This window comes from Alteromonas sp. 76-1 (genome assembly GCF_900654235.1).
GTDB classification, from domain to species: domain Bacteria; phylum Pseudomonadota; class Gammaproteobacteria; order Enterobacterales; family Alteromonadaceae; genus Alteromonas; species Alteromonas naphthalenivorans.
On sequence record NZ_LR136958.1, the window covers coordinates 4,555,468 to 4,613,138 of the forward strand.

Annotated in this window: 56 protein-coding genes; 37 read left to right on the plus strand and 19 right to left on the minus strand. The window is 44.6% G+C overall.

Annotated elements, in window-relative coordinates; genetic code table 11:
- The first annotated feature begins 78 nt into the window (after window positions 1–78).
- The 5 genes from aroQ to ALT761_RS19350 all read left to right on the plus strand — a co-directional run bounded on the left by aroQ (window position 79) and on the right by ALT761_RS19350 (window position 4,452).
- Window positions 79–519 (plus strand): type II 3-dehydroquinate dehydratase, encoded by a 441-nt coding sequence (aroQ, locus tag ALT761_RS19330; RefSeq protein WP_129740409.1) that lies wholly within the window; start codon window positions 79–81, stop codon window positions 517–519.
- Window positions 520–533: 14 nt separating this feature from the next.
- On the plus strand, window positions 534–998 hold the full coding sequence (gene accB, locus ALT761_RS19335; protein ID WP_013786606.1) for an acetyl-CoA carboxylase biotin carboxyl carrier protein: 465 nt from the start codon (window positions 534–536) through the stop codon (window positions 996–998).
- A 14-nt stretch (window positions 999–1,012) separates the two neighbouring features.
- Window positions 1,013–2,356 carry an acetyl-CoA carboxylase biotin carboxylase subunit gene (gene accC / locus ALT761_RS19340; protein WP_129740410.1) on the plus strand — a complete coding sequence of 448 codons (1,344 nt, stop codon included), beginning with the start codon at window positions 1,013–1,015 and terminating at the stop codon, window positions 2,354–2,356.
- Between the two features lie 463 nt (window positions 2,357–2,819).
- Window positions 2,820–3,758 (plus strand): hypothetical protein, encoded by a 939-nt coding sequence (locus ALT761_RS19345; protein ID WP_129740411.1) that lies wholly within the window; start codon window positions 2,820–2,822, stop codon window positions 3,756–3,758.
- Window positions 3,759–4,008: 250 nt separating this feature from the next.
- Window positions 4,009–4,452, plus strand: coding sequence for a hypothetical protein (locus ALT761_RS19350; RefSeq protein WP_129740412.1), 444 nt, complete (start codon window positions 4,009–4,011; stop codon window positions 4,450–4,452).
- 16 nt (window positions 4,453–4,468) lie between these two features.
- Here the strand turns inward: ALT761_RS19350 and ALT761_RS20845 are convergent, their stop codons facing one another.
- A complete protein-coding gene (locus ALT761_RS20845; RefSeq protein ID WP_256771113.1) occupies window positions 4,469–4,699 on the minus strand; it encodes a TIGR03643 family protein in 231 nt (76 codons plus the stop codon).
- Window positions 4,700–4,981: 282 nt separating this feature from the next.
- Window positions 4,982–7,114 carry an exonuclease domain-containing protein gene (locus ALT761_RS19360; protein ID WP_129740414.1) on the minus strand — a complete coding sequence of 711 codons (2,133 nt, stop codon included), beginning with the start codon at window positions 7,112–7,114 and terminating at the stop codon, window positions 4,982–4,984.
- 248 nt (window positions 7,115–7,362) lie between these two features.
- Here ALT761_RS19360 and ALT761_RS19365 point away from each other — a divergent pair, with 248 nt between their 5' ends.
- From ALT761_RS19365 to ALT761_RS19375, 3 genes are all read left to right on the plus strand, one after another.
- Window positions 7,363–7,554, plus strand: coding sequence for a CPXCG motif-containing cysteine-rich protein (locus tag ALT761_RS19365; RefSeq protein ID WP_129740415.1), 192 nt, complete (start codon window positions 7,363–7,365; stop codon window positions 7,552–7,554).
- On the plus strand, window positions 7,547–8,230 hold the full coding sequence (locus ALT761_RS19370; protein ID WP_129740416.1) for a flavin reductase family protein: 684 nt from the start codon (window positions 7,547–7,549) through the stop codon (window positions 8,228–8,230). The genes ALT761_RS19365 and ALT761_RS19370 overlap by 8 nt, the downstream gene beginning before the upstream one ends.
- A gap of 257 nt (window positions 8,231–8,487) precedes the next feature.
- The gene (locus ALT761_RS19375) at window positions 8,488–8,781 is read left to right on the plus strand and encodes a high-potential iron-sulfur protein (protein ID WP_013786614.1); all 294 of its coding nucleotides are present in this window, start codon (window positions 8,488–8,490) and stop codon (window positions 8,779–8,781) included.
- An 84-nt stretch (window positions 8,782–8,865) separates the two neighbouring features.
- Here ALT761_RS19375 and ALT761_RS19380 read toward each other — a convergent pair whose 3' ends face one another.
- Together ALT761_RS19380 and ALT761_RS19385 are read right to left on the minus strand one after the other, a co-directional pair.
- Window positions 8,866–10,452 carry an amidase gene (locus ALT761_RS19380; RefSeq protein WP_232043502.1) on the minus strand — a complete coding sequence of 529 codons (1,587 nt, stop codon included), beginning with the start codon at window positions 10,450–10,452 and terminating at the stop codon, window positions 8,866–8,868.
- Between the two features lie 297 nt (window positions 10,453–10,749).
- On the minus strand, window positions 10,750–11,517 hold the full coding sequence (locus tag ALT761_RS19385) for a substrate-binding periplasmic protein (protein WP_129740418.1): 768 nt from the start codon (window positions 11,515–11,517) through the stop codon (window positions 10,750–10,752).
- A 276-nt stretch (window positions 11,518–11,793) separates the two neighbouring features.
- Between ALT761_RS19385 and prmA the strand changes: the two genes are divergently transcribed.
- The 6 genes from prmA (at window position 11,794) to purD (ending at window position 18,826) form a co-directional block, all read left to right on the plus strand.
- On the plus strand, window positions 11,794–12,675 hold the full coding sequence (prmA, locus tag ALT761_RS19390) for a 50S ribosomal protein L11 methyltransferase (protein WP_129740419.1): 882 nt from the start codon (window positions 11,794–11,796) through the stop codon (window positions 12,673–12,675).
- A gap of 235 nt (window positions 12,676–12,910) precedes the next feature.
- Entirely contained in the window at window positions 12,911–13,909 is a 999-nt protein-coding gene (dusB, locus tag ALT761_RS19395; protein ID WP_013786628.1) for a tRNA dihydrouridine synthase DusB, read from the plus strand.
- Between the two features lie 30 nt (window positions 13,910–13,939).
- Window positions 13,940–14,233 carry a DNA-binding transcriptional regulator Fis gene (gene fis / locus ALT761_RS19400; RefSeq protein ID WP_012520109.1) on the plus strand — a complete coding sequence of 98 codons (294 nt, stop codon included), beginning with the start codon at window positions 13,940–13,942 and terminating at the stop codon, window positions 14,231–14,233.
- An 81-nt stretch (window positions 14,234–14,314) separates the two neighbouring features.
- Window positions 14,315–15,913: a bifunctional phosphoribosylaminoimidazolecarboxamide formyltransferase/IMP cyclohydrolase gene (purH, locus tag ALT761_RS19405; RefSeq protein ID WP_129740420.1), complete on the plus strand. Its 1,599-nt coding sequence runs from the start codon at window positions 14,315–14,317 to the stop codon at window positions 15,911–15,913.
- 763 nt (window positions 15,914–16,676) lie between these two features.
- Window positions 16,677–17,492, plus strand: coding sequence for a class I SAM-dependent methyltransferase (locus ALT761_RS19410; protein WP_129740421.1), 816 nt, complete (start codon window positions 16,677–16,679; stop codon window positions 17,490–17,492).
- Window positions 17,493–17,533: 41 nt separating this feature from the next.
- Window positions 17,534–18,826 (plus strand): phosphoribosylamine--glycine ligase, encoded by a 1,293-nt coding sequence (purD, locus tag ALT761_RS19415; RefSeq protein WP_129740422.1) that lies wholly within the window; start codon window positions 17,534–17,536, stop codon window positions 18,824–18,826.
- 92 nt (window positions 18,827–18,918) lie between these two features.
- Here purD and ALT761_RS19420 read toward each other — a convergent pair whose 3' ends face one another.
- Window positions 18,919–19,665, minus strand: coding sequence for a sugar-binding protein (locus ALT761_RS19420; RefSeq protein WP_129740423.1), 747 nt, complete (start codon window positions 19,663–19,665; stop codon window positions 18,919–18,921).
- A gap of 91 nt (window positions 19,666–19,756) precedes the next feature.
- Between ALT761_RS19420 and ALT761_RS19425 the strand changes: the two genes are divergently transcribed.
- From ALT761_RS19425 to envZ, 5 genes are all read left to right on the plus strand, one after another.
- Entirely contained in the window at window positions 19,757–20,713 is a 957-nt protein-coding gene (locus tag ALT761_RS19425; RefSeq protein ID WP_129740424.1) for an ion transporter, read from the plus strand.
- Between the two features lie 106 nt (window positions 20,714–20,819).
- Entirely contained in the window at window positions 20,820–21,725 is a 906-nt protein-coding gene (locus tag ALT761_RS19430; protein ID WP_013786634.1) for a phosphoribulokinase, read from the plus strand.
- 141 nt (window positions 21,726–21,866) lie between these two features.
- Window positions 21,867–22,964, plus strand: a complete 1,098-nt coding sequence (locus ALT761_RS19435; RefSeq protein WP_129740425.1) for a DUF2855 family protein — start codon at window positions 21,867–21,869, stop codon at window positions 22,962–22,964.
- A gap of 111 nt (window positions 22,965–23,075) precedes the next feature.
- Window positions 23,076–23,798, plus strand: coding sequence for an osmolarity response regulator transcription factor OmpR (ompR, locus tag ALT761_RS19440; RefSeq protein ID WP_013786659.1), 723 nt, complete (start codon window positions 23,076–23,078; stop codon window positions 23,796–23,798).
- 44 nt (window positions 23,799–23,842) lie between these two features.
- Complete coding sequence (gene envZ, locus ALT761_RS19445; protein WP_013786660.1) at window positions 23,843–25,159, plus strand: two-component system sensor histidine kinase EnvZ; 1,317 nt, start codon at window positions 23,843–23,845, stop codon at window positions 25,157–25,159.
- Here the strand turns inward: envZ and ALT761_RS19450 are convergent.
- Window positions 25,150–26,325: an MFS transporter gene (locus ALT761_RS19450; protein WP_126872103.1), complete on the minus strand. Its 1,176-nt coding sequence runs from the start codon at window positions 26,323–26,325 to the stop codon at window positions 25,150–25,152. The two genes, envZ and ALT761_RS19450, sit on opposite strands and share 10 nt — an antisense overlap.
- A gap of 541 nt (window positions 26,326–26,866) precedes the next feature.
- Here ALT761_RS19450 and ALT761_RS19455 point away from each other — a divergent pair.
- Entirely contained in the window at window positions 26,867–27,358 is a 492-nt protein-coding gene (locus ALT761_RS19455) for a hypothetical protein (protein WP_129740426.1), read from the plus strand.
- A gap of 138 nt (window positions 27,359–27,496) precedes the next feature.
- Here ALT761_RS19455 and ALT761_RS19460 read toward each other — a convergent pair whose 3' ends face one another.
- The 3 genes from ALT761_RS19460 to hslR form a co-directional block, all read right to left on the minus strand.
- The gene (locus ALT761_RS19460; RefSeq protein WP_129740427.1) at window positions 27,497–29,059 is read right to left on the minus strand and encodes a phosphoenolpyruvate carboxykinase; all 1,563 of its coding nucleotides are present in this window, start codon (window positions 29,057–29,059) and stop codon (window positions 27,497–27,499) included.
- Between the two features lie 286 nt (window positions 29,060–29,345).
- On the minus strand, window positions 29,346–30,245 hold the full coding sequence (hslO, locus tag ALT761_RS19465; protein ID WP_129740428.1) for an Hsp33 family molecular chaperone HslO: 900 nt from the start codon (window positions 30,243–30,245) through the stop codon (window positions 29,346–29,348).
- Window positions 30,246–30,272: 27 nt separating this feature from the next.
- Window positions 30,273–30,668: a ribosome-associated heat shock protein Hsp15 gene (gene hslR / locus ALT761_RS19470; protein WP_013786664.1), complete on the minus strand. Its 396-nt coding sequence runs from the start codon at window positions 30,666–30,668 to the stop codon at window positions 30,273–30,275.
- Between the two features lie 136 nt (window positions 30,669–30,804).
- Here hslR and gspC point away from each other — a divergent pair, with 136 nt between their 5' ends.
- The 12 genes from gspC to ALT761_RS19530 are packed head-to-tail and all read left to right on the plus strand — an operon-like array spanning window position 30,805 to window position 42,168.
- Complete coding sequence (gene gspC, locus ALT761_RS19475; RefSeq protein ID WP_129740429.1) at window positions 30,805–31,743, plus strand: type II secretion system protein GspC; 939 nt, start codon at window positions 30,805–30,807, stop codon at window positions 31,741–31,743.
- An 18-nt stretch (window positions 31,744–31,761) separates the two neighbouring features.
- The gene (gene gspD / locus ALT761_RS19480) at window positions 31,762–33,804 is read left to right on the plus strand and encodes a type II secretion system secretin GspD (RefSeq protein ID WP_129740430.1); all 2,043 of its coding nucleotides are present in this window, start codon (window positions 31,762–31,764) and stop codon (window positions 33,802–33,804) included.
- A 1-nt stretch (window position 33,805) separates the two neighbouring features.
- Window positions 33,806–35,371: a type II secretion system ATPase GspE gene (gspE, locus tag ALT761_RS19485; RefSeq protein WP_129740431.1), complete on the plus strand. Its 1,566-nt coding sequence runs from the start codon at window positions 33,806–33,808 to the stop codon at window positions 35,369–35,371.
- A 1-nt stretch (window position 35,372) separates the two neighbouring features.
- On the plus strand, window positions 35,373–36,599 hold the full coding sequence (gene gspF / locus ALT761_RS19490) for a type II secretion system inner membrane protein GspF (protein WP_126872108.1): 1,227 nt from the start codon (window positions 35,373–35,375) through the stop codon (window positions 36,597–36,599).
- Window positions 36,599–37,036, plus strand: a complete 438-nt coding sequence (gene gspG / locus ALT761_RS19495) for a type II secretion system major pseudopilin GspG (protein WP_013786669.1) — start codon at window positions 36,599–36,601, stop codon at window positions 37,034–37,036. The genes gspF and gspG overlap by 1 nt, the downstream gene beginning before the upstream one ends.
- An 8-nt stretch (window positions 37,037–37,044) precedes the next feature.
- Entirely contained in the window at window positions 37,045–37,674 is a 630-nt protein-coding gene (gene gspH / locus ALT761_RS19500; RefSeq protein WP_129740432.1) for a type II secretion system minor pseudopilin GspH, read from the plus strand.
- Window positions 37,671–38,075, plus strand: a complete 405-nt coding sequence (gene gspI, locus ALT761_RS19505) for a type II secretion system minor pseudopilin GspI (protein WP_269472490.1) — start codon at window positions 37,671–37,673, stop codon at window positions 38,073–38,075. Before gspH ends, gspI begins: the two co-directional genes overlap by 4 nt.
- On the plus strand, window positions 38,075–38,695 hold the full coding sequence (gene gspJ / locus ALT761_RS19510; protein WP_013786672.1) for a type II secretion system minor pseudopilin GspJ: 621 nt from the start codon (window positions 38,075–38,077) through the stop codon (window positions 38,693–38,695). Before gspI ends, gspJ begins: the two co-directional genes overlap by 1 nt.
- Window positions 38,695–39,738: a type II secretion system minor pseudopilin GspK gene (gspK, locus tag ALT761_RS19515; RefSeq protein WP_129740433.1), complete on the plus strand. Its 1,044-nt coding sequence runs from the start codon at window positions 38,695–38,697 to the stop codon at window positions 39,736–39,738. The genes gspJ and gspK overlap by 1 nt, the downstream gene beginning before the upstream one ends.
- Complete coding sequence (gspL, locus tag ALT761_RS19520; RefSeq protein ID WP_129740434.1) at window positions 39,738–40,937, plus strand: type II secretion system protein GspL; 1,200 nt, start codon at window positions 39,738–39,740, stop codon at window positions 40,935–40,937. Before gspK ends, gspL begins: the two co-directional genes overlap by 1 nt.
- A complete protein-coding gene (gene gspM, locus ALT761_RS19525; protein ID WP_013786675.1) occupies window positions 40,934–41,413 on the plus strand; it encodes a type II secretion system protein GspM in 480 nt (159 codons plus the stop codon). The genes gspL and gspM overlap by 4 nt, the downstream gene beginning before the upstream one ends.
- Window positions 41,410–42,168: a type II secretion system protein N gene (locus tag ALT761_RS19530; protein ID WP_013786676.1), complete on the plus strand. Its 759-nt coding sequence runs from the start codon at window positions 41,410–41,412 to the stop codon at window positions 42,166–42,168. Before gspM ends, ALT761_RS19530 begins: the two co-directional genes overlap by 4 nt.
- Window positions 42,169–42,185: 17 nt before the next feature.
- Here ALT761_RS19530 and ALT761_RS19535 read toward each other — a convergent pair whose 3' ends face one another.
- From ALT761_RS19535 to yrfG, 4 genes are all read right to left on the minus strand, one after another.
- Window positions 42,186–43,277 carry an MBL fold metallo-hydrolase gene (locus tag ALT761_RS19535; protein ID WP_129740435.1) on the minus strand — a complete coding sequence of 364 codons (1,092 nt, stop codon included), beginning with the start codon at window positions 43,275–43,277 and terminating at the stop codon, window positions 42,186–42,188.
- Between the two features lie 69 nt (window positions 43,278–43,346).
- Window positions 43,347–44,735, minus strand: a complete 1,389-nt coding sequence (locus ALT761_RS19540; RefSeq protein ID WP_129740436.1) for an NAD-dependent succinate-semialdehyde dehydrogenase — start codon at window positions 44,733–44,735, stop codon at window positions 43,347–43,349.
- Window positions 44,736–44,991: 256 nt separating this feature from the next.
- Complete coding sequence (gene yjjX / locus ALT761_RS19545) at window positions 44,992–45,534, minus strand: inosine/xanthosine triphosphatase (RefSeq protein WP_013786679.1); 543 nt, start codon at window positions 45,532–45,534, stop codon at window positions 44,992–44,994.
- A complete protein-coding gene (gene yrfG / locus ALT761_RS19550) occupies window positions 45,524–46,231 on the minus strand; it encodes a GMP/IMP nucleotidase (protein WP_129740437.1) in 708 nt (235 codons plus the stop codon). The genes yjjX and yrfG overlap by 11 nt, the downstream gene beginning before the upstream one ends.
- Before the next feature lie 66 nt (window positions 46,232–46,297).
- Here yrfG and nudE point away from each other — a divergent pair, with 66 nt between their 5' ends.
- The 3 genes from nudE (at window position 46,298) to ALT761_RS19565 (ending at window position 48,374) form a co-directional block, all read left to right on the plus strand.
- Complete coding sequence (gene nudE, locus ALT761_RS19555; RefSeq protein WP_057795243.1) at window positions 46,298–46,861, plus strand: ADP compounds hydrolase NudE; 564 nt, start codon at window positions 46,298–46,300, stop codon at window positions 46,859–46,861.
- 3 nt (window positions 46,862–46,864) lie between these two features.
- The gene (cysQ, locus tag ALT761_RS19560) at window positions 46,865–47,713 is read left to right on the plus strand and encodes a 3'(2'),5'-bisphosphate nucleotidase CysQ (RefSeq protein ID WP_013786682.1); all 849 of its coding nucleotides are present in this window, start codon (window positions 46,865–46,867) and stop codon (window positions 47,711–47,713) included.
- Between the two features lie 76 nt (window positions 47,714–47,789).
- Window positions 47,790–48,374: a YceI family protein gene (locus ALT761_RS19565; RefSeq protein WP_129740438.1), complete on the plus strand. Its 585-nt coding sequence runs from the start codon at window positions 47,790–47,792 to the stop codon at window positions 48,372–48,374.
- A 111-nt stretch (window positions 48,375–48,485) separates the two neighbouring features.
- On the opposite strand, the gene mdoH is transcribed toward ALT761_RS19565, so the two are convergent.
- Window positions 48,486–50,438: a glucans biosynthesis glucosyltransferase MdoH gene (gene mdoH / locus ALT761_RS19570; RefSeq protein ID WP_129740439.1), complete on the minus strand. Its 1,953-nt coding sequence runs from the start codon at window positions 50,436–50,438 to the stop codon at window positions 48,486–48,488.
- A complete protein-coding gene (locus ALT761_RS19575) occupies window positions 50,419–52,113 on the minus strand; it encodes a glucan biosynthesis protein (protein WP_129740440.1) in 1,695 nt (564 codons plus the stop codon). The genes mdoH and ALT761_RS19575 overlap by 20 nt, the downstream gene beginning before the upstream one ends.
- 609 nt (window positions 52,114–52,722) lie before the next feature.
- Here ALT761_RS19575 and ALT761_RS19580 point away from each other — a divergent pair.
- Entirely contained in the window at window positions 52,723–53,283 is a 561-nt protein-coding gene (locus ALT761_RS19580) for an outer membrane beta-barrel protein (RefSeq protein ID WP_129740441.1), read from the plus strand.
- A gap of 156 nt (window positions 53,284–53,439) precedes the next feature.
- Here the strand turns inward: ALT761_RS19580 and ALT761_RS19585 are convergent, their stop codons facing one another.
- The 4 genes from ALT761_RS19585 to ALT761_RS19600 all read right to left on the minus strand — a co-directional run bounded on the left by ALT761_RS19585 (window position 53,440) and on the right by ALT761_RS19600 (window position 57,263).
- Window positions 53,440–53,682 carry a YheU family protein gene (locus ALT761_RS19585; protein ID WP_129740442.1) on the minus strand — a complete coding sequence of 81 codons (243 nt, stop codon included), beginning with the start codon at window positions 53,680–53,682 and terminating at the stop codon, window positions 53,440–53,442.
- Between the two features lie 81 nt (window positions 53,683–53,763).
- Entirely contained in the window at window positions 53,764–54,792 is a 1,029-nt protein-coding gene (locus ALT761_RS19590; RefSeq protein WP_129740443.1) for a hydrolase, read from the minus strand.
- A gap of 19 nt (window positions 54,793–54,811) precedes the next feature.
- The gene (locus ALT761_RS19595) at window positions 54,812–55,339 is read right to left on the minus strand and encodes a TIGR02444 family protein (protein WP_129740444.1); all 528 of its coding nucleotides are present in this window, start codon (window positions 55,337–55,339) and stop codon (window positions 54,812–54,814) included.
- Window positions 55,326–57,263 carry an ATP-binding cassette domain-containing protein gene (locus ALT761_RS19600; RefSeq protein ID WP_129740445.1) on the minus strand — a complete coding sequence of 646 codons (1,938 nt, stop codon included), beginning with the start codon at window positions 57,261–57,263 and terminating at the stop codon, window positions 55,326–55,328. Before ALT761_RS19600 ends, ALT761_RS19595 begins: the two co-directional genes overlap by 14 nt.
- A 117-nt stretch (window positions 57,264–57,380) precedes the next feature.
- Between ALT761_RS19600 and ALT761_RS19605 the strand changes: the two genes are divergently transcribed.
- Window positions 57,381–57,587: a YheV family putative zinc ribbon protein gene (locus ALT761_RS19605; protein ID WP_129740446.1), complete on the plus strand. Its 207-nt coding sequence runs from the start codon at window positions 57,381–57,383 to the stop codon at window positions 57,585–57,587.
- Window positions 57,588–57,671: the final 84 nt, after the last annotated feature.

Below are 57,671 nucleotides of genomic sequence, written 5' to 3' on the forward strand. Positions count from 1 at the left end.
TTTTTTCGTGCAACTGTCATGAAATTTTGCTGAAATAGCAAATACACCGACTTTTTCCCGAAGATAGCAGCAACTTTAATGAATATTTTGTTACTGAACGGCCCTAACCTGAATATGTTAGGACAACGTGAACCCGATAAGTATGGCACACAAACGTTGCAGGACATCGTTGATGATCTGAGCGCGCAGGCAAAATCGTCTGATGCCACCCTTACCCATTTTCAGTCGAACGCAGAATATGAGCTTATCGACCGTATTCATCAGTCTATGGGCAATATCGACGCAATCATTATTAATCCCGCTGCTTTCACTCATACCAGCGTTGCACTTCGCGACGCCCTATTGAGTGTCAATATCCCGTTTATTGAAGTACACCTGTCGAATGTTCATGCCCGTGAATCATTCCGACATCACTCATATTTCTCAGATGTTGCGGCAGGCGTCATTGTTGGCCTTGGTGCCATTGGTTATTCACTAGCCCTGACCGCCGCCATCAATTTACCGCAATCAAAAAATTAACGTAGAGACTGAACATGGATATTAGAAAAATCAAAAAGCTCATCGAATTAGTGGAAGAGTCTGGCATTGCCGAACTTGAGATCACTGAAGGCGAAGAGTCTGTTCGAATTCATCGCGGGCCAACTGGCGTTCAAGCGCCAATGAACTATAGCTTTGCTGCACCGGCTCATGCGGCACCAGCTCCGGCTCCAGCACCTGTTGCGGCGGCTGAACCTGCGCAAGCAGCGGCACCTGCAGCGCCAGAAGGCCATGTGGTTAAATCACCAATGGTAGGAACCTTCTATCGCGCATCTTCACCAACAGCAAAACCATTTGCTGAAGTAGGTCAAACCGTAAATGCTGGCGACACACTTTGTATTATTGAAGCAATGAAGATGATGAACCAAATTGAATCAGACAAATCTGGTGTGGTTAAAGCAATACTGGTAGATAACCAAGACCCAGTAGAGTTTGATCAACCCATGTTCATCATTGAATAAGCAGGCTTCGTACTATGCTAGATAAAGTACTCATTGCAAACCGTGGTGAAATTGCCCTTCGTATTTTGCGTGCCTGTAAAGAACTTGGCATCAAAACCGTTGCGGTACACTCCACGGCAGACAAAAACTTAAAGCACGTGTTGCTGGCAGACGAGTCGATTTGTATCGGTAAAGCCTCAGCAACCGAAAGCTACTTGAATATTCCTCGCATTATAGCGGCGGCAGAAGTCACAAATTCTATTGCTATTCACCCAGGGTACGGCTTTTTAGCAGAAAACGCCGACTTTGCTGAAGCAGTTGAGAAGAGTGGCTTTATCTTCATTGGCCCAACGGCAGACACCATTAACCTAATGGGCGATAAAGTGTCAGCAATTAGTGCTATGAAGAAAGCTGGCGTTCCATGTGTACCTGGTTCAGATGGCCCACTTACTGGCGACAATGATAAGAATAAAACCATTGCTAAACGCATTGGTTACCCAATTATTGTTAAAGCAGCAGGCGGCGGCGGCGGTCGTGGTATGCGTGTGGTTCGCAGTGAAGCAGAACTCATTAGTGCTATTGAAACCACGCAAGCTGAAGCGGGCGCGGCATTTGGCAACGCTACTGTGTACATGGAGAAATTCTTAGAAAATCCACGTCACGTAGAAATCCAGATTTTAGCCGATGGTCAAGGCAATGCTATTCACTTAGGTGAGCGTGACTGTTCTATGCAGCGTCGCCACCAAAAAGTGGTAGAAGAAGCACCAGCACCTGGTATTTCTGAGCAAATGCGTAACAAGATTGGCGATCGTTGTCGTCGTGCTTGTGTCGAAATTGGTTATCGCGGCGCAGGTACGTTCGAGTTCTTATACGAAAACGGCGAGTTCTATTTCATTGAAATGAATACCCGTATTCAAGTTGAACACCCAGTATCTGAAATGATTACCGGCGTTGACCTAATTAAAGAACAACTACGTATTGCAGCCGGTCAGCCTCTGTCTATCGACCAATCGCAAATTCAAATTCGTGGCCATGCTATTGAATGTCGAATTAACGCAGAAGATCCGAAAACCTTTATCCCAAGCCCAGGTACGATTGATATTTTCCATTCGCCAGGCGGTTTAGGTATTCGTTGGGAATCTCATATTTATGCTGGCTATACGGTGCCGCCTTTCTACGACTCCATGATTGGTAAGTTGATTACCTTTGGTGAAAGTCGTGACGAAGCCATTGCCAGAATGCGCCATGCATTAGATGAGCTAGTTATCGAGGGAATTAAAACTAACATTCCTTTACAGCGCGCTATTATGGCTGACGAAAACTTCTTTGCTGGTGGAACAAACATTCACTACCTTGAGAAGAAACTAGGCATAGCCTAACAGCATCAAAATTCAGTGCCGTGTTTTCCACGGCACTGTTTTTATCTCCTTTTTTTTACTTCTGTTACACCCCTTCTTTTTCTAAAGACATATTCCCAAACGACTTAAGTTACTCGCGCCTACCGGTACCGTTTTGCTATGCGCTCTACTGCCCATGCTTAAGCAATTACTAGCTCATATAGTTCATTCTGTTTTTACGATTAGGACAATCAAGTTTTAAGGTTTTTCAAATGAGGAATGCGGGCATATACTTAACTCAGTTTCCTAGCCCTCCCTGCTATTGAAACTTTAGTTGTGTTTTATGTGTTTACCCTCATTGGAGTCCACCTCCAGTTTTTAGCCGGTGTCTTTCACCGGCTTTTTTTTCAGTTTTTTCTATCAAAAATAGTTACCCTACTCGCACTTTTTTTCGTATAAGTTAGTTAAGATTAATTAACTGATTGATGAATTGGACTCGACTGAAATGAAAAGGGCTGATAACGCAGCTGTATTTGTTGTTCTCTTATTTTCTGTATGCACCAATGCCTTTGCCGAGCGCTTAAGCTTTTCACAGAAGCTTGATATGCAATTTCGATTTGACGAACGCTCAGACCGAGATCATAGAAATCAGTATAGAGTGCGATATTACCCTTCTGTTTCCCTGTCCTCTGACGATGCGTGGTCATTAAATAGCTTTGTGGTTACCGGAGAGTCTTTTGCATCAAGCCATAATACCTTTGGCAGTGATACGTCAGATTACCTTTACGCTAGACGTTTATATTTACGCTATGAATTTTCGGATGGAAAAATGGAGGCGGGGATCATACCCACCTACAAAGGTCGAGTTTCTTCGTCAGGGCTGTCTAAAGATGGCTGGATTAAAGGCGTGCGCAGTGTTTATTCCTTGCAAGAGGACAGTGAAATAGAACTGGTTATTGGCGAACTTGACGATACCAACGCCAACAGCGCGTTTGATAGCTTCCACCAGCTCAACTATGTTGAATTAGAATACTCAGCAAAAATGGGGCAGACCCATAGCTACGAAGTGAGTATCGAGCGTATGACTGACAGTAACTTTCTTCGAGGGGAATATCGCTGGCTATATTCCCCATCCCAAACGTTGTTCGTTGAAACTATTCAGCAACTTTCATCTTCAAGTTCAAAGTTTGTTATTGGCTTGAGCGGAAAAACGAGCATGGGAAATTATCCCTTATCCTACTTTTCTCACTATTCTTATGTAAGCGAAGGCTTCGGTCCTAGGGCTGAGCTAACAGAAGACTTTCTAGGAACGGGTCATGGCGCTTCAGCTGAAATAAGCGGTGATATTACTCTTATTGATGACACAGAGTGGTTTATACGTGCCGATGTGGTAGATAGCGTTAGTCGGTTGCTGGCAGGTATAAAGGTGTCATTTGAGCAATAAAAAAGGCCCATCAAAATGATGGGCCAAACAGCAAGAACGCGTACGCACTTTGACAGTGCACTTGTTAATACGCTAGCTTCCTATGCAAAAGTTCAGCGTTAAATGGTTACGTTTATTTAATGATTACAACTGCTTGTGCGTGCTGCCATTTACTAAAAATACTGAGTAAAGTATGGTAGTGTTTACTAACTCAAACGCTAAGAAATCAAAGTTTTTCAATATTTACCGCTAAGGTAAAAAGGTTTACAAGGTGCCCAAACGTTACGACGAACTAAAATCTCAACTCCCTGTTTCACGCCTGTCTATCGACGTATTGCTTGCCTTGCGCGTGCTTTACGATAAGCCTGAAAACGACGTGGAGTTACGCCAACAAATTGCTGAGCTTTCTCGCGAGCCCAGCAAGCTAGAACGAGAATACCGCTCTGAGTGGGAAGCCTATGTGTTACGTGAACTAGTATTAGATTTAAAGCAGAACACCCAACGTAGCCCTGCTATTTTTATCGACTCGGTGTTAAGTCGCATTGAAAGCCTTAAAGAAAGCTGCCCTTACTATAAAGCCTATAAACAACAAATTTCACAAGCTACGCCTGCAGATGACAGCACTACCCAGTTATTCCCCACGCCTTGGCGCCAGCAACTTATGATGCTGCTACTGCCTGTCACTACCGTGAAGCCATTGAAACCTACAGAATAGCCAGCACAATAGAAGGTTACTTATTCGCACTCTGAGGTTTATATTGAGACGGGCAGTACCCTCTTTCTACGCCTGCTGGGCGTAACGTTTTGTGTTTGGTTTTACGCCCTGACACCCTTGCACGCCAATTTTTGAAAGTTTTGTGCTTTAAATTCTGGCGCATCAGTTTAATAACCTCTTTCTCAGGTAAGCCATACAAGTCTTCGATTGCCTCAAAAGGAGTTCTATCTTCCCACGCCATTTCAATGACGCGAGATTGTTCAACCTCAGTGAGATGCCCTTCAGTATGGCGCTCTAAGGGATAGAGCTCTGATGGATAATCTTTTGACGAGGGCTCTTTTGAGAGATGCTCTTTTGAAGAATGCTCTTTTGAAATACGGCCTTTTTCAAAGTGACGCTCTTCTGTGTACTGCTCTTGTGTAAGTTGCTCTTCGGTGTCTCGCATAGTTCTGGCTCTTGTTATTTAACACTACTATTACGCCAATTTAGAAAAAATGTTCACCTTCTCTAGCCTTACCTAACCTTACATTTATTTAATTGTTTCAGCCGACATCGTTAGAATGATATCAAGTAGTGCAGCGGCCGCTTTTGCATCAGAGAGCGCACGGTGATGCTGCTCCATTTTAATGTCGAAATGCCGAGTGAGGTTAGCCAATGAATATGAGGGTAACCCAGGATTCACCTTGCGCATTTCTCTCACCGTACAAAGCTTAGGGCGTTTAAAAGGAAGTTCTAATCGTGCAAATTCCTGTTTAATGAAGCCATAATCGAAGTTAACGTTATGGGCCACAAATACCGCCTCGTCGGTGAAGCTAGCAATACGTTCAGCCACCTCAACAAATAATGGAGCATCAGCCACCATATCATCAGAAATACCAGTAAGACGTGTGATGGTAGCCGGAATTCGTCGCTGGGGGTTAATTAGAGTTTGATAGGTATCGACCACCTCACCCGCAATAATTTTCACCATGCCAATTTCAGTGATCCGGTTGTAGCTGTTGTTGCCCCCAGTGGTTTCAATATCAACCACAACATACGGCTGATTAGGGTCGCGATGCCAATTTACCGTAGTAACGGCAACCTCAAACCCTGCACGTTGCAACCTCTGAATAGACACTAACTGATTGCGTCTTAACTGATCGCCTGGCGCTTTCACTTCTTCAAAGCGTAACTTTTCATCAAAGATCATGATGTCAGGGAAGCCGTCGCTTAAAGAGGCAAAATCTTCGCTCATCATTCGAAGCAGGTTAACAATGGCGCTAAGCTCGCCGTGCTTGATTAGGGCATCGATAGGTTCAAGCAAATGGCTGCTCCACATGAATAAGCTATTCACCTTGCCATAGTGGGCGGTCGCCATTTTATGCACGTGGTGGCGAAACTTATCTTTGCTATTTAACCTTTCAAATAAGGCTTCAATACTGCTGCCAAAACGCGCGTAGAAGTTGTTTTGCTTAAGCGATAGAGGCCGTCTATCAAACTCAGTGACCAGCGTATCTTCTTCATATAGCTGTGCCCAAAAGGTTAGCCCAAACAAGCTACGCCATAACCGATTCTCGGTGCGCCAACCGGCAATACCTAAGCGTTTATAATGAGCTAACACGCCACGCTCTACCTGTTGATTTTGGCTAACATCAATATCAATAGTACGGCTTGCATTTCTTAACATATCCGTCACCGCACTGGTGCGCTTTTTGTGGTATTTCCTAGCGTAAAAATCTTCAGCAAAGGCCAGCAGCGTATCGGAAGGTGGTGAGTCGATAATGTGTTCTAGTACTTCTTTAACACTATCAATGTTGCCGTCTTTATAGCTTTCTCTTATCCATTTCTCTTTCGCTTTATCGCTTTGGGCTTGGTATAGCAAAAGAAGGGCCTGCTCTCGGTGCTCGTCTAATAATTTTAACGCTAATGCATAAAGAAACTGATCGCGATAAAACATGGCTGATACGCCATCGCTGTTGGGGAAGGTTTCTTTGGCTAATGTATTAGCTTGCGCTGAAGAGAGGAAAGGAAGCTTTTCTAATTGGCTGGCATAAAACCAAGCTGCTTCAGCATCTGCTTTACTGTCGAAACGGGTAATATCTGATACTGAATCGCCGCGTGTACGCATAACGCCTAAGTCGCGCATAGAAAATTGATTTAGCCTACCTTTGGTATTGCCAAAATAAAGGAATAGTAGGAATTTTAGCGGTGCATCAAACAAACACACTAAGTAGGTGTGCTCATTTAGCCCTTCAGGCCACCCATGCTGATTAATGCAGGCTTCTAAGCGCGATACAAGCACGGGCTTGGTTAATGATGCCAAACCTTGGGTGGCACCATATTCACTTAACAGCCTTAAAATAGCGTCTTTAGTCAGTACGCCTGCAATATCTTGCAGCGAAGCATGGTGCAAATCGCCAAACCACTTAGCTTCAATCAGTTCATCAATGTGCTGCTGAGGGTTCCCTATTTCTGCATAAGAAAACTGCGACCTGTCAATTACCGCATATTTACGATTAGCCGCCCGCACAATGATGCATTGCTTATCAGCATCTAGCTGGTTAAAGCTTTCTATAAAACCATGAGCGTCATCACTTAACAACGCAGCATTCGCCCCTTTAAAGAACGCTAAGAACTCAAAAAAGTGGGCTAAGTAATATCGTGGTGGCAAATCTTTTCGCATTATAAAACCAAACTATTGCATACCCAATTAGTGTATATTTATACAGCCCTATTATTCAACCTTTTCCCTTTTTATTTAATGTAAGGGGCATGGGCTTTTGCGTGACGGTTTGCTTAGGTAATGGCTTAGGTATTTGCACAGACGCTTGCGTAGTTGCTGGTAAAGTCACATTGCCTAAATGGCAGTCAATCCAGTTTTCTACTTTACTCGTAATAACTATCACAACGTAATTCACATACGAGGAAATCATGAGCTTAACGAGATCGATGGAATTCTCTTGCCCATATTGCATGGCAGCCAATGATGTAGAAATTGACGAGGTTAATGATGTTGGTCAGGTGCAGGTACTTGATTGCCAAGTATGTTGCCAACCCATTGAACTTAGTGTCTATCAGCAAGGCGAAGACTTAAATATTATTGCGGAGCAGGAAAATGCCTGATAGCGATACCCATTTTTCATTGCAGGATATTGATGCACTGCCACAACGATATCGCGCCAACTTTATCAATAGTTTATCTGGCTTTAAATCTTCCTCACTACTTGGCACCACCGATGGCCGAATTAACAACTTAGCTATTATCAGTTCTGTGGTTCATGTGGGGGCTAACCCACCATTGCTGGGTATTATTATGCGTCCGCACACTGTGCAGCGAGATTCTTTGTCTAATATTAAGCAGCAAGGTGTATTCACGCTAAATCATGTTCATACCAGTTGGACTGATAAAGCACATCAAACGTCTGCGCGATACGATAATGGGGTGAGTGAGTTTGAGGAGGTTGGACTAACGCCTTGGTTTAGCAACACGTTCAGCGCGCCTTATGTAAAAGAAAGCGCAGTGAAAATGGGGTTAAAAGTAGAACAGCATTTTACGTTGTGTAATCAGACCGAAATGATTATAGGTAAGATTCAAGAGGTCTTTATTGCGGCCAGCAGCACTGCAGGAGATGACATTGCAAATAGTGCTATTGCCGAAGATGGTTATATAGATCTTGAATCGCTACAAACCTCGTGTGTTTCGGGGCTGGACACTTATCATAGTACGCAAAAGATAGCTCAATATGCTTACGCTAAACCCAACGTGCCTTTAACACAGGCGACAATAACTAAAAAATAATTCATGTTGTGTCACTGGCACACAAAGTAATATTGCGTTAGTGCTATAGGATATTGATTTTGCTAGCCGTTCAGGCGTTGTTCAGGTGAAACTCGTTAATCTAGATCAACAAATCTTTATTGCTTTGTGTTAGATCCAAACGCCACGGGTTATAGTATAATTATTAACATTCAAAACCTGCCTTGCGGCAGGTTTTTGCGTTTTAGGCGCTGAGTAAAAAAGAATCATTATCGTTATTATCTCAATTGGAGAGAATTATGAAGTCTGTAAACCGTCGTGACTTTCTGAAATTATCAGGTACATCTTTGATAGGCCTAACGTTAGGAAGCGTTGCGTTACGTGCTAATGCGCAAGAACAATTGCAAGCAGATGATCCTAGCGCGAAAGCATTAAACTACACTGCAGCGTCTACTGTAGACGGTGCTAAATGTAACAACTGCATGTATATCCAAGGTGCCGACGGCGAACAACACCGCCCTTGTGCCATCTTCCCTAACAAATTGGTTAACGCCAATGGTTGGTGTAGTGCATGGGTTAAACGCCCAGGCTAGTAACTCGAATTATCAAAAAAGCCCCAGTGTCGCTCATGCGTGCTGGGGCTTTTTTATGCGCTTAAGATAAGACGTTAAAACGAGTTACAGCCCTTTCACAGCGTCTAACAGTGCGGGGTTATGTAATCGGCTTGGTAATAAACCAGGCTTAATATAAGCCCCATGCTTTGCTTGAAATATGCTGCCAATGCGAAGCACTTTCTCATCGTCCCATTGCTTGCCAATAAAGCTAATTCCTACCGGGAGATTTTTCACTTCACCCGCTGGCACAGTAAGGTGCGGATAACCTGCTATGGCCGCTAAATACCCAATACCTATAAAGCCCATTGGGGAATGATCGCCATAAACGCCATCAATCAGAAAAGCCGGACTATTGGATGGTGCCACAAGTACGTCAACTTTATGTTGTGCCATTAGGGCATCAATTCCATTGTCTCTCGCTGTTTCTCTTACCAGTGCTAGAGCCGAAGCGTATTCCGGGCTATTAATGTCATCTGTATTTACTGCTTTTTCGAATATATCTTGATTAAATAGCGCGAGTTCTCGAGAGCTTGCTTGATTATAAGTAATAAGCTCAGACAAACTGCGCACGGGAATGTCCGCTGGACTGTCTTCTAAGTATTCGTTTAATGTGTAATGAAACTCGCTAAGCAACACTTGATAAGAGTCTGACCAAAAACTTTCAGGTTGCTTGAAATCGCTAATTTCCACCAGTTCAGCGCCTGCGGCAGTTAAACTACTTAGGGCTTTTTCATAAGTAGAAAGCACATGAGGGTTATCCCCTTGACGATACCGCACAACGCCTACGCGCACGCCTTTCAAATCGGTCGCTAACATACTTTGCTGCGGCGCACTAATCATATGCTTGCTAGCGTCTTTCGTAGCGCTGTCTTGTGTATCTACACCTGCCATGATTGATGCCATTAACCATGCATCGTTAACGTTTGCGGTCATAGGGCCTGCGGTATCTTGGGTATATGAGATAGGGACAATGTGCGTACGCGATAATAACCCAACTGTGGGTTTAAACCCGACTATACCGTTCATTGAAGAAGGGCAAATAATGGAACCATTGGTTTCAGTGCCCACAGCTAACGACGCTAAACGCAATGCCATAGCAGCACCAGAACCTGACGAAGAACCACAAGCACTACGAGATAGCATATGAGGGTTTCGGGTTAACCCACCTACGGCGCTCCACCCGCTAATAGAAGATTCAGATCGAAAGTTAGCCCATTCGGATAAATTAGTTTTACCTAACACAATGGCGCCCGCAGCTTTTAGTCGAGCAACTATAGGGGCATCTCGCTTTGTATCATTATTAACAAGTGCCATCGCGCCTGCGGTAGTAGGTAGCTCACTGGTTTCAATATTGTCTTTCAGTAGCACGGGAATACCAAACAGCGGCCCTTTACGCATTCTATTTTTACGTGCTAAATCAGCAGCTCTGGCTTCTTCAACAGCATTGGGGTTAAGTGCCAAAATACTATTTACATCACCATCAAGCTTTTCGATTCTAGCGAGATAGCCTTTTACTAACGCCTCGGATGACAACTCACCTGCTGCTATAGCCTGCGATTGTTCTAATGCAGATTTATCTAACCAAGACTCAACAGCTACTGAAACTGCGCCTTCGTCTGAACGCTCAATAGATGCATTTTTTGTGGTCATCTGTGATGGTGCACACGCGGTGCAAAATAATAAAACGGCGGCGTAAAAAAGCGTAACCCTCATGTGGTTCATCCCCAAGTTTCTAATATATCGGTAGTTTAGATATGATTATCTTAGTAGCGCATAGAAACGATTACTACGCAATATGTTACTAACTGGGTTCAAACCTTCATTTTATTCGCTAAACGCGACCCATGAATCTATGTCAAAAAAATTCGGGCCTTGGAACCATGATTTAGGGGCAGTAGCTTGAGGGTTGCAACAAGGAAGCGGCGAGAAGCACGTATTCAATTTAGCTTAATTTGGATTTTGAGCAGGTTCCGAGGGGAGTGCTTCGATAAAATTAAATAGACCAAATTCATCAAGCAAAGATTGATATCGCCCGTCTTTTATAAATTGCGCCAATACTTTATTAAACTGACGTCTTAGTTGATCATCAGGAATAGCCGCACTGTAGGAGGAAACAGGAAACAACTCGTGTATTGTTGTGTTGTGTTGCTTTTCGACAGGCAACTGATGCTTAACGTATTGAAAAATATTTCTATCCAGCACAGCCACATCCACACTGCCAAGCAGCAGCAAACTAACCTGCCTGTCTTGTTGAGCTAGCTCCATATAGTTTTTTTGATGGGCTAGCGTATTTTTAAACTCTTCACCCAATACCGATATGGCCGTTTGAAAAGCAATCACGCTATGCCCGACTAAGTCTTGTATTTCATTAATTTCAAAGTTTCTGTCAGTACGACTTACAGCAACATTTTGATAATAAACGTATGCATCAGTCAGCATAGCGGGGTCAATTTCATGACCTGGATTTAAGGTTAACCCCATATCCATGCCACCTTTTTTGAGCATACTGGCGGTGCGCCCAAAAGGAACGTAAATCGGCGACATGTCATGCCCCATTTCCAGCAATATTGCCCGTACGAGTTCTAACTCAAAGCCTGAATCTTCTTCTGAAATAACATAGGGAGGTTTTGTCCAGCCTACTACCACCTCAATTTGCTTTGCAAATGCGGCATGAGAACAGAACAAAATAAAAAAAAGTACAACAATATAGTGCATAAGACGAAGTGGTAATGGAACACGTATTAACTATAAACACTTGCCAATAAATAACCATTCGCCAAAAGACTTAATGATTTAAAAAACTCATTAAAAACAATAACTAAAACCCATGCGACTTAGACTTAAGTTTGATGAAAAAAGACGCTTTTACGTGAAAATATTGTATGAAACGTCAAAACTAACGGTTAATCCAGCGATTACTATCAGCATTATGATTTCGCTTTAACTAGCCAAGCGGTACAATATGGCCAAACCCTTTGAACATGTTTAAATATGGCCTGGCTACAGTTACGAATAAATACCTCCTCAGAATATGCTGAATCAATTGGTGATATGCTTAGCGCCAATGGTTCGCAAGCTGTAACCTACGTAGATGCGAAAGATACGCCTATGTACGAGCCGAAACCCGGCGAAATTATGCTGTGGCCAGACACGCAAGTCGTTGGCCTATTTGAAGCCACCGATGACATGAAAGCCATCATTAAACGATTAGGCAAAGCGCGCATTCTAGGTTCAGATTTTAAATACAAACTAGAGCCACTAGAAGACAAAGACTGGGAACGTGAGTGGATGGATAACTTCCACCCTATGCAATTTGGTACCCGCTTATGGATTTGCCCTAGCTGGCGTGATGTGCCCGACCCTAATGCTGTTAACGTGATGCTAGACCCAGGCCTTGCCTTTGGAACGGGTACTCACCCTACAACTGCCCTGTGCTTACGTTGGTTAGACGGTATAGATGTTACTAATAAAGTGGTTGTGGATTTTGGTTGTGGTTCAGGTATTTTAGCCCTAGCGGCACTTAAATTAGGTGCTAAGCGGGTAGTCGCCATTGATATCGACCCACAAGCGCTTCAAGCCACACAAGAAAATGCACGCCGTAACGGCGTTGAAGACAGGCTTGATGTTTACCTGCCTGCTGACCAACCCACGCTAGAGGCCGATGTAGTGATGGCGAATATATTATCTGGCCCACTTCTAGAGCTTCAAGATGTTATTTCATCTTACTGTAAACCGTCGGGCTTACTTGTCCTTTCCGGCATTCTTGCTGAACAAGTAACCAAAATTGAAGCTGCCTACACCCGCGATTTCAACCTTGATGAGAGCGCGATTGATGGAGAATGGGCGCGAGTGTCTGGTAAAAAGTTCGCGTAAATGTAAATTTTTTGTCTTGCAATGCCTTTCAATTCGCGGCCTTTAAGAGAATTGCACAAAATTCACCCTACAAAACAGTGATAGATGGTTAATGTTACAGTTTTTTTTCACTGTCAAGCCCATAGAGTGAAATTTTGTGTGATTTTTAGCCTTTTCAAGTATTGCGAAAACACGTACACTTAGCGCCCCGTTTTAGCCGGGTGTATAAATTCTGTGCAGTTCTAGATGGCGAAATATGCGAATTGGCTCCTATACGTTAGATAACAATTTGATGCTGGCTCCAATGGCTGGCGTGACTGACCGTCCATTTCGTCAACTATGTAAACGTATGGGTGCGGGGCTTGTGGTGTCGGAAATGCTTTCAAGCAATCCAAAGGTATGGAATACCGCAAAATCACAAGCACGAATGAATCATGAGGGCGAAGAAGGTATTCGTTCTGTACAGATTGCAGGTGCTGATCCAGAGCTTATGGCCCAAGCGGCACAATTTAATGTTGAGAACGGTGCGCAAATCATCGACATCAACATGGGTTGTCCAGCCAAAAAGGTGAATAAGAAACTGGCAGGTTCCGCGTTGCTTCAGTACCCGAGCACGGTGGAATCAATCATTAAAGCAGTGGTAAACGCTGTAGATGTTCCTGTAACACTTAAAATTCGTACCGGCTGGAATACCGATAACCGCAATGGGGTTGAGATAGCCCGCATTGCTGAGCAAAACGGCATACAGTCACTGGCTGTTCACGGTAGAACGCGAGCTTGTATGTACAAAGGAGAGGCGGAGTTCGACACAATCCGTCGTATAAAGGAGGCAATTTCGATACCCGTAATTGCCAACGGAGACATTACCTCTCCTGAAAAAGCACAACAGGTACTGAATTGTACCGGTGCAGATGGTGTGATGATAGGTCGCGGTGCTCAAGGTAATCCTTGGATCTTTAAAGAGATCCTGCATTACCTAGAAACTGGCGAGAACCTAAAGCCACCACCATTGTCTGAACAGTATGAGATTTTGCACGAGCACGTCGCTAATGTACAAAGCTTCTACGGTGAAGTCGCCGGTGTAAGAATTGCCCGCAAGCATGTGGGCTGGTATCTCTCGGAACACGATACGGATCGTCAATTTCGTAAATCGTTCAACGCTATCGAGGATGCGTCAGCGCAACTTGAAGCACTAAACGCTTATTTTGAAGCGCTGCAGAATCGAGAAACCCGACAGATTTCTCCTGCAGCATAGTAATGACTAACTTAAGAGCAAGACAGTATTATGTTCGATCAAAACGTGACTTCACCTTTTACTACTACAGTAACTACGCCTTCTCAAACGCAAGCACAAAAGCCACTTCGTGACTCAGTAAAGCAAGCGGTTAACAAATACCTGAAGCAACTGGACAACGCCAACATCGATAATCTGTACGAAATGGTACTGGCCGAAGTTGAGGCCCCGCTGCTGGAAGAAGTTATGACTTACACCCGCGGCAATCAAACCCGCGCTGCCATCATGATGGGAATCAACCGTGGCACGCTTCGCAAAAAGCTGAAGCAGTACGGCATGAACTAAAATCACCGGGCCTAGCCCACCGAAGAGCACCTACAGGTGCTCTTTTTGTTTCACCACTCTTAACTTTGAAGCTTATATTTTATGCAAACACCAAAACCCATTAAACGTGCTCTATTAAGTGTCTCTGATAAAACCGGTATCCTCGATTTCGCCACCGCGCTGCATAACGCTGGGGTGGAACTTCTGTCGACGGGCGGTACTGCTAAACTCATCGCTGAAGCTGGCTTGCCAGTAACAGAAGTCTCTGACCACACAGGTCACCCAGAAATTATGGCTGGCCGTGTAAAAACCCTTCACCCTAAAATTCATGGCGGCATTTTGGCTCGACGTGGTATTGATGAAGCGGTAATGGACGAAAACAATATTGCGCCAATCGATTTGGTGGTAGTAAACCTTTATCCATTCGCGGCAACCGTTGCTAACGATGATTGCACGTTAGAAGACGCTATCGAGAATATCGATATTGGCGGCCCTACTATGGTTCGTGCTGCGGCTAAAAATCATAAAGATGTAACCATTGTGGTTAAAGCTGCCGACTACGGTCGCGTTCTAGCTGAAATGGAAGCAAACGAAGGTTCACTGACTTACAAAACCCGCTTCGACCTAGCGATTAAAGCGTTTGAGCATACTGCTGAATACGACGGCATGATTGCTAACTACTTTGGCGCACGTATTGATACTAGCGATTGCGAAGACGACTGCGGGCATGAGCACAGCGAATTCCCACGTACATTCAACGTTCAGGTTAGCAAAAAGCAAGATTTGCGTTACGGTGAAAACAGCCATCAAAGCGCTGCGTTCTACGTTGAAAACGATATTCAAGAAGCGTCTGTTTCTACTGCTACTCAGCTTCAAGGTAAAGAGTTGTCGTTCAATAACATTGCCGACACCGACTCTGCCCTAGAATGCGTTAAAGAATTCGAAGAGCCAGCTTGCGTTATTGTTAAGCACGCTAACCCTTGTGGTGTAGCTATTGGCGAAGACATTTTATCGGCCTACGACCGCGCGTTTAAAACCGACCCTACCTCTGCGTTTGGCGGCATTATTGCGTTCAACCGCGAGTTAGATGCGAAAACAGCACAAGCAATTGTAGATCGTCAGTTCGTAGAGGTGATTATTGCACCAACGGTTAGTGACGAAGCAAAAGACATTGTTAGCGCGAAGAAAAACGTACGCTTATTGGCGTGTGGCGATTGGGCTGGTCAACTTACCGACGGTTACGACTTCAAACGTGTTAATGGCGGGCTATTAGTACAAGAGCGCGACTTCGGCATGGTTGAAATGGAAGACCTTCAAGTAGTGACCAAGCTTAAGCCTTCTGAAGACGAACTCCGTGATTTGATGTTCTGCTGGAAAGTAGCCAAATACGTGAAATCTAACGCCATTGTATATTGCAAAGACGGTATGACAGTGGGCGTAGGCGCAGGTCAAATGAGCCGCGTGTATTCTGCTAAAATTGCAGGCATTAAAGCCGCTGATGAAAACCTTGAAGTTGCAGGTTCTGTAATGGCATCTGACGCTTTTTTCCCATTCCGCGATGGCATTGATGCTGCCGCTGAAGCAGGTATCAAAGCCGTTATTCAGCCTGGTGGCTCAATGCGCGACCAAGAAGTGATTGATGCAGCTGACGAACACGGCATCGCCATGGTGTTCACTGGCATGCGCCACTTCCGCCATTAAGATAGATTATGTATTAGCTGCGTAAGAAGCTAAATGATGTAGTAAGCGAGTACGAGTTTTGAGCACGCCGTAAACCCGCCCATGGGGGCTCCTCCCTCGTACTCACTCACTACATTTTGCTAGCGTGTTGCGTGATACATAGTGAAAAGAAGCATGAGCATTTTACACTGCTTTGATTTAATACTTTGTGGGCTTTTGATGACTAAGCTTGAAAGCATAGAAAGTAGTTAATCTTGTATAGATAAAACAAGAAAGTGAAGGTAGAAGGCTTTCGAAACCGTCCAAAGCATGAGTGCTGTAGCCAGAGTGCCCATAGATGGGTTTACCGCGTGTTTAAATGCAAACTGATCTCGTACTTAATAAGCATGACGCCGGTTGATAGGAGTGAGAGTAGAAGGCATTCAAAACCTTCACAGCATGGATGCTTCGGCAGAGCGCCCATGGATGGGTTTACCGCGTGTTTAAATGCAAACTGATCTCGTAGTTAATAAGCATGACGCCGGTTGATAGGAGTGAGAGTAGAAGGCATTCAAAACCTTCCACAGCATGGATGCTGTGGCAGAGCGCCCAGGGATGGGTTTACCGCGTGTTTTGAATGCCTTCTACTCTCACTCTTTTTCGAAAACGGCAGAGTACAGATTTAGCATGTTGGGTGTCGGGTAGGTGTAATAGTTTGTTGGTAAGCTTAATCTGAAACTGGTGTTTATCAGTATTAGCAGTTAACGTAATCGCCGTTACCCTCGATGATAATAAGGAAATAACAATGAAGAAGTTAGCCAAATTAGTACTCGCAGCCACGCTTGGCATGTCAGCAACCTATGCAAGCGCCGATGCTATCTCGGATGCAGCCATGAGCGAACACCGCTCAGCACAAGCTAAAGTACGTGACGAATTCCGTAACCCTCAGCAAACATTACGATTCTTTGGTGTTAAACCAGACATGACAGTGGTTGAAATTGCACCGGGTGGCGGCTGGTATGCCGACATTATTGCGCCTTTGGTTCAAAAAGAAGGTCAGTACATTGCTGCTCACTTCTTCGTTGACGAATCAACCAACGATTATTACCGTAAGTCGTTAGAAAACTTCAATCAAAAAGTAAAAGACAGCGCGCCTTATCAAGGTGTAAAAGTCACTGCTTTTCACCCAACCAAAGCCCTTGATATTGCAGAGCCTGGTAGTGCCGATGTGGTACTTACTTTCCGTAATATTCATAACTGGTACATGGGTCAAGGTACTGAAGGCATCGACAACGCATTTGGTGCTTTCTTTAAAGCCCTTAAACCTGGTGGCGTACTCGGTGTGGTAGAACATGAACTACCTGAATCTGCTGAAGATTCAGCGATGGAGAAAAGTGGCTACATGAAGCGCTCTTTCGTTGTTGCTGCTGCCGAGAAAGCGGGCTTTGAGCTTGAAGAAGCTAGTGACATCAATGCAAACTCTAAAGATACGGCCGACCACCCGCGCGGTGTATGGACGCTTCCTCCTAGCCTAAGATTAAAAGATCAAGATCGTGAGAAGTACCTTGCCATTGGCGAGAGTAATCGCATGACACTTAAGTTTAAAAAGCCCGGTTTGTAAAAACAGAGTCGTAAAACCAAAACCTTAAAACGGAATAGTTAATGAACGTACTTGTAATTGGCGGCGGTGGCCGCGAGCATGCGCTAGCTTACAAAGCAGCGCAATCTTCTGATGTTTCAACAGTGTTTGTTGCCCCTGGTAATGCAGGAACCGCAATAGAACCTAAGCTAGAAAACGTAGCAATTGATGTAAACGATATTCTTGGCTTACTATCTTTTGCTAAAGGTAACGATGTTGAATTAACCATTGTTGGCCCAGAAGCGCCGTTGGTTGCAGGTGTGGTAGATGCGTTCACTAACGAAGGCTTAATGATATTTGGCCCTACACAAGCTGCCGCGCAGCTTGAAGGGTCAAAAGCCTTTACTAAAGATTTTCTAGCTCGCCATAATATTCCTACCGCAGAATATCAAAACTTTACTGAAATTGACCCTGCCATCGCCTACGTGCGTGAAAAAGGCGCACCTATTGTAATTAAGGCAGACGGCCTAGCAGCAGGTAAAGGCGTGATTGTAGCGATGACGTTACAAGAAGCGGAAGATGCTATTCGCGACATGCTAGCAGGTAATGCCTTTGGTGAAGCTGGTAGCCGAGTGGTAGTAGAAGAATTCCTAGATGGTGAAGAAGCCTCGTTTATCGTTATGGTAGACGGTAAAAGCGTGCTTCCTTTTGCCACAAGCCAAGACCATAAGCGCGCCGCAAATGGCGATAAAGGCCCTAATACAGGTGGCATGGGTGCATACTCTCCTGCGCCAGTGGTTACACAAGAAATTCACGACCGCGTGATGAAAGAAGTAATCATGCCTACCGTTGAAGGTATGGCAGCAGAAGGTAACCCTTACATGGGTTTCTTGTACGCTGGGCTTATGATCATGGCTGATGGTACGCCAAAAGTAATTGAATATAACTGCCGCTTTGGCGACCCTGAAACCCAGCCTATTATGCTGCGTTTACAATCTGATATTGTCGATTTGTGCCAAGCAGCCTGTAAGGGTGAACTTGGCAATCAAACTATTGAGTTTGATGAACGTGCCGCCATCGGTGTTGTTCTTGCGGCAGGTGGTTATCCGGGAAGCTATGACAAGGGCGATGAAATTACTGGCTTTGAACAAGCTGCCGATTTAGATGGCAAAGTGTTTCACGCTGGTACGTCATTAGAAGACGGCAAAGTGGTGACTAACGGTGGCCGCGTATTGTGCGCCACTGCCATGGGTAATAACGTGACTGAAGCTCAGCAAAAAGCGTATGAGCTGGTAAATGCAATTCAGTTCAAAGACGCGTACTTTAGAACTGACATTGGCTACCGTGCCATTGCCCGTGAATCTAGTGCCGACTAGGCGCTTATCGAGAAGCACTGAATAAAAGAACATGTAAACGCCGCCTAAGCTAACAAGACTTAGGCGGCGTTTTTGTTTGTATTAACCCGTGCTTACTTTAACTCAAGCACATCAAATACAGACGCATCTTTGTATCCTTGGTTTTTATCCCCGTTGATTGGGGTAATAGGGTGTGACCCCATAAAATGTTCTCTATCGCCTCCGTCCGCATCACAGTAAGCCAGCATAAAGCCTAGCTTCATACCCTTTTTCAGCGTTACAGGCGTGTTGGATTCACCGTGAACATAATCATCAGCAAACACTTTTATTGCGGTTTCCCAATGCACCACAAAAGGGGCGTCCGATTGGCGTTTCCACGCACTATCAACATGGTCGTTATAAAGCTGAGGCACAGCTTCACCCTTATTTTCTGCTGCCATGCTTGGGCCGATATCCGCCACTTGGTTGTCTAACGCTAAGTGATAGGCAAAAGCATTGTAGTTATTGAAGTGGTCGCCACCTGAGCCGTCTGCATCAATGAATATCTCTAAACAATCGTCATCCCAATAACGCTCTATGGGTGAGGCATAAGTGTCAGATAAATGGTCATCTCGAATTTCAGCCAACAAATACAGGGCATCTTCGTTCCAGCGAAGTTTATACTTTCCTGTAAAATCGCTGGCAGCAGGTGTATCACCAATAATCACTTCATTCATAGGATACCAATCATCCCCTTGCCAAAGTGCCTCGTTCGCTACCCCATCAATAGTGGGTGCAGCTTCGGTATGCAGTGCTTCATCTGCATTGACACTTAACGTAGCTGTACACATTACTACTGCTAACCAATGACATGCTTTCATAGTTAATCCTTATTTTATTAGCGGTGTATTTTTTGCTTACCTGCCGATTCTTGGTAGAGTATTAAACTGCACCTGTAACGCAAAGGCATTTATGTCACTTCAGACCACTTGCTACAATATTTTAGCCTCCTATAAAGATGCTCAATCACATCACAAGGCAAGTAAGTACTTTGATGTAATACTCGTGACTGTCATTGTGATTAATATCGCTACCATGATGTTATCTACCGTGCCAGGTACCTCTTCACAATGGGGTACAGAGTTACACATTATTGAAGTGATTTCTGTCTGCCTTTTTACCCTTGAGTACTTACTTCGCATTTGGAGTAGTGGCGCAGCACCGCCTTCGGTATTAGCATCGTCAAAAGACGTTCAATTGCATACGCCTTGGCAAAAGCGCTGGTACTATCTTAAAAGCCCTATGGCACTGATTGATTTATTTGCCATATTGCCTTTTTACCTAAGCATGTTTGTTGTCCTTGATTTACGGATTTTACGGGTATTCAGAGTGCTGCGAATATTAAAACTTGGCCGCTACTCGCGCTCGATGCAAACGCTAATTACTGTTATAAGAAGCGAGTCTCATTCGCTGGTTGCGGCACTCAGCGTGTTGATGTTGTTCACCGTAATTGCAGCCACCTGTATTTATTACATTGAACATACTGCGCAGCCTGAGGCTTTCAGTAGCATACCTGCTTCACTATGGTGGGCAGTGGCGACACTCACTACCGTGGGTTATGGTGACATTGTTCCCATTACGCCTGGGGGCAAAATTTTTGGCGGTTTAATCACCATTTTAGGGATCTGCTTTTACGCCCTGCCTGCCGGTATATTGTCGTCCAGTTTTACCGCTCAAATGCAGCTTAAACGGGCTCGCTTTAAAGAAACCGTTCGCACGGTATTAGAAGATGGTAAATTCAGCGATCACGATGCTAATCACTTGGAGCGAATGCGAGCACTACTTGATTTAGATGAAGAAGAAGCTCGACTAATCATTCGTTTACTGCAACATCACCATAAAAACGACAACCGTGAAAAAGATAACTAGAATGTGCTGGGTAATTGCTCACTCGACCCCTTACTTAAGTCTAACTCTTGATTAATGGTGTCAGTGGGCTTATAACTAGTACCCGTCATTTCTCAAACGAATTTCTATGTCTGTAAAACATCCAATTATTGCCATTACCGGTTCGTCAGGGGCAGGAACAACCACGACAACCAATGCTATACGCCACATTTTCAGAAACTTAAATGTGAACGCAGCAGTGGTTGGCGGCGACAGTTTCCACCGCTTTACTCGCCCGGAAATGGAAGTGGAAATTCGCAAAGCCCAAGAGCAAGGCCGACATATTAGTTACTTTGGCCCAAAGGCCAACGATTTCGAATTACTCGAAACCCTCTTTAGAGAATACGGAAGCTCAGGTTCAGGCCAGTTCCGCCAGTACCTGCACACCTTTGATGAAGCCGTGCCTTTTAATCAAATGCCTGGCACCTTTACCCCATGGCAAGATTTACCACAAAATACCGACTTACTGTTTTATGAAGGCTTACATGGCGGCGTAAAAACCGAAGAAAATGATGTAGCCAAGCATGTGGATTTATTGGTAGGCATGGTGCCTATTGTAAACCTTGAGTGGATTCAAAAAATTGTGCGCGATACCACTGACCGAGGCCATTCTCGTGAAGCGGTAATGAGTAGCATCGTGCGTGGGCTAGATGATTATTTTCAATACATCACGCCTCAGTTCTCTCAAACCCATGTTAACTTTCAACGTGTACCTACGGTAGACACTTCAAACCCATTTAGTGCCCGTGAAATACCTACGCAGGATGAAAGTTTTGTTGTGGTCCGGTTCAGGCGTGAAATGAAGCACGTTGACTACCCTTATTTACTACAAATGATTGATGGCGCGTTTATGTCGCGTATTAATACGCTCGTAGTACCTGGTGGTAAAATGGGGTTGGCCATGGAGCTTATTCTTACTCCACTATTGGAAGATATTTTAAATAGAAAGCGTCGTGCTGGCCACCAAATGGATTGGCTGAATTCTCAAGAATAATAATAGTAGCCATCATCTCGAATCAGGGTATTAGTGATTATATATTCGCCGCCCCTATAACAATCTATTTACAACCTAAAGTCGAAAAACCATACAAAGTACGGCATCGTAGTCTATTAAAATTAGATGAAAGGTGACGCCATGACAACCGTAACCAGTACGCAGATATGGGTGAAACAAGACAAAATAGACTCCACCCAAGTAGTAGACAAAACCCTGTCTACCAATGACTTAGCTGAAGATGAGGTTTTGCTTAAAACTGACAGCTTTGGTTTTTCAGCCAATAATATTACTTATGCCGCGCTGGGATTTACCATGGGCTACTGGGGATTTTTTCCTGCTGATGAAGGTTACGGCATTGTACCTGTATGGGGATTTGCCACTGTGGTGGCATCAAACCACGCTGACATTAAAGCAGGTGAAAAAGTGTTTGGTTACCTGCCTATGGCAAGCCACTGGGTAATCAAAGCCGGAAAGGTCGCCCCCCATGGTTTTTCTGATATTCACGAAAATCGTAAAAGTATTAGCCCGGTGTACGACCAATATCTGCGCTGCGCCGTTGACCCTGGATATGATGAAAGCCGTGAAGCTTGGCAGCTAAATTTCCGTCCGTTATATATGACCTCGTTTGTGCTGGATGATTTTGTAGATGAATTTAGCAAAGGTGAGTCATTATTGCTCTCTAGTGCATCTAGCAAAACTGCATTGGGCACCGCTCAACTGCTTAAAGATCAAAAAGTTCACAGACATGCTAATTATCAAGTCATTGGGTTAACCTCTGCGTCAAATGTAGACATGGTAAAAGCGTCAGGTTGCTACGACCACGTATTTAGCTACGACGATGTAGAAACACTGTCTAAAGATCAACAATACTGGTTGCTCGATTTTGCTGCTAACGGTGCTTTGATCACATCACTTGGCGACGCCCTTGGAGATAAGCTTTCCAAAGTAACGCTTATTGGTGCCACCGATTGGAAAGCCGAGCAAAAACCCAATAAGAAAGCCTTAGATGCTGAAATATTTTTTGCGCCTGCACGAGTTAAGCAACGTCAGCAGGAATGGGGGCACGAGGCATTTTTAGCAAAATACGCAAAGGCCTGGAAGGGGTTTGCAGGAAAAGTTCAAGATACCTTTTTTGAGCAAGAACACACAGGCTCTCAGCAAATTGTTGCCTTATATTCCGACACCTTAAACGGCACCGCCGACACCAAAGCTCTTAATGTCGTTCGCTTTGAGTAGTTGCTAACAGACACTATTTGTAACAAAGAGGGGAAGGCTTTCATGCATTCCTCTCTTTTGTATTCGCCTGCGAATAGTTATAGTGAGGAAAACTATTATTAAAGGCATGTCATGGGTCAGGAAACGTCTAAAATTCTCGTTGTCGATGACGATATGCGCCTTCGTAGCTTACTTGAACGCTATTTAGTGGAGCAAGGCTACCAGGTGCGAAGCGCTGGAAATGCAGAGCAAATGGACCGGTTGCTTGAACGCGAGAACTTTCACCTTATGGTGTTAGACCTAATGCTTCCTGGCGAAGACGGCTTGTCTATTTGTCGTCGATTACGACAGATGGGCAACGAACTTCCTATCATCATGCTTACCGCAAAAGGCGATGAAGTAGACAGAATTATTGGCCTTGAAATGGGTGCCGATGACTACTTACCTAAGCCATTCAACCCCCGAGAGTTACTTGCACGTGCGAAGGCGGTATTACGTCGTCGCAATAGTGAAGCCCCAGGCGCGCCTTCTAAAGACGTTCAAGTTATCGAATTTGGTGAATATAAGTTAAATTTGGCGACCCGCGAAATGACTGCGGGTACTACCCCTCTTACCCTCACAAGCGGCGAGTTTGCGGTATTAAAGTCTTTAGTTACCCACCCTAGAGAGCCATTGTCACGAGATAAGCTTATGAATCTTGCTCGCGGGCGAGACTACAGCGCGCTAGAACGCAGTATTGATGTTCAAGTATCGCGATTGCGAAGAATGCTAGAGAAAGACCCCGCCAACCCGAGGTATATTCAGACCGTTTGGGGTTTAGGCTATGTATTCGTACCCGATGGTGAGCAGGCATAAATAACCATGGGACAAATGGGTTGTTTATATAGGTTGGTGAAGTAGTGCGTCTGGTTCCTCAAAGTGCATTTGGCCAAACAGTCATGCTGATTGGCGTACTTTTGCTTATTAACCAAGTCGTTTCATACCTGTCTGTAACCTATTATTTTATTCAGCCTAGTTATCAGCAAATCAACAGCCTACTTGCCACGCAAGTGAAATCGGTATTAGCAGAAGACTTGCTAGTCAGCAATAACGACAGCAGAGCCCGCTATTACGACAAAACCGACATTCAAATACTCGATGCCAGCAAAGCGAGAACCAAAGGTTTAGAAAGCGCGGTTTATTATGGGTTTATGTCATCGCAAGTAAGCAAACAAATTGAGCAACTTGCCGATGTTCGAATTAGTACGGTTTCGCAAAAAACCGACGCCAGCGCACCTTATACGGTCTGGATCTCGTTGTCTCGCTACCCCGACACCTGGATTGCTATTCCCATAACCGGCTTAAACGAAGCCAATATTTCACCGTTAACCATGTATTTGATGGTGATAGGTATATTAAGTGTGGCGGGTGGGTGGCTATTTGTGCGGCGTATGACCATGCCACTGTCTTCTTTGCAAAAAGCCGCATTAGCGGTAGGTAAAGGAGAACACCCCGCGCCACTTAAAGAGCAAGGCAGCACGGAAATGATTCAAGTTACCCGCGCCTTCAACCGCATGAATCAAGGCATCAAGCAGCTAGAACATGATCGGACTTTGATGACGGCAGGTATATCTCACGATTTACGCACTCCGCTGACACGCATTCGTCTTGCGTCTGAAATGCTGCCTGAATCTCAAAACTGGATAAAAGATGGCATTGTTAACGATATTGAAGATATGAATGCGATTATCGATCAATTTATCGACTACGCCCGCTACGACACAGAAGAAATAAAAGAAAATACCGACCTAAACAGTCTTATTATCGAATTAGCGCAAGCGCGGCATATTGAAGAGAAGCATCATATCGCGTTGAAGCTTAATGATATTCCCTTACTTGATTTACGCCGCGTGGCCATGAAGCGGGTTATCGATAATATTATCGAGAACGCCTTTCGCTACGGCTCCGACAATATCGTGATCTCCACATTTTATAACCGTAATGAAAAACGGGTTTACTGTAAAATACGCGACTTTGGCCCTGGTATTCCCGCGGCAGAATTAGAGCATGTGTTTATGCCCTTCGCGCAAGGTGACAAAGCCCGAAGTACATCGGGCTCTGGCTTAGGTTTATCAATTATAAGACGTATTGTGGAAGCACATGATGGTGGTGTGGAGCTACGCAATCACCCGCAGCAAGGTTTAATCGCAGAGTTCTATTTACCCCTTCATGAGTAACCGTGCTGTTTCACCATTCGGCTATACGCCCACGCAGCAACCCACAACATACATCCACCCATAGGTATTACCCAAAACGCAGTGGTAAGGGGGACATAGTTTGCCCATAAGCCCGTTGAAAAAGAGGCCACTTGTACGCCGGTAGAGTTGCCAATAATACAAATGCCAGATAATACTGGGCCATTGTCACTATCAATATTCATGGCTGCCGACAACATAAGTGGAAATAACCCACCTAAGCCAAGCCCTAACAGTAAGTTACCTGCGCCCATACTGTACAGGTCAGTGGTAAGCTTAATGGCAAATACGCCGCACAACGACGCTGTAGCCAATATGACAATAAGCCGATGCACCGACATAAATCGCAGTAAGAAAGGAAAAACTAGCCTGCTTATTACCATACCTGCAGTAAAACACGCGAGTAGGTTTCGAGATTGTTCACCGGTAAACCCAATGCCGTTTTGCGCATAACTTACAAACCAATTTGCGTTACCAAACTCTACAGCCCCATAGCCAAAACTAAGCAGCGCCATAAATATAAAGATAGGCTGTTTAATTACCGCACCAAAATTGAGGGTTTTACGCTGCGCTTTTGGTTGGCCTCGGAGCAATTTGGCTTGAGAGTGCGCTGCCATAAAGGTATACGCCGACAGGGCTAGCATAAATAGTGCAAGCACTTGAATTGGTCTACGCCAGTTTTCTTCTTGAAGATAAAGCAAGGTAACAAAAAACGAAGCGGCAAATGTACCTAGGCTGAACATAAAGTCCATCAGCCCCATCATGGTAAAGCGCTTTTCTTCGTACAAGCGTGCAATTAAGGTGTGCCCAATAGTAAAAATTGAGGAACTCACTATGCCTATAACGACGGCCACCACTAATACCCATTGCCACCCGTGTAATGACGATATAAGCAATAATAAAACAGCGTTTATACCCAACAGCGATGCTAACAATGGCATGTAGTCAAAGCGACTAACGTACTTACCGCCAACTACGGCTCCCACCATCATACCCAAAGAGAAAAGCGAGAAGAACAAACCACTTACCAGCTCTGACATACGCAGGTCGGCAGCAATATCTGGCAGTAAAATACCCCATAATATAAACAACATACCCAGTAAGAAAAAACCGGAAAATATAACAACAGTAATAGGACGACGACTCATCCATGCTCCTTTACAAACAGGGTTCTAAACGAAATAGTGCAATATTTTGGTGTAGCAGGGCATGATTTGTAGTTAAGAGACTTACTACAACGTTTTTTGATTTTTTGTTTGGAGCGTATTTTAACGTGAGAACGTTATCGACTACCAAGGACGCTACAGTACGCCTTTAGTATAACTCGCGCAAGATAGGAAACGAAAAAAGCCCGCGGCTAAGCGCGGGCAAAATATTCTTTGGTTTAATCTTTGGTAACTCCCCAAGCCCAAGACTCTTGATTTACCAATCATCAAAAGACTGTGCAATAGTTCCCGGATCTTCCTTTAGTCTGCCAAGACTGAGTAGATTCTGCTGCCATAGTATCGTCAAAAGAAACGGCTATATCGGAAACTCGGGTCCGGTGAAAGCGACATTTAAAAATAAGGTTGGGAGTAACACTGGCGTTGAGGTAAGATTTTGGCAAGATGGCGGCAAAGATTCAAGTTTTCATCAAATCGCACCGGGTGAGAGTGCATTTTTCGAAGTTAATTATGAGCCTGTTTTGTAATGAAGTGGATAATATTTATCGTCAGCTCAACGTTGATTGGGCTTTATTGTTTCTTTAAATTGTTCCAACCCAGAGTATTTATTCATGTTGGAGATAACGTCGCCTTGGCCAAAGTGTATATAGACGCCAGTTGGCGCTTACAAAGATACCCATTTAGTAACGAGAAATTGTCTGAAATTTCCAAATTTCACAAGCTTCCACAAGGCATCACTGTTATTCAAATCCCTGTTATATACAACTCTGAAAATAAAAAAGTACCAGCACCAAACAATAAGGACAGAGAAGTTCAAATTTTTGACACTTCAATTCGAACTGAAAAAGGGCCACTCGACCCATTTAGCGTATCTTACACCCTAAGACTTATTTCCATAGATGATCGGAAGTATTGGTTTCCAGAAAGCGAGGTGGACAGCAAGCTTCTTCAATATAAAAACAATATCAATTTTACTCCTCTGCCTCAAAATTGGTTTGGATCCACATCTTTACATTAAACAGTAAGCAAATCGAAACGAAAAAAGCCCGCGGCTAAGCGCGGGCAAAACATCAATCACGTTGAGTGTGATGAAGGTTGGGAAGAGAAGGGTTGCCTTCCCTAACATTCAACTGCGCCCCTAAAAACGCAGTGTGAATTAGTTGCCAGGACCTGCCTTAACAATGGCGTCGCTAACATCGTATTTCTCAAAGTTTTGCTTAAAGCTATCTACTAGGTTCTGCGCATATTCTTCGTATTTTTCTGCATCATTCCAGGTTTGCTTAGGCACTAATAAATTATCGTTAACGCCTGATACTGCAACAGGCACATCAAGGTTTAAGCCTTCAATATGTTGGGTTTCAACATTGGCTAAATCACCCGATACAATGGCATCGATAATAGCGCGAGTAGTAGGAATGTCGAAACGCTGACCTGTACCATAAGGCCCGCCAGTCCAACCGGTATTCACCAAGTACACTTTGGCATTAAACGCTTTTACGCGTTTAATTAATAACTCGGCATAAACGCCTGCTGGGCGTGGGAAGAAGGGTGCCCCAAAGCAGGTAGAGAAGGTCGATTCAATATCAGAGGTTGAACCAATTTCTGTCGAGCCTACCTTTGCCGTGTAACCACTTAAGAAATGATAGGCCGCCGCTTCTTCACTTAGTACTGATACAGGCGGTAACACACCACTTACATCACAGGTTAAAAATACGACAGAGCGAGGCTCGCCGCCACGGTTTGCTTCAACCCGCTTTTCAATGTGGCTTAATGGATAAGCCGCCCGTGAATTTTGGGTTAGCGACGTATCTTTGTAATCTGGGGTGCGAGTATCGTCTAACACAACGTTTTCTAAAATAGTGCCAAACTTAATGGCATCCCAAATAACCGGTTCGTTCTTTTGCGAAAGGTCGATACATTTTGCGTAGCATCCGCCCTCAATATTAAACACGCTGCCTTCGCCCCAACCGTGTTCATCATCGCCAATTAAAAAGCGTTTAGGATCGGCAGATAACGTGGTTTTACCTGTACCCGATAAACCAAAGAACAAAGTAACATCGCCTTGCTCGCCTACGTTGGCGGAGCAATGCATGGGTAATATGTCTTTCGCAGGAAGTAAGAAGTTCTGAACCGAGAACATGGCTTTTTTCATTTCACCGGCGTATCTCATGCCGGCAATAAGCACACGTTTTTTAGCAAAATTAATGACTACCACGCCATCACTGTTGGTGCCGTCACGCTCTGGGTCACACACAAACCCAGGAACATTTAATACTTGCCACGGGCTTTCGTTATTGACGTTCCATTTGTCTGGCACGATAAAAAGATTACGTGCAAAAACGTGCTGCCACGCAGTTTGCGTTCTTACTTCTAAAGGAAGTGCATGCGCAGGATCTGAGCCCACTTGAAGGTGAGATAGAAAATGCTCTTGAGTAGTTAGGTAGGCTTCTACTTTGTTCCATAAGGCATCGAATTTAGTAGCATCAAATGGCTTATTAACCTTGCCCCAATCGATTTCATTCTCAGTGGAAGGCTCTTTTACGATAAACCTATCATTTGGTGAGCGACCCGTTCTTTCACCGGTTTCAACGACCAAAGCCCCGTTAGTGTCTAACACACCCTCGCCCCGCTTAATTGCGCGTTCGATTAATTCGGCGCTAGGCAAATCAACCAATGGAGAGATTTTTAAATCCGTTTTTAAAGACGCTGCTACACTCATAACCGTAACCCTTAATGTAATCTTTCAATAGCACTTTCAAAAAGTATCATTTAACTGAGTCTAAAGTAAATAAAGGCATAGCGTTATTTCTATAAAGAATACTGATTATTAATCTGGATCAACTTTCGGAAAAAACGTAATAAAATTACATTTTTTATTTTAAGGAGGGATACAAAACGGGATACGTGGTTTTTTATCAACTTCCCCTTACAACAAGTGCTGTAAAGGGAAGTGAATTAAGAGGTTTTCTTATTTTAGGGGCGACTTAAGGGTAAGGAGTGCCCCCTTATTGATTAGTATCAGGTGAGGGTGCATTACCACTGTGAATCGCCTCAATATCAATACTATCGAAACGATATTCTGCATGGCAGTACTGACAATTCATTTTAATGTCGCCATCTTCTTTCACTATCGATAAAAGCTCAGCTTTATCGATATTACGCAGTGCTTCTGCGCTACGTTCTTTAGAACACGTACACGCAAAACTAACCGCTTTCGCAGGGTATACTTCCACTTCTTCTTGGTGATACAAACGATAAAGGATGTCTTCAACCGACAACGAGAACATTTCTTTTTCCGTTAACGTTTCGGTTAATGTAGCAATATGATCAAACCCTGTTGCTTGGGTGATGTCAGTGGCGCTAGCATCTGTTGGTAATACTTGAAGCAGCATACCCGCCGCTCTGGCATTGTTTTCATCTTGTAAGTCGGTCATTAAGTGCACGCGAGTGGCTAACTGTTCAGACTGAGCGAAGTACTCTTCTAAACACTCAGCTAACGTTGGCTTATCTAATGCCACAATACCTTGATAACGCTCGCCTTCATCAGGAGTAATTGTCATCACCAATACCGCTTCTGTAAGTAACTCATCAAATGCTTCTGGCAGCGTTGCAAGGCTTTCATCCCAGCGCGCAACGCCACGAAACGTTTGATCATGGGTGGCATTAATAACCGCGTAACTTACGGGCCCTTTACTTTGAATTTGTAGGGCAATTTCGCCTTTAAATTTAAGCGTAGCCGTAAGTAAAGATGTTGCCGCGGCCAACTGCCCTAACAAACGCTGAATTTGTACTGGGTATTCGTAGCTGTGCACTATCTGCTTTAGGCTTTCATCTAAACGAACTAATTCGCCGCGAACGTTTGCTTGGGTAAATAAAAATCGATGTAATTTGTCAAAATCACTCATAAACTTGTCCTGTTAGGCAGCGTACTTCTACTGCTGCTTAAATTTAATAATTTGTCTGCGCTGTTTTTTATCTGGCCGATGTTCTGGCTTAGGACTATGAAAAGCGTTCAATTTTCGTGCAACTTGGTTTTCTTCACGTTTTGTTACACTTGTCTCAGTTTCTTCATATAAGTCTTGAGCAAGTGCTGCACTGAGTCGTTTATCACTGAGTCCTCGAACAATAACATCGCGATTATCCCAACCTGAGGGAACTTTTATCACTGCGCCAAGCTCTACATTCTTGCCGGGCTTGGTGCGCTGTCCGTTGTAGTGAACTTTTCCTGACTGAACCATGTCTCTGGCAATGGCGCGGGTTTTGAAAAACCTTGCAGCCCATAGCCACTTGTCTAGCCTCACATTTTGTGATGTATTGTTCGTTTCCATAATACCTTTGTAATAATTTCGTAACGGTGCGGCTTTAGTGTTGTGAGCCCCACCTCGACTAGGCTATGATGGGTCGGACAAAGCGCGGTTAACCAAATTTTCACTTTAATAATAAGCAGTACCATCAAGTGGCGACATGACATTCGATAAACTCAATCCACAGTCTCTGGTTGTTTTTGTAAACCAGAACCAAAAACAACTTCACACGTTAATTGTGGTGCTGCTGAGCCTATATTTAATAGCCTTTGCCGCTAAGCTACTATGGCGAATTATACCTGAACCTCAATTATCTGCGACTCCCGCAGTGAGTTTTGCGCCTATACCTTTTACGGCTTCAGGGCAAAGTGGGGTCAACATACGCAAAATACAACAATTAAATTTATTTGGTAACGCGGCAGCCGCGCCTGCAAAGGTAGAAGAAGCGCCAGTTACCGATGCGCCTGAAACGCGTCTTAACCTTACCCTTACCGGTGTGGTAGCAAGTTCGGATGAAGATTCTAGCACCGCGGTTATCGAAAACCGCAATAGCCAAGCCGTGTATGGCTTGGGTGAAAAGATTGAAGGTACTAACGCCACCCTGAAGCAAGTATTTCGCGACAGGGTTATCATTAAAAATGGGGTTAGAAACGAAACCTTGATGTTAGATGGCATTGATTACGACGAAGCAAATAAGCGTCGCCAACAACAAGCGAAACGTCGTCCTCAGCCAGTGCCGGATGAGCGAGATGAACCTAATGCAAGGCAGTTAAGTGAAGAAGCCATTGAAGCAACTGCTTCATTGCGAGAGCGCCCAGCAAGCTTTACCGACTTCATTTCTATTTCGCCAAAAACGGAAGAAGGTCAGCTTATCGGTTATCAAGTTAGCCCAGGTAAAGAACCCGCATTATTTAAATCGGCGGGGCTTCAAGCCGGCGATGTTATTGCACAAATTAACGGATTGGATCTGACAGACATGCAGCAATCCCAAGAAGCACTATCTGAACTTCGCAATGCTCAGAATATTGAACTTACAATCATTCGTGATGGCAGTTTTACTACGCTCTATCTCGACTTGCCTGAGCCATCAGCAGAATAAGAATTAAAGGAAGACAGAATGAAAAGGCGCACTAGCCAAAAATTGTTATCTCGCCTAAGCACAGCGCTGTGTACGGCCCTTCTTTGTTTCTCGGTAACAGCCGCTGAATATATGCCTAATTTTAAAGACACTGATATTAGTGAGTTCATTAATATTGTAGGTAAAAACTTAGAGCGCACCATTATTGTCGACCCAAATGTTCGCGGTAAAATTAGCGTTCGAAGCTACGATATGCTCACTGAAGATCAGTATTATCAGTTCTTTTTAAACGTGCTTCAGGTCTACGACTTTGCTGTGGTTGAAATGCCTAGCGGTATTTTGAAAGTAGTGCGCTCTAAAGATGCTAAAACATCAAATATTCCCGTAGTAGAAGGTTCAGCGAAAGACGGTGATGAAATGATCACCCGTGTAGTGCCTGTTTATAACGTACCGGTAAGAGAGTTAGCCCCTATTTTACGTCAGCTTAACGACCAAGCAGGCGGTGGTAACGTAGTAAGCCACGACCCTTCAAATGTAATGATGATTACTGGCCGTGCAGCTGTGGTAAACCGCTTAGTTGAAATTATTGAGCGTGTTGACCGTGCAGGTGACGAAGAAGTTGAAATTGTGAAGTTACGTTTCGCTTCAGCATCTGAAATGGTGCGTATTATCGATAGCATTAATAAATCACAGGGTAAAACGAATACCGGTGCAAAGTCGGACCCACGCGTGGTTGCCGACGACCGCACTAACTCAGTGATTGTGAGCGGTGATATTAAAGCCCGCCAACGTTTAATTAACCTTATTGAGCGCATGGATCAAGAATTAGAAACTAGCGGTAACACCCGCGTACTGTTTCTTAACTACGCCAAAGCTGACGACCTAGTTAAGGTGCTTCAAGGGGTTTCTGCCAGCATTCAAGCCGAAGAGAAAAGTGGCAGCACCAATAGCCGTGGCTCGTCAAACCGTGACGTGAGCATTGATGCTCATGAAGATTCAAATGCGTTAGTCATTACCGCCGAGCCTGACATGATGCGCTCGCTTGAAGAAGTGGTACGTCAGCTTGATATTCGCCGCGCACAGGTTCAAGTTGAAGCCATTATTGTTGAAGTATTTGAAAGCGACGGTACTACTTTGGGTGTTCAATGGGTATCTGAAAGTGGCGGTGGTACACAGTTTAGCAACGGTGTTATTCCAGTAGGCTCTTTGGCCGTAGCGGTTAAAGAAGCAGAAGACGATACCGATACCGAAGCCTATGTAACTGATGAAGGCGCTGTTGTTGAAGTCACTACTACCGATGAAGGTGATTACACTTCTCTTGCTAGCTTGTTAGGCAGCGCGAATGGCTTAATTGCGGGTATTATTGATAACGGCTGGGGCGCGGTTGTGCAGGCTGTTAGCACAGACACTAACTCTAACGTATTGGCCACACCGCACCTTACGACCATGGACAACGAAGAAGCTTATTTTATTGTAGGGCAAGAAGTACCGATTATTACTGGTACTTCTACAGGCTCGAATAACTCGAACCCGTTCCAAACGGTCGATCGCCAAGAAGTTGGTATTAAACTTAAAGTCACGCCTCAAATAAATGAAGGCGATGCAGTGCAGCTGCTAATTGAACAAGAAGTGTCTAGCGTGAGTGGTGCCACCTCGGTAGATATCTCTATCAATAAACGTGAAATTAAAACTACGGTTATTGTAGATGATGGCGGCACGATAGTTTTAGGTGGCTTGATAGACGAAGACGTGCAAGAAAGCGTATCTAAAGTGCCTTTATTAGGCGACATTCCTATTATTGGTAACTTGTTTAAGTCGACGTCTACCAGCAAACGTAAACGTAACCTAATGGTGTTTTTAAAGCCAACTATCGTTCGTGATGGCGCAACCATGAACTCTATTAGCCATCGTAAGTACAACTACATTCGTGCCTTACAGCTAAAACGTCAGCAAGATGGTATTTCACTAATGCCAAACGCTGAAAGCCCTAGTATGCCTAATTGGGATGATGAACTTTCTTTGCCGCCTTCATTTGAAGAATACCTGACTGAGAAAGACAACCTTGATGAAGGTAACGAGTAATATGGCAGGTCAAGACGAGCAACTCACCCTTGCGGTAGAGGCACAGGAAGAAGCGCTCGAAGCAATGGTTGATGAAGAAGGCTTACCAGAAGCCGTGGCTGGCCCTCGCCAGCTTTCGTTCAGCTTTGCTAAGCGTAATCAAGTATTGCTTGAAACCAATGTCACTCCTGCTGTGCTGTATTTTACGGAAAACACCCCTTTTGAAGTGTTTGCCGAAGTACGCCGCTTTTACGGCGAACCTTTTGTACCTAAAACTATCGCTGCAGATGAGTTCGAAAACTTTCTAACCAGTGCATTCCAGCGTGATAGTTCTGCAGCAAAGCAGTTAATGGAAGACTTAGGTAACGAGAGCGATTTGTTTGCTCTTGCAGAAGATTTACCTGATACCGAAGATTTATTAGATAACGAAGACGACGCCCCTATCATCAAGCTGATTAACGCCATGTTAGGTGAAGCGATTAAAGAAGGCGCGTCGGATATTCACATTGAAACCTTTGAAAACCAGTTAGTGGTTCGGTTTCGTGTAGATGGTGTATTACGAGAGATTCTACGCCCCAATCGTAAGCTCTCTTCCATGCTGGTTTCTCGTATTAAGGTAATGGCAAAACTTGATATTGCTGAAAAACGGGTACCGCAAGATGGCCGTATTACCCTACGCATTGCAGGCCGCGCGGTAGATGTACGTGTGTCTACTATGCCGTCTAGCCATGGTGAGCGTGTGGTGCTGCGTTTATTAGATAAAAATAACGCACGGTTAAACCTAAAAGACTTAGGCATGACCCAGCAAAACCGCGACCATTTCTCTTCGTTAATTAGAAAACCTCACGGTATTATATTGGTTACCGGCCCAACAGGTTCTGGTAAAAGTACCACCTTGTATGCAGGTCTTAGTGAAATTAACTCTCGCGACCGCAATATTTTAACCGTAGAAGATCCTATTGAATTCGACTTACCCGGCATTGGTCAAACACAGGTAAATCCGCGTGTAGATATGACCTTCGCCCGCGGCCTTCGAGCAATTTTGCGACAAGATCCTGATGTGGTGATGGTAGGGGAAATTCGAGACGTTGAAACGGCACAAATTGCGGTTCAAGCCAGTTTAACGGGTCACTTAGTGTTATCGACCCTTCACACCAATACCGCCGCTGGTGCTATCACCCGTTTAGAAGATATGGGTATTGAACCCTTTTTGCTTTCTTCAAGCTTACTGGCGGTATTATCGCAGCGCTTAGTGCGCACACTGTGTAAAGAGTGTAAAACCCCTCACACGCCCGACCCACAAGAGTGTGAAGCCCTTAATATTGATGCCGATAGCAACTTTACCATTTACCAACCCCACGGCTGCGCCGCATGTAACCAAACCGGCTACCGAGGTCGTACGGGTATTCACGAGTTATTACTGGTGAATGAGAAAGTGCGCGAAATGATGCATGAAGGCGTGGGTGAACAGGCCATTGAGAAATATATCAGGCACTCTACCCCCAGTATTCGGGATGACGGGTGTCGTAAGGTACTTGCAGGTGTTACCTCTTTAGAAGAAGTCCTGCGTGTAACCAAGGAGGATTAGTATGGCCGCCTTCGCTTATAAAGCGGTAAATAACCGTGGCCGTAACGCAAATGGTGTACTGGAAGGCGATAATGCTCGCCAAGTGCGCCAGCAATTGCGTGAAAAAGGCCTTATTCCTTTAGAAGTAGAACAAGTTACCGAGCGCGGAAAAAGTGACGGTAAAAGTGGTGGTTTCTCGTTTTTTAAACCGAGAATTTCAGCCTCAGATCTGGCCCTGTTAACCCGTCAAATGGCTACCTTAGTAGAATCTGCTTTACCGGTAGAAGAAGCCTTACTGGCGGTTGCCGAGCAGTGTGAAAAGCCCCGTCAAAAGAACATGATGATGGCTGTTCGAAGCAAAGTGGTTGAAGGTCATGGTTTAGCCGATGCCTTGTCTGAATTTCCTAGTGTATTTGACGACTTATACCGCGCCATGGTGGCGGCAGGTGAAAAATCCGGTCACTTAGATACGGTACTTAATCGCCTTGCCGACTATACCGAACGACGCCAGCAAACTCGCAGTCAAATTACCCAAGCACTTATTTACCCTTCACTTATGCTGTTTTTCGCTTTCGGCATTGTGATGTTATTGCTGACGGTGGTTGTACCTAAAATTGTGGGTCAATTCGACCATATGGGGCAAGACCTTCCAGGTATTACCCAAGTACTTATTTCGGTGAGTACTTGGCTACAAAATTACGGCCTTATCTTGCTGGTAGTAGTGGCTATTCTGGCGGTAATTGTTCAGCGTGTACTTCAGCAGAAAAAGATGAAGCTAAGGTTTCATAAAGTTATTTTGAAGCTTCCACTTATAGGTAAAGTGTCCCGCGGGCTTAATACCGCTCGCTTTGCACGTACCTTAAGTATATTAAGTGCCAGCGCCGTGCCTTTACTTGAATCTATGCGCATTTCTGGCGATGTACTTGAAAACCAGCATATAAAGAATCAGGTAGCCGATGCTGCTATTAATGTAAAAGAAGGGAGCAGCTTGCGCGCTGCGCTCGACAATACCAAAATTTTCCCGCCAATGATGATGCACATGATTGCATCGGGTGAAAAGTCTGGCGAATTACAGCAAATGCTTGGTCGCGCCGCCGATAACCAAGATAGGGAATTTGAAGCCCTTGTTGGTGTCTCATTAAAAGTATTTGAACCTCTACTTATCGTGTCGATGGCTGGCATAGTGCTGTTTATCGTAATGGCAATTTTGCAGCCTATTTTGGCCTTAAACAATATGGTGAATATCTGATGAAAACCTTAAAACGTAGTTCTGGATTTAGTTTGATTGAAGTAATGGTGGTGCTACTTATCATCGGCATTATGGCATCGATGGTAGCGCCGCAAATTTTGGGTAACCAAGAAGTGGCACAACTTAAAAAAGCCGCCGTTGATATTCAGCAAATGGAAAGCGCGCTTGAAATGTATAAGCTTCGAAACAATAAGTTCCCAACGACTGAGCAAGGGCTAGAAGCGTTAGTAACCGCACCAACCCTTGATCCCATTCCAAGAAACTATCCAGAAGGCGGTTTCATCAAGCGTTTGCCAGAAGATCCTTGGGGCAACCCTTATGCGCTAATTAGCCCAGGAGAATTAGGCGTAGTAGATATTTTTTCAAATGGCCCAGACGGTGAACCAGGTACCGATGACGATATTGGTAACTGGAACATTAACGAATACTTAAACTAAGTTATTTTATGCTTGGCCGCTTTCATCCTCACAACAAGCAAACTGGCTTCACGCTATTAGAAGTGATGCTAGTACTGTTGCTTATGGGCTTAGCGGCCGGCTACGTGATGTTCAATGCCTTTGGCGCCAGTAAAGCAGACTTGCTAAAAAGCCAAGCCCAACGACTACAAGTATTGGTCGATATGGCAAGCGATTATGCTGTGCTAAACCAGCAGCAACTTGGCATTCGTATTGAGCAAAAAGACAACGAATACTACTTTGTTTTTTTAGATGAAAATGATGAGTGGCAACGCATTGAAGGCGAGAAATACTACGAAGCCCATACATTACCTGAAGACTTCTCATTTACGCTAAATTTAGACGACTTGCCTTGGGATAAAGAAGACCAACTTTTTGACAGAGGCATATTCGACGAAACGTTAAGCGTGTCTGAAGATGGTGTTGAAATAGGCAGTGAAGAAGAAAAGAAACTGCCACCGCCGCAAATATTAATCATGTCTAGTGGCGATATTACCCCCTTCAGCCTTAGTTTTGCGTATGAAGGTGACTTTAACGACGAACCCGTTTATTTTGCGTTGAACAATGAAGAGTTTCCGCCACTAGAATTGGCTGGCCCCTTTGAGAGCCCAGAACAGTGAAAAGCCCGTTTTCGCATTCGCCCAACAATCAAAAAGGCATGACACTGCTTGAAGTCATGGTGGCACTACTTATTTTTGCCTTAACCGGTACGGCTATTTTAAAGGCCGCAGGGGATCACTTAAATAACGTAGGGCAAATTGAAGCGGTAACCTTTGCCAGCTATGTTGCCAGTAACCGGCTAAACCAGTTACAGCTTGATGATACTTGGCCACCTAAGAACAATTTAAAAGGCAGCATGGAAATGGCTGACCGTACTTGGTATTGGCAGCAAAAAGTAACCAAAACCAATGACGATGAACTTCGCTCGGTAAGTGTCAGCGTAGGCTTAGATTCGGATTATTCTGGCAGTGTCACGTCAGTAACTACCTTTGTGGCCAAGCCCACCAGCGCAGGCATTTAATGAAGCAGCGCGGATTTACTCTGATTGAAATTCTGATTGCCATGGCTATTTTTACGCTCATTGGTTTGGCATCTACAGGCCTGCTAACCACGGTAATTGATAGCAACGACTTATCTAGCGAGCGCTTTGAGAAGTTACAGCAACTACAACGTGCCATGGTCATCATAGAGCGTGATATTCAACAAGCGGTGCCACGGCCAGTTCGCGCTGAAGGGGAAACCCAAACCGTAGTGATGGCTGGCGGCGAGGTAGATGATAGTGACGGTGATGGTATTGGCTTTGTGCGCGGCGGTTGGCACAACCCTCAACTCATGTTGCCCCGAAGCACCCTACAATACGTGGCATATCGCCTTGATGAAGACCGACTAGAACGCCTTTATAGCAACTACGTCGATAATGTTATTGGCTATGAACCTAAGACCCGTACCCTGCTTGAAAATATAGAAAGCTTTACCGTTGAATTCATTAGCGCTGAAAGTAGTACTGATGACAGCGACGATCTAAGTTGGAGTGAAAGTTACCAAGGTGAAGCGTTACCCACTGCGGTGGCAATTGAGTTTGTAAGTAAAGATTTTGGTTTAGTACGTCGTGAGTTTGCCTTAACAGGAGGTTCGGCGTAATGGGCATTCTTATTAGAACGGCTATCAAAGCGCCTACAAAAACACCTAGTTCGCTGCCTTCTCGCCAACAAGGCGTGGCGCTTATGATTGTGCTTATGATTGTAGCGCTGGTATCTGTATTGGCCACTGAAATGGGTACCCGCTTGCAGTTGCAAGTTCAGCGCACCATGAATATTAAAGACAGTAATCAAGCGTACTGGTATGCCTTGGGCGCCGAGGCCTTTGCAAGAAAGTCGCTTCAAACCTTGATGGAAGAAACCGGTGATAAAATTTCGCTAGACCAGCCCTGGGCACAGGAATTTATGTACCCGTTAGACAATGGCGGTTTACAGGCGAACCTTACCGACCTTCAAGCATGCTTTAACTTAAACGCTATTCTACAAGGCAGCGCTAGCGCAAACGTGAATAGTGGTGATGGCGCTACCGAAGCGATGGATGCCTTTCACACTATGCTTTTGGCCCTTGAAATTGACGATCTAAACAGCTTTACCGCTGATACCGTGCGAGACAGTTTGGCCGACTGGGTAGATGAGGATGACAATATGCGCCCTTATGGCGCAGAAGATAGCGAGTATGAGTCGAGAGAGTTTCCTTACTTAGCAGCAAACGGACTACTGGCATCGACAAGCGAATTGCGTATTATTAATGGTGTCTCTGCGGTTTGGTTGAATGAAATTCTTCCTCTGGTTTGCGTAATTCCCGACAACGACACCCTAGCCATTAATGTGAATACCATTGATGAAGAACATGCAGCGCTATTAGCCGGCTTAACGGGGTTAGATTTACAACAAGCCACTAGCTTGCTGGGTAACCGCCCACAAGATGGCTGGGAAGACGTAAGCGAATTTCTGGCCGAGCCGAGTGTTGAAGCATTAAGTTTATCTGATAGCCGAAAAGAATGGTTTACGGTAACCACTGAGTATTTTATTTTGCACACTAAGACCCGTTACAATAAAGCAACGTTTCAACTTTCTACCGTATTTAACGCAAGTAGTGACGCGGGCGTAAAAATAATAAAGCGCGAGTTTGGAGGCGTAAAATAATGGAACAACTCCTGATTAGGTTAGGTGCCACCGAGGCCGACCCAATTAGCTGGCTAGTATGGTCTACAGCCGAAGAAGAAATTATCGCTTCTGGTGAACTTCCCAATGCCGACGCCCTTTCTACCTTAGCGGAACGCGCTGGGCACCGTGCGGTAATTGCATTAGCACCTAGCAGCGAAATATTACTTAAATGGGTAGCTTTACCGCCAAGAGCGGGTAGAAAGGTACTTTCTGCTTTGCCCTTCATGCTTGAAGATGAATTAGCCACTGATATTAGCGAACAGTTTTTTGCTATTGGTCCTAAAGTAGGCGATAGCCAAGCCGTTGCCGTGGTAAGTCATGCAAAACTTCAAATGTGGCAGCAATGGTTAGCTGATGCAGGCTTGTTCTGTAACCATCTAATTCCTGATGTACTCGCCGTACCGGTAACTGAAAACGGTTGGTCTGTACTCACCCTAGGCGAGCAAATGTTGGTACGCCAAGATACCTTTCAAGGTATACAGGGCGAGCAAGCGTGGTTGTTACCCACCCTAGGCCATTTCACCAGCCAACAAGAAGCCCCGGTTGTCATTACCAACTATGCGGGTATTGATTTAAGCGGTGTGCCGAATATTACGGTAAATGACGCCCCTCTTGAGCTACCTATGCATGTGCTAGCCAAAGAGGCGATGTCGAGCAGTTTCAACTTGCTTCAGGGCGAGTATAAAGTAAAGCGTACTCGTAACAATGCGTGGGCACAATGGCGTGTCGCGGCTGTATTAGCGGTACTGGTGTTATGTACCAGCCTGGTTGATAAAACCGTTACCCTGTACCAGCTGAAATCTGATAACGCGGCGCTCTCCAGTGAAATAGATCAAGCGGTAAAATCTGGGTTCCCCAATATTGGCGTTTATCGTAACGTGAAGCTTAAGCTGCAATATGAGCTTGATAAATTATCAAAAACTGGCGGCGACGCCTCTATGTTAGTGATGCTAGATCAGCTTTCAGAAGCCTTTGCTAGCACACAAGTAAAACCACAAACGTTACGGTTTGATGCCACCCGCACCGAAATTCGTATTCAAGCGCAAGGTAAAAGCTTTGAGGCATTAGAGCAATTTCGCCGACAGGCGGAAGGTGCTGGATTTACCGTTGAGCAAGGGGCTATCAATAACCGTGATGACAATGTGATTGGCACGGTATCAATTAGGAGTGTGTTGTGAACGCACTAGTCAGCAAATTTAAAGCGCTTACCGAGCGCGAACAAATACTGGTAATGATCTCTGCTGTGGTAGTGGTTATTGGTTTATTTTATTTTTTGATTTGGTCGCCCCTTAATGCAGCTTTGCATCAGCAAAAGCAATTGCTAGATAACCAACAAAGCTTGCTGGTATGGGTAAAAGACAGTGCCGTTCGCGCTCAACAACTCAGAAAAAGCAGCAACCGCGCTACGCCTTTTCGAGGTTCACTACCTCAAGCCGTTAACCGCACTACGTCAAGTCACAGCATCGCTATTTCGCGTATGCAACCGCAAGATGATGAGTTACAAGTTTGGATAGACCAAGCCCCTTTTAATGATGTGCTGGAATGGTTAAAAACCCTTGAAGGCATGGGCATTGTCATCATTCAGGCCGATATTGCTGAAGCTGATGATCCAGGTTACATCAAAGTTCGCCGTTTACAGTTAGGAAAAGCATGAAGTCTAAGTTTGGTTGGCTAGTGGGTGGCATTGTTGCCTTTCTAATTTTTGCAATTGCTTACATGCCTGCTATTCAGGTGATTGGCAGAGTAGACTTGCCAAAAAATGTATCGATTAGCGGTGTCAGTGGCACATTATGGACGGGTAAGGCGCAAACCATCGTGGTGAACGGACTCCCTATTAATAACGTTAATTGGGAGCTTAGCCCCCTTGCGTTGCTGATTGGAAAAGTAAGTGCGCATGTAAAAGCTGGGAACATTCGCGATGTAAACGACATTGCTTTTGAAGGGCCATTTAAAACCAGTTTGTTTAATACAAACAAAGTAGAAACCACAAACTTTTCAGTTTATCTCCCCGTAGACCGCGTGTTGGCGCAAGTGAATTTGCCTCTGCCAGTTAACGCCAGCGGGCGATTTAAAGTGAAGCTCGACGAACTTACTTTTGGCCCTCAGTGTGTGGCGCTACAAGGCACAGGTGATTGGTTGAATGCCGCCGTTGCAGGTACACAAGGCCCAATCGACTTTGGCACTTATTCTGCCAAACTTCGCTGTGTGGGTGACGACATTGGTATTGTGGTCAGCGAGCCAAATCTACTTGGCCTTTCTATTGATGCTGTAGTTAGCCCAGACATGAAAAAAGTTAAGGTAGACGGGAAATTTAAGCCAGATGATAGCCTTCCTCAAGAAGTACATCAGGCGTCTAAATTCTTCGGACAACCCGATGCGAATGGCTATATCGCCATTAAATTACAATAGGCGCAATGCTATATAAGTTAGCGGCCTTCTTCTCGAGTAAGGTCGCTAACCAATGGAATATTTATTAGGTCTTGCGCGGCAAACACCCGACCGGGAGCAATAACCGCAATAGCCTCAGTAAGCCCATCTAGCCCTGCTTCGCTGCGCTTCATTATATGAGAAAGCACAATACGTTTTGCTTTTGACTCTTTAGCAATTTCAATAATTTGCTTAGGCGTCATATGTAAGTTGGTGGCAGCGCTACCCGCTCCCTTTTCAATATCTTCAATAGCATTATGCAACACAAGCACGTCGGCATGCTTAGCAAAGTTGGCTAATGTTCCATCCGCATTGTTGGTGTCGCCTGAAAAGACGGCAACACATTTATCAATAGTAACTTTCCACGCCAACGCAGGGATTGGGCCATGGTGCACCGATATAGCCTCTATGCTGATATCATCACTAATGGATGTGGAAAAAGTGGTATCTGCAACAGTGTGTGCAGACACCTTATAATCATCTTCACCTTCTTGGGTATAAGAAGACAGGTATTTAAATGCCCCTTCTTTACCTATCAGCGCATTGAGATACGCTTGAGTACTTGGCATAAGGTCGTTACCGGCAGGGCCATAGACGGTTAAATCTGTATCTCGACGTGTGAAATAACTTCCCTTGATAAAACTGGGTAGGTCGGCGGCATGATCAGTATGCAAATGAGATAATAAGATGGTGTCCACATCGGTAAAATCAGCACCCGACGCGCCAAATTGAACACTACTTCCACTCCCAGCATCTACCAATACTTTAGCCTTTTCGTCTTTCCAAAGAAGGTAGGATGCAGAAGCACGCCCATCATCGAGTTCTGGACCGCCAGAGCCAAGCACTTGTAATGAAACTCCTTCACATACGGTCGTGGCGCTTGTATCCATTGATGCATGCTGCGGCAACGACTGCTGAACGGAATCACCCGCTCTTGCTGTTGGATTGGCTGTCGGGTTGGCCGAAGGCGCTGCATAAACAAAAAAGGCTGAGGTAAGTAACCCCAGCCCAATACTTAGTTTTGTACCTACATTAGAACAGTGCGGTTTCGCAACACGGGCTGAACTAGATTTCATGGATGTGACTAACATACTACGTACTCCTATTCAGCGCCTTGTTGCAGATTAGCCCAACACTGTGGGCTAACCGCATTGGTACGCTTAGCTGTTTTGCTGCTCTGCAATCATGATGGTTTTGATATTAACGAATTCACGCATACCATAGCCACCGTGCTCACGACCGTAACCACTGTCTTTAACACCGCCAAATGGCAAGTTAGGCTGAGCTAACGAATAACCGTTAATGTTTACCATACCCGTATCGAACTCGTTTTTGGCAAGGGCGATAGCGTTGTCGGTATCAGTACTAAAGATACCACCACCAAGACCGTAGCGTGAATCATTTGCTACTGTCATCGCTTCCTTGTCATCACGAACGCGAATTAGCGAAGCCACTGGGCCGAATAATTCATCGTCGTATGCCGGCATGCCTGGTGAGACATTTTCTAATACAGTGATAGGGTAAAAATAACCACTACTATCTGGTACTTCACCGCCTAACGATAGCGTTGCACCCGCTTCAAGTGACGCTTTAACTTGGTCATGTAATTCATCACGTAAATCTTCACGTGCCATAGGACCAAGATCGGTATTTTCGTCGGCAGGGTCGCCTACTTTAAGTTTTTTGCACTGGGCAACAAACTTATCTCTGAATTCGTCATAAATACTATCGACGATAACAAAGCGCTTAGCTGCTACACAGGTTTCACCGTTATTGATAACACGGCCCATAATGCAGGTTTCAACCGCTTGGTCGATATCGGCATCTGCAAGTACGATGAAAGCATCGTTACTACCTAGCTCCATCACGGTCTTTTTAGACAAACTTGCTGCTTCTTTAGCAACTTGCTTGCCCACTTCATCACTGCCTGTAAACGTTACGCCGCGAACGTGCTTATGCTTAATTAAGTCACTCGCCGTACCGCCATCAATTAATAGCGACTGATAGACGTTTTTGGGGAAGCCTGCATCTTCATACATTTGCTGGATAGCCACGGCCATTCCAAATACATTTTTAGCATGCTTAAGTACGGTAGTATTACCCGCCATAATGTTTGAAACACTGTAGCGAATAACCTGGTAAAGGGGGAAATTCCAAGGCTGAATACCTAAGATCACGCCAATAGGCTGGTAACTGATGATGGCACGACCACCTTCAAAAATACGATGTTCATCTTCAAGAATTTCAGCACCATGTTCTGCCGTATAACGACAGATATTTGCGCATAGCTGCACTTCTTGCCTACCTTGCTCAGCTACCTTACCCATTTCTCGGGTCATCAGGTTAGATAAGTCGTCAATACGCTCTTCCATCAAATCAGCAAGGTTATTGAATAATTGGGCACGGGCGTCAAAAGAAGTTCTGCGCCAGTTTAAGTAGGCTTCTTGCGAGCGGGTTACCGCTTGCTCTGCATCATCCGCTGACATTAAATGATAATGATCTAGCTTCTCACCCGTTGCAGGGTTATACGTGTTGATTGTCTCGCTCATTGTCACACTCCTTAATCCGTTTGTGATGGATAGTAGTGCAACTACAGAGCCAGATCAGCCAACCTAATATTTCCAACCAAAGATCAACAAGATAGACTAAAGATTAGACATTATGAGCGATATTCGAAAAAAGCTCGATAAGAAATTATTACGGAAATTTATCACCATTTCGGTAGAGCTTACAGAGTGTTTTTAAGTAAAACACTGCTATTTACGATGTTATCTTAAGGGCAATTAGCAGCGTATATTTTGCATATCAATCGGTATATAAATCGGGAAAATGAAACTTTGCCATGGCTAATGTAAGCGCGACTTCATAAACACTTTGTCTAGAAGCATGATTAAGAGTAAGCAGACCAATCGCCCCCCCTTTTTGTTTCACATTGGTGGTATTAAATAACTTATCCATAACAGGGCCTAGTTCTTCGCCCCGCTGTAATGCTTGATACACGCTAACGGGTAACGGCAAGTTGGCACTTCGGCCTATCGACATGCGTCCGCCGTTATAAATCGCCACGTAAGCAAAGGTAGCAGGACCATCTTCGAATACATCAACGCCACCTTCAATAGCCACATACCACGAATCGTTTGTCTCGTCTTTGTGCATATCAATAAGTGCTTTTACCCGGTTTACCGCGCCTAGCCGCGTTTCTTCTTCGCTCATTGGCTGCTCAGATACCCCACTAGGCACGCCAACTTCGTAAACATCGAAATCTTGCTCTAAGGTAATGGATAACGTGATGTGCGCTGCATTTACCTTAACCGGGTTTTTAGACCCTACAAATAATTTACTCAGCATGTTTACCTCCTTCGTTGCTAGAGACAGGGTTTGCCAAAATATCGTCTAACATTAAACGATAGTCGGTAACAGCAGGAAATTCGGTAATATTACGGTTCGGTAAAGTGTTGTCAGGATTATCAACCGCGAGAAGGTGCTGTATACCAAACTCTTTTGCCGCATCTAATATTCGTATTGTGTCGTCTACAAACAAGGTTCGCGCTGGGTTGAAGTTCAAGCGCGCATGTAGCTTCTGCCACAGCAACTGCGACTCTTTAGTAACACCAAACTCATGCGTGGAAATTAAGTTATCGATATGCGCGTCTAACTGCGTACGCTCTATTTTTAACGATAAACTACCAGGGTGTGCATTAGTCACTAACACCACCTCGCGACCAGACTGATGCAACGCCTCTAAGAAAGGGACAGTATCGGGGCGAATTTCAATAAGGTGCGCTAGCTCTCGCTTTATCGGCATAATATCGATATCCAGTGTTTCTGCCCAATAGTCGAGGCAATACCACTGAATTTGACCGTGCACTTTTTCATAATGTGAGGCCATCATGTCACGACATTCTTGTTCCGGAATACCTTTAATTTCAGCCAAACGCGTTGGCAAATGGTCTAGCCAAAACCGGTTGTCGTAGTGCAAATCCAGTAGGGTGCCGTCCATATCTAACAACACCGTATCAATTTCATTCCAGGGCAGAAAGGGCAAGCGATTTTCCTTATAATGAAGTAAGCTAGTTACAGTAGGTATGATAACAAAGTTGTAGCAAGAGACATGCGAAAAATTGACCCGAACAAGCCGTTACCGCAAATTCACAATCGGGAAATTGTTGCCCAAAGTAAGCTTTTTCGCGTAGAGCGCCTAGACTTAGAGTTTTCTAATGGCGCAACGCGAGAATTTGAACGGATGGCAGGAGGCAATCGTGGCGCCGTCATGATTGTTCCCATGATTGATAAAGATACCATGGTATTGATTCGTGAATATGCCGCAGGTACTCACTCCTATCAACTTGGCTTTCCAAAAGGCCTTATCGATCCTGGCGAATCCGCCCTTGAAGCCGCTGATAGAGAATTGAAAGAAGAAGCAGGTTTTGGTGCGAATGACCTGATTGAATTACACAAAGTTAGCATGGCACCTACCTTTTTTAATGCCAACATGACCATTGTAATAGCAAGAGATTTATACCCTGAACAACTAGAGGGTGATGAACCTGAGCCATTGGAAGTCATTCACTGGCCCCTTGCTGAAGCAGATGCCTTACTGGCCCGTGAAGATTTTATTGAAGCCCGCTGTATCGCTGCGCTGTTACTTGCTCAAAAATGGTTGAAGGACCAATAGATTATGCCCGATGAACACCCCCACAGCGAACTATTAGAGCTCGCAAAAACTGTTGCCGTTGAAGCCGGCGAAGCTGTGCTTAAAGTGTATGATAAAGGCGATTTTGACGCTTACCAAAAAGAAGACGATTCTCCGGTTACTAGCGCCGATTACCTTGCCAACGATATTATTGTTAAACGCTTAAGCGACGCCACCCCCGACATTCCTATTCTGTCTGAAGAAAATAAGCATGCCAGCTTGGAAGAGCGAAAAGATTGGCCGCGTTATTGGCTTATCGATCCTATCGACGGCACCCAAGAGTTTATCGCCAGAAGCGGTGACTTTGCGGTGAACATCGCACTTATTGAAAATAATCAGCCTAAAATTGGTGTTATTTTCTGGCCTCCTGGGCAATCGCTGTATTTTGCCGAAAAGGGTAAAGGGGCATATAAATCATCACCTGACGGGGAAGAGAAAATTGCCGTTCGTAAGCTTGATGATCCTAAAAACAGTGTGGTGATGATTGCCATTAGCCGCCGACAAAGCCGCGAAAAAGTATTAGGCCGAATGTGTGCAAAGCGGGTTTATCAAACCCTGCCATTAGGCAGCTGTTCGCTGAAAGCCTGCTTTATTGCAGAAGGTAAGGCCGATGTATTTATGCGAATTGGTGTAACAGGTGAGTGGGATACAGGTGCATCACAGTGCATAGTATCTGAAGCCGGAGGCAGTATTGCTGCTGCTAACTTCGAACCACTTACTTATAACCAGCGTCATTCGCTAGAGAACCCAGATTTTGTAGTAATGGGCGATCAAAGAGTGCCATGGAAAGATGTTGTCCAGTATAATGATTTTGTAAACCCTCATCGTAATTAGTACGTTAGGTTATTTGGTCTATGCCATCTTCGAGTAGTCTCGAGTGGACATTATTATTATTTAAAGGAGTAATATTATGGTGACGACACGTATTCGCAAGGTAACAACTGCCTTGCTTGCATGCGGTCTTGCGTTTCCTGCACTTGCTGACTGGAACCTAGATAGCGACACCAGTGTTTTGCATTTCCTTTCTACCAAGAATTCACAAATTACCGAAGTACATAAATTCGATAGTTTTGAAGGCAGTTTATCTAATGCTGGAAAATTACGTGTTACGGTTAATTTGGCGTCGGTAAATACGTCGATCGATATTCGTAATACACGTATGCAAGACATGCTATTCAATGTGACAGAATTTGCTGAAGCAACTTTCGATGCAACCTTACCTGAGTCAATGCTGAATTTAGCCGACGGCGAAGTGGCCAGCGGCAAAGTTGATGGCATTTTAACCTTGCATGGTATGGCGGTTCCTACTAGCTTCTCTATAATGGCAAGCAAAGTAAACGCAGATACTTTAACGGTTTCAACTACCGCGCCTACGCTAATTAAAGCTGAGTCTTTCGGATTAACAGCAGGTATTGAAGCATTGCAAAAAATTGCAGGGCTAAAGAGTATTACTACTACGGTTCCGGTTTCTTTCTCCGTAACGTTCACGCAGTAAGTACACCTTATATAGAAAAAGCCGGGGCTTTACCTTTGAAGTAAAGCTGCCGGCTTTTTTGTGTCTGGCTGTTTATGTTCAGCGCTTTAATTTACTAACGTATACAACACGCTATGCGTTATTTACTAATGCTGGACGCATAGGCAGCGGCTTTTCACTTAATACTTGCTCAGGCATGGTTACCCACAAACTTTCAGGTAGTGCCGGCTCTTCTGCCTTGTACTGAGACAATGCGAAGTAATTCATAGCCACCCGCAAACGTTTAAGCGCGGTGCATTCATTCACTTCTTGGTCGATAACAAACACGCCCCATTTACGCATTTGTATGCCCAAATCATCACTGCTAGTAATACGGATAACCGGCGCGGCCAGTACCATTCCAATTAACACAGGTAGCAACCACATAAATAACGATGGTGTGTAATAAAATGTAGTCACACCCCAAATTACAGCTAAACAACTCATAATTTGAGTATGCTTAAAGGCCACACTCCAAGGTACTTTTTTACCTTCACGTTCTTGGGCTTCCCATTTAACAGAATGACCAACAAAAACACTGATCACAAAGAAGCTATGATAAAACATCATTAACGGTGCAATAAGAATAGCCATGATAATTTCTAATACAGAACTTTTCAGTAACGAAAAGGCACCACCAAACTCTTCTCTGCGTTTGATAAGTGCCAATACTATCCCTAGTACTTTAGGTAAAAATAACAACGCGGCTGTACCCCACATTGTGACCATCATCATGTCCTGACGGGCTACCTGCCAGCTTGGGAATAATTGATATTCAGAGGTAAAGAAATCTGGAACAGACGTAGCACGGATGAGTGCATCAGCTGTACCTAGCGCTAGCATACAAAACAGTATTAGTGATGAAATATAGGCAAACGCACCAAATAAGAAGTGAAGACGGTTAGCCGCTTTCAGGCCTTTCACGTTCAGCAAACCTAAATGCTGAATGTTACCTTGTACCCAACGACGATCACGAATAGCGTAATCAACAACGTTGCTAGGGACTTCTTCATAGCTGCCCGTGGTATCGGTCAGTAAATAGGCCTGCCAGCCTGCACGACGAAGCAGCGCAGCTTCAACAAAGTCATGACTAAGAATTTCACCACCAAACGGGGCGCTGCCTTCTAATTTAGGTAAACCACAATGCTGCATAAAGGGCGCAATGCGAATAATCGCGTTATGCCCCCAATAGTTGGCGCTATCGGTTTGCCAAAATGATAAACCTGTTGCCAGCATTGGGCTGTAAAGGTGTGCGGCAAATTGTACAAAGCGGCCAAAGAAGGTATTTTGACGTACCGGCATAGGGATAGTTTGTACTAACGCGGTATCTGGGTTTTGTTCAATACGGCGGGCTAAATCTAACATTCGCTCGCCAGTCATTATACTATCGGCATCTAGCACGATCATAGATTCGTAGTTCGCGCCCCAGCGTTCGCAAAATTCTTTCAAGTTACCCACTTTACGATGAAGGTTCTTTTCCCGGCGACGATAAAACACCTGTGACGCGTAGCTGCCTAAGCGCTTAGTCATACGTTGCCACGCGCGAAGCTCGGCATCTGCTTTATTTTGATCCCGTGTGTCACTTAGCATATAAAAATCGAAATGCTCAGCCTGTGGGGTATTCATTAACTCACGGACACACGCTTCAAAACCCACCATAATTCGGCGCGTATCTTCATTGTATACAGGCATTACCACTGCATGGCGCTGAGTTAACTGTGTGGCTTCATCAGGCTTACTTGGCTTTTTACGTAAGCTTAAAGGGTCAATATTAAACAGCTGAAGTACAAAACCGATAATACCAGTCCAAAAAGCCATACAAAGCCAAGCGAACAGCATTAGACCTAGTCCAAGCTGGGCCATCTCAAGCTTAGTTAACCCATTAGGAAGAAAAATTTCATAAAGGCTCCAACCGGCCAAAGCCGTACTCGGAAGCACTAAGATTGCCATTATAAATAAGCGCATGTGCTCTCCTGTCGTGATGAATCGATCACGCTTTGTTGAGGATTTAGGGGAAATGGAAGCATTACTTGGGTTGATAGACATAATTCCAAACCTCACTGATACGTTTGCCATCTAGCTCGATATAAGCACGCATATCTACCGTGCTTTTGTCTTTAGGCATAAGAAGAAAAGTGGCGCGCCATTCTTTACCTTCATTAACGGGGTAAAGGCGCTGCTGAGAAATTGCACCATTGCTACCTTGCACAATAAGCTTGGTAGTGTCTGGGTTGAAGCTTGTGGCCGTATTTTCATTAGCTGCCAGTTCAGGTGCTGCTAGCTCCGGCGAAGAGAAGTCAGGAGAAGAGAAATCAACAATAAAACGACGCTGACCTTGCTTTGTTTCATCTTTCACTTTCTCGCCAGGTAACGACGGCTTACTTTGGCGTGTACGAATAACGGTTGCTAACTCGCTTACAAAGGCGTTTCGCTCTACCGTTTTTAAGGTGTACGCAAAATAACGAGATTCACCGCTAAGTAATGGCGCTTCAGGCACCCAGTACGCCACAATATTGTCGTGCGTCTCTGAGTTAGTCGGAATTTCTACCACCTCTAAGCGACCTTTCTCGAACCCTTCGGTGGGCGTTACCCAAAGGCCCGGGCGAATATGATAGTTTGCTTCAGCATCCAAGTAGTTGCCCCACTCGCCATCGCGCTGCAACATACCAAAACCTTTTGGCGCGCTGTCACTTAACGAAGTGATTTGTAGTCTTGCTGGGTTAGTCAGTGGACGCCAAATCTCTTCATCTGCATGTGTCACCATTAATACACCGTCGCTGTCATGCACTTCAGGGCGATAGTCGTCTGAGCGTTTTTCACTGTTTTCGCCATAAAGAAACATGCTGGTAAAAGGGGCGACACCTAGCTTTTCTACATCTTCGCGGGCAAACAACCAGCTTTGCACATCTACTTGTGTATCTATGCCCGGCTCAATAACAAACTTGTACGCACCGGCCACTGACGGGCTTTCTAGTCGTGCGTAGATCGTAATAGGTTGGCCTTCTTTTGGCTCAATAAGCCAAAATTCAGTAAAGTGAGGAAACTCTTCTCCTTTCGTTAGGGCAGTATCAATGGCAAGCCCTCGAGCAGAAATACCATATACTTGGTTCTTACCCACTAGACGAAAATAAGAGGCCCCTAAAAATACGGCAAACTCATCTTTATAGGTTTCATTTTTCAATGGGTAATGAACCCGAAAGCCTGCAAACCCCGTTTTATCGTTGGTCAGCCCTGCTAACGGTGCAGCTTTGTCGTCATAGCGGAACATGTCACTAGAGAAGGGAATACGCTCGGCGCTATTAGATTCATCGATAGTGTGAACTGTCACAGGTAACTCATAAAGAAAGCCAGGATGAAAAAACTGTACTTCGTAGTCGTTCTCGCCAATCCACAAGCTTTTTTCAGGATTAAAGCGGATAGCCCGATAGGTTTGATAATCGATTGATTTTAATCCGTCATCGAGGCCATGATCGTTTTGCTCATAGCTTTCCTCGGCAGACGCTTTGGCAGCGTCGATAACAGATTGAAGAATAGGGGATGCATCACGAGGCTCGTTGCTATTACTCACCCCTTCAGCATTAATCACTGGCGCGACTAATAATGTCAACGCACTGATAATCACAACTGCAACGCGAGAGAAAAGTGACCTAGGGCGTCGCTTAGTTGCTTTACTGACGTGTGTCACGCCATTAAAGCGGTCTTGTTTAAACTCTTGGTGCATGTCGTAATCTCCATGAATTAGGGCTATGCCAAAACGCGTTCAAAAAAGCCACCAACTAACTCCGTAGATGAATGCCCAAAGGTGCTTTTTTAATAGGAACCTCGCTTACCCATAAAGGAAGAAGAACTGGGTAGCGAATTAACCGCGCTTGAACTCATTAAGAGCAGTTGCAAAGAATGAACCAACTTATCTAAAAGGGGTTAAATAACCATCAACCGCTATCTTTTCAAACATTTACAAACGTTATTTTAGGATGGAAGGACTTACTAATACTGTGTAAAAACGTACCAGACATTAGACGAAAGGATATAGTGTAGTTTTTTAGATACACATTTCGCGTGATTTATTGTTCATATAATCATCGCCATTTGAAATATCTATTCCGGTGATAAAAAGCAGTGCTAGGTAAAAACCGCTATCTTTCTGTAAGTTAAAGAAAAATCGTCTATTTAACCATCAGCTCATATCGTGATTGGCAAACCCTTTGCAAAACTAACTTCAGATTTAACGATGGAATTCGCGATATTTGTTTGCACATCACGATGCACAGGTTCGCAAAATTTGAAGCGCAGGTATTTTTTCTTTCTGCGATAAATAGGAGTTTTTTCAATGCGTAAAGCAATCACTTTACTTACAGCACTTACCGCTACCGCAGCCTCTGTTGCTTCTTTTGCAACGTTAGCTGAGTCTCCAGACTGGCGTTATGTAGAAGGTGGCTATAGCAAGATGGATTTTGACGATAACGAATCATTCGAACCCGATGGTTTCGTACTAAGCAGCAAATATCTATTAAACAGCAACATTTACTTAAACGGTGAATACAGCAACTTTGAAGAAGGCAGTTTCGATTTCGATATGCTAACCCTAGGTGCTGGTTACAGAATGCCACTTAACGCGACTACCGATGCATATTTCGGTGCCAACTTTGAGCGTATCGATGGCGATGTCGATGATGAGACGGGCTACAGTGTGAATGCTGGTGTTCGCTCTATGGTGACTGAGCAGGTTGAGCTTCTGGGCGAAGTAGGTTACTACGACGTTGAAGATGGCGATGCCACGTTCAAAGTAGGCGCAAACTACTACATCACACCTCAGTGGGCTGTGGGTGCCAACTACAAGCTTATGGATGACTTAGACATCATGCAGGTAACTGCACGCTACAGTTTCTAAACCTTTCTCGTTTTTAGGATGTTATTTTGATGAAAGGTAGCCGGGTCACTCGCCCGGCTTTTTTGGGCCTTTAGTTTGCGCCTATGCGTTATTCAGCTGTCAGTTATTGAGCGAAACACTATTACGCTACCAAATATTAAGCAACCTAAGGCATTTCTACTCTTCTTGAGCAGATTCACTGTGGGATGTCACATCGTCTTTTGGCCTGATATCCACACTTTCATGTAGCTCAGAATACACCAATACTGCTTCACCACTTTTAAGCGCATCTAATACTTGTGTCACTTTGGTTTCCATACTGACGTCTTCAGCGCCGTATTCTGTACCTTCTCGCAGCACAAATGCTTCCACTAAGCTGTGTAGAGTTTCGGTATCAACCGCATCGATTGGAATTATCATCTCTGCCTCCAGAAAAAATGAGTTCACGCTAATGATTAAGCGTGAAATAAAGCCAGCTAACGTGCAAAAAAGATAAGAAACTTACACGTAGGGCGTGTTCGGATTAATGGGCAGTACATCGCTAACGTACCTTTTTACCCTTTCATGCAACCACACTTTAGGGTTAAACACTGAACCCTGCATAAAGCCAACATGACCACCACGTTCACTGAGTTCAAGGGTAACATTGCGTGCTAATTCTTCTTCTTTGGGCACCACTAAATGGTTCATAAAGGGGTCGTCAATACTGTGTAATACAAGCGTAGGGCAATGAATAGCACTTAAGAAGTGGTACGCACTGCATTTCTCGTAATAGTCATTTGCGTCTTCGAAACCATGCAAGGGCGCAGTGACTTTTTCATCAAATTGCGCAAAGCTGGTAATGTCATCAACATCATCACTCGTTAATTGGATAAGTTTACGATAGTCGATAAACGACATTTTCTTTCGTAACGTGGTCTTTATGCTGTTTAAGAGGTATTTCTGATACACCCGCGAGAAACCGTGGTTGATAGATTTGGCGCACTCAGACAGCTTCAACGGTGACGATATTGCAATAGCCGCATTCAGCCATTTTTGCGCGGGGTTCTCACCAAGCAGCTTTAACAGCATGTTACCACCAAGCGAAAAGCCCACAGCGACTTTGGGGAGCTGGGGGAATTTTTGGTTTAGCCAATCAAGAAAAAAGCTCGGATCGCCAGTCTCGCCAGAATGGTAACCTCTTGGCTTTAAATTCGGTACGCCGCTACAGCCACGATAATGCATCATCACCACTTGCCAGCCATTCACCGATAAATTGGCCATCATGTCGTTGGCGTAATGTGAGCGAATGCTACCTTCAAGGCCATGAAACATCACGATTATACCCGAAGGCTCTGCGGGCTTTGGCCCCCATGCAACGTCCACAAAATCGTCATCAGGCAGCGTTAGGCGTTCCATGCTGTATTTTAGCGGCAAGCGTTTTTGAATGAAGCGCGGCCATATAGTTTGAACATGACGGTTCTTCGCCCAACTTGGTACCCGAAAACTGCTTTTTATAATCTTTCCATGCGATAACGCGATTTTGCTCATGATGTTTTCTTATTTTTTTCTACGACAATTGCTTAAGTAACTGGCTGATTAACTCTCGGGCTTCCTGCTTTTCTCGTAACCCATACCCATTAATAAGTGCAGCGATTGAGGCATTAAAGACACCTGACATACTAGAGGCGCCTGAAGGCAAGGACGCTAAACCAAGACTATTAACCGTTTCTACAATAATAGCTTGTTGCGCTTTTTCTAATACTAGCTCGTCATCTTTTAGCTGATTGTATTTCGCTACGGCCTGCGGGTAGTTTGGATCGTGCTTATCTTCTGGCTTCGCTTGCTTTCGCTCAAGCCGATGTTGCTTAAGAGCGTGCTCTGATGCTTCCACGGCGTTTATCACCGCGTTTAACTGAGGCAAATTAATAATGAAGCCATGTTCAATACACCAGCATATCAACAACAGTATGTTTACGTTCACACCATGACGGTCTTGCAACAAAATGGCAAGTGGCGCTACGTCGCCTTTGCCATAGCGACTACCTGCGTATTGCCAAAAATCTTCTGCATTTACAATCGCATTATTGTGCTTCATAGCTTGCGCGCTGCGCCTCCATTTGCTCTTGTGCATCGAGCCATTGCATCTCTTCTTCTTCAAGCTGCTGAGTGAGCTTTGCCTGTTTATCTAACAGTTGCATCAACTCGGCTTTCTTATCATCGTTATACAAATTTGTATCTGATAACGATGCTTCAAGGGTTTTCAACTCGCCTGAACATTTGTCCATGGCCTTTTCGTGCTTCTCTAAGGCTTTTTTCAGTGGTGCAACTTGCTTTCTAAACTCTGCTTCTCGGCGCTTTTCTTCTTTACGATCGATTTTACGCTCGCTAACAGCGCCCGCGTCTTCATTTAACGCTTTCGCATCGCTGTTCGCTTTGGCTTTTTCGGCGGCTTGTTGCTTTAAAATCCAGTCGCGGTAGTCGTCTAAGTCGCCAGTGAACGCCGCCACTTCGCCGCTATCGACTAAGTAAAAGTCTTCGCATACCGATGAGAGTAAAAATCTATCGTGCGATACCAACACCATGGCACCCTCAAAGCCTTGCAGCGCAATATTCAACGCATGTCGCATTTCTAAATCAAGGTGGTTGGTAGGCTCATCGAGTAGTAACAAGTTCGGCTTTTGATACACAATAAGCGCTAACACTAACCGCGCTTTTTCGCCACCAGACATAGGGGCAACCGCTGAAAGCGCTTCATCGCCGTTAAAGCCAAAGCCGCCTAAATAATCTCGCAATTGCTGTTCGGTAGCTTTTTCGTCTATGCGCTGTAAGTGCAAAATAGGCGTGGCGTTAGGATCGAGGGTTTCTAGTTGATGCTGAGCAAAATAACCAATTTTAAGGCCTTTGGCAGTATCGAAAACGCCTTGTTTCGGGGCATGTACCCCAGCTAATAACTTAATAAGAGTAGATTTACCTTGGCCGTTTCGCCCCAATAGACCAATACGACTTCCTGGCACCAAGTTAAGCTTCACTTGCTGCAATACAATATGGTCATCATAACCTAACTGTACATGCTCCATTTGCACCAGGGGGTTAGGCAGTGCAGCAGGCGGTACGAACTCAAAACTGAATGGGCTAGCTGCATGAGCCGGTAACAGCGTTTCCATTTTTTCAAGTTGCTTAATACGGCTTTGCGCTTGCTTGGCTTTACTCGCTTTAGCCTTAAAGCGGGTAATAAAAGAGGTTAAATGCGCCACTTTTTGCTGCTGCTTTTCAAACTCTATATTTTGTAAACGAAGTCGTTCGGCACGCTGCCTTTCAAAGGCAGAATAGTTCCCGGTATAGGTAATTAGCTGTTGCTGCTCAACACTAATAATTTGCGCTACCGTGTTATCGATAAACGCTTTATCGTGAGAAATGAGCAGCAAGGTACCTTCGTAGCGCTGCAGCCACTTTTCTAGCCAAATAACGGCATCTAAATCTAAGTGGTTTGTGGGCTCATCTAGCAACAATAGGTCAGAGGGGCATAGCAGGGCTTGCGCCAAGTTAAGACGCATACGCCAACCACCAGAGAAATCAGTAACCGGTGCGGTAAGCTGAACGTTGGTAAAGCCCAGCCCTGATAGAATAGTCGCGGCTCTTGCTTCTACATCGTAAGCGCCAGCTTGCTCTAGTTGGCCATGAATTTTACCAATCAATACGCCGTCTTCATCTTGCTCAGCTTGGTGAAGCTGAGCTTGTAAACGGCGAAGATTTTTATCACCATCAATAACGTACTCTATTGCACGTCTGTCGGTGGCAGGGGTTTCTTGTGCAACACTCACTATACGCCAATCAGCGGGTACTACACAGTCGCCTGCATCTACTGACATTTCGTTACGCAGTAGGGAAAACAGGGTCGATTTACCACAGCCATTGCTCCCTATAAGGGCGACTTTATGGCCTGGAAATACCTGCGCTGATGCACTTTCTAGCAGTACTTTTCTGCCACGCATTAGCGATACGTTGGTAAGCTTTATCATTCATAACCTTCGCGGGAACAATTTAGGTCGCGTATAATAGCAAATTCCTATCAAAATCTGATCAGGAAATGGCTTTTCACGGTATAATACTGAGTAAATTACGTTAAGAGAGCTGCAATGCAAAAATCGATTAAACGCCGCTTCGTTGCAGGCGCTACCTGCCCAAAATGCCAAGCGTTAGACACTATCTCGCTATATTACGAAAATAATGTAGAAAAGCTAGAGTGCGTGGCCTGTGGCTACAATGAAGCGCAAACCGAAGAACAAGTGAATGCCGCCACCCGCGAAAACGAAAGCGTAATTGGCATTTTTAAACCTCACTAGTTCGCGTTTGCATCCAACACGTTTGTGTCACTACAGATTACACTGATCACGCTATTACCATTAGCGCCAGTGTACTACTCATAA

Coding starts and splice junctions, on each gene's coding strand:
- gspH (WP_129740432.1), top strand. CDS start 37,045: ATGCTTGGCCGCTTTCATCCTCACAACAAGCAAACTGGCTTCACGCTA.
- cysQ (WP_013786682.1), top strand. CDS start 46,865: ATGCCCGATGAACACCCCCACAGCGAACTATTAGAGCTCGCAAAAACT.
- ALT761_RS19450 (WP_126872103.1), bottom strand. CDS start 26,325: ATGAGTCGTCGTCCTATTACTGTTGTTATATTTTCCGGTTTTTTCTTA.
- dusB (WP_013786628.1), top strand. CDS start 12,911: ATGCGAATTGGCTCCTATACGTTAGATAACAATTTGATGCTGGCTCCA.
- gspG (WP_013786669.1), top strand. CDS start 36,599: ATGAAAACCTTAAAACGTAGTTCTGGATTTAGTTTGATTGAAGTAATG.
- ALT761_RS19375 (WP_013786614.1), top strand. CDS start 8,488: ATGAAGTCTGTAAACCGTCGTGACTTTCTGAAATTATCAGGTACATCT.
- ALT761_RS19430 (WP_013786634.1), top strand. CDS start 20,820: ATGTCTGTAAAACATCCAATTATTGCCATTACCGGTTCGTCAGGGGCA.
- ALT761_RS19590 (WP_129740443.1), bottom strand. CDS start 54,792: ATGAGCAAAATCGCGTTATCGCATGGAAAGATTATAAAAAGCAGTTTT.
- gspF (WP_126872108.1), top strand. CDS start 35,373: ATGGCCGCCTTCGCTTATAAAGCGGTAAATAACCGTGGCCGTAACGCA.
- ALT761_RS19580 (WP_129740441.1), top strand. CDS start 52,723: ATGCGTAAAGCAATCACTTTACTTACAGCACTTACCGCTACCGCAGCC.
- nudE (WP_057795243.1), top strand. CDS start 46,298: ATGCGAAAAATTGACCCGAACAAGCCGTTACCGCAAATTCACAATCGG.
- accC (WP_129740410.1), top strand. CDS start 1,013: ATGCTAGATAAAGTACTCATTGCAAACCGTGGTGAAATTGCCCTTCGT.
- ALT761_RS19540 (WP_129740436.1), bottom strand. CDS start 44,735: ATGAGCGAGACAATCAACACGTATAACCCTGCAACGGGTGAGAAGCTA.
- hslO (WP_129740428.1), bottom strand. CDS start 30,245: ATGAGTGATTTTGACAAATTACATCGATTTTTATTTACCCAAGCAAAC.
- ALT761_RS19385 (WP_129740418.1), bottom strand. CDS start 11,517: ATGCACTATATTGTTGTACTTTTTTTTATTTTGTTCTGTTCTCATGCC.
- ALT761_RS19360 (WP_129740414.1), bottom strand. CDS start 7,114: ATGCGAAAAGATTTGCCACCACGATATTACTTAGCCCACTTTTTTGAG.
- ALT761_RS19435 (WP_129740425.1), top strand. CDS start 21,867: ATGACAACCGTAACCAGTACGCAGATATGGGTGAAACAAGACAAAATA.
- fis (WP_012520109.1), top strand. CDS start 13,940: ATGTTCGATCAAAACGTGACTTCACCTTTTACTACTACAGTAACTACG.
- ALT761_RS19425 (WP_129740424.1), top strand. CDS start 19,757: ATGTCACTTCAGACCACTTGCTACAATATTTTAGCCTCCTATAAAGAT.
- gspC (WP_129740429.1), top strand. CDS start 30,805: ATGACATTCGATAAACTCAATCCACAGTCTCTGGTTGTTTTTGTAAAC.
- gspJ (WP_013786672.1), top strand. CDS start 38,075: ATGAAGCAGCGCGGATTTACTCTGATTGAAATTCTGATTGCCATGGCT.
- ALT761_RS19575 (WP_129740440.1), bottom strand. CDS start 52,113: ATGCACCAAGAGTTTAAACAAGACCGCTTTAATGGCGTGACACACGTC.
- accB (WP_013786606.1), top strand. CDS start 534: ATGGATATTAGAAAAATCAAAAAGCTCATCGAATTAGTGGAAGAGTCT.
- ALT761_RS19460 (WP_129740427.1), bottom strand. CDS start 29,059: ATGAGTGTAGCAGCGTCTTTAAAAACGGATTTAAAAATCTCTCCATTG.
- ompR (WP_013786659.1), top strand. CDS start 23,076: ATGGGTCAGGAAACGTCTAAAATTCTCGTTGTCGATGACGATATGCGC.
- ALT761_RS19370 (WP_129740416.1), top strand. CDS start 7,547: ATGCCTGATAGCGATACCCATTTTTCATTGCAGGATATTGATGCACTG.
- ALT761_RS19605 (WP_129740446.1), top strand. CDS start 57,381: ATGCAAAAATCGATTAAACGCCGCTTCGTTGCAGGCGCTACCTGCCCA.
- ALT761_RS19420 (WP_129740423.1), bottom strand. CDS start 19,665: ATGAAAGCATGTCATTGGTTAGCAGTAGTAATGTGTACAGCTACGTTA.
- gspK (WP_129740433.1), top strand. CDS start 38,695: ATGGGCATTCTTATTAGAACGGCTATCAAAGCGCCTACAAAAACACCT.
- gspE (WP_129740431.1), top strand. CDS start 33,806: ATGGCAGGTCAAGACGAGCAACTCACCCTTGCGGTAGAGGCACAGGAA.
- ALT761_RS19345 (WP_129740411.1), top strand. CDS start 2,820: ATGAAAAGGGCTGATAACGCAGCTGTATTTGTTGTTCTCTTATTTTCT.
- ALT761_RS19455 (WP_129740426.1), top strand. CDS start 26,867: ATGAAGTGGATAATATTTATCGTCAGCTCAACGTTGATTGGGCTTTAT.
- ALT761_RS19365 (WP_129740415.1), top strand. CDS start 7,363: ATGAGCTTAACGAGATCGATGGAATTCTCTTGCCCATATTGCATGGCA.
- mdoH (WP_129740439.1), bottom strand. CDS start 50,438: ATGTCTATCAACCCAAGTAATGCTTCCATTTCCCCTAAATCCTCAACA.
- hslR (WP_013786664.1), bottom strand. CDS start 30,668: ATGGAAACGAACAATACATCACAAAATGTGAGGCTAGACAAGTGGCTA.
- prmA (WP_129740419.1), top strand. CDS start 11,794: ATGGCCTGGCTACAGTTACGAATAAATACCTCCTCAGAATATGCTGAA.
- ALT761_RS19380 (WP_232043502.1), bottom strand. CDS start 10,452: ATGACCACAAAAAATGCATCTATTGAGCGTTCAGACGAAGGCGCAGTT.
- purD (WP_129740422.1), top strand. CDS start 17,534: ATGAACGTACTTGTAATTGGCGGCGGTGGCCGCGAGCATGCGCTAGCT.
- ALT761_RS19585 (WP_129740442.1), bottom strand. CDS start 53,682: ATGATAATTCCAATCGATGCGGTTGATACCGAAACTCTACACAGCTTA.
- gspL (WP_129740434.1), top strand. CDS start 39,738: ATGGAACAACTCCTGATTAGGTTAGGTGCCACCGAGGCCGACCCAATT.
- gspD (WP_129740430.1), top strand. CDS start 31,762: ATGAAAAGGCGCACTAGCCAAAAATTGTTATCTCGCCTAAGCACAGCG.
- ALT761_RS19530 (WP_013786676.1), top strand. CDS start 41,410: ATGAAGTCTAAGTTTGGTTGGCTAGTGGGTGGCATTGTTGCCTTTCTA.
- purH (WP_129740420.1), top strand. CDS start 14,315: ATGCAAACACCAAAACCCATTAAACGTGCTCTATTAAGTGTCTCTGAT.
- ALT761_RS19410 (WP_129740421.1), top strand. CDS start 16,677: ATGAAGAAGTTAGCCAAATTAGTACTCGCAGCCACGCTTGGCATGTCA.
- ALT761_RS19535 (WP_129740435.1), bottom strand. CDS start 43,277: ATGTTAGTCACATCCATGAAATCTAGTTCAGCCCGTGTTGCGAAACCG.
- ALT761_RS19595 (WP_129740444.1), bottom strand. CDS start 55,339: ATGAAGCACAATAATGCGATTGTAAATGCAGAAGATTTTTGGCAATAC.
- yjjX (WP_013786679.1), bottom strand. CDS start 45,534: ATGCTGAGTAAATTATTTGTAGGGTCTAAAAACCCGGTTAAGGTAAAT.
- aroQ (WP_129740409.1), top strand. CDS start 79: ATGAATATTTTGTTACTGAACGGCCCTAACCTGAATATGTTAGGACAA.
- ALT761_RS19565 (WP_129740438.1), top strand. CDS start 47,790: ATGGTGACGACACGTATTCGCAAGGTAACAACTGCCTTGCTTGCATGC.
- ALT761_RS19600 (WP_129740445.1), bottom strand. CDS start 57,263: ATGATAAAGCTTACCAACGTATCGCTAATGCGTGGCAGAAAAGTACTG.